We start from the raw sequence: 45,766 nt of genomic DNA on the forward strand, positions 1-45,766 counted from the left end.
ACCCTGCCCAAGCGGCTCGATTCGGTTGCCATTTTAGGTTCCTGCCTCATCGATTTGCGGCAGGCGGACATTCCGCCCCAGGGGGGCCGCATCGAAGCGGTCGGCATCTTCGGCTCAGTTCAAATCCTTGTGCCGCCGGGCTTAAATGTCAGGGTAAATGGGGTATCAATTTTAGGGTCCACCAGCGGTAATGGGGATATTGTTGGCGACCCTGCGGCTCCCTGGGTAGAAATAGAAGCGGTCGCCATTTTCGGCAGCGTGGAAGTGAAAGTGAGCAAGTAAAAAGGAGGCATAGATGCAGAAAAATGTTATTAAAACCAACGGCGCGCCTGCCGCAATCGGGCCCTATTCTCAAGGGATTGCTGCAGCGGGGGGCACATTGATTTTTATCTCCGGCCAGCTGCCGGCGGACCCGGAAACGGGGACCTTTGCGGCGGGCGGCATCGGCGGCATGACCCGCCGCTGTCTGGAAAATATCCGTTCTATCCTGGAAGCCTCCGGCGCGAGCCTTTCCAACGTGGTAAAAACCACGGTCTTCCTTACCTCTATGGATGACTTCGCCGAAATGAACAGGGTGTACAGCGAGTTCTTTCCCGCCGAGCCGCCCGCCCGGTCGACCATAGCCGTGGCAGCCCTGCCCAAAGGGGCCCCCATCGAAATTGAGGCAATCGCTGTTTTGTAGTAATTGACAAGCCAAGTCCATTGGCATATACCTGTACCGATTAAACCAGCATAAGGAGGGATGGATATGAATGACTCGGATGGCAGTCATAGATGCACACCGATTGTACATGATCTGAATCCAGACAATTCCGAAGATCCATTGCCGCGACGGTGCGCTCCGATGGCTGGTCATGAATTAAAGAGACATAAGCAGCTTTTGCGCCATTCTGCTGGCAAATTCTGAATCTAAAACGGGTGGGCCAACCGGATTCCCAAAGACTCCTGTCCCTTTTTCACCTCCCGGCCATCACGAACGCCGCATAAGAGGTGGAAAATGGCAAAACAAGCACCAACAGAAAATTCGCGTTTCATCAAACTGTGCACTGGCTCGGCCGCAGAATGCTTTGCCGAGCTCGATGCTCTTCCAACAGGCTTATCAGAAAAGGAAGCGGAAAAACGGCTCGCCGAATTTGGCAAAAACGAAATCGCTTCAGGCAAGAAAAAGAACTTTTGGGCGGACATGCTGGAACGGTTTTCGAGTCCCTTGGTTGTTCAGCTCCTCGTTATCGCTCTTGTTTCTGCAATTATTGGTGAAAGCCTTTCATCAATTATTGTAGGGGTTATGATTCTCTTGAGCGTAGGGCTTTCCTATATACTGGACCAGCGGTCAAACCAGGAAGTGGAAGCCCTGGGGAAACGGGTACAGTCCCGTACTTATGTGCTGCGGGACGGAGCAGAGACGGAAATAAAAATGTCCGAAGTAGTCCCCGGCGACATTGTCCTTTTACAGGCTGGCGCCATCGTTCCTGCGGATGTACGGATTATCTCTTGCAAAGACTTTTTTGTCAGTGAGTCGGCCCTCACCAGGGAATCCATGCCGGTAGAAAAGTCTGCCGCTGTACCCGCGGGAAAGAATATGACCACCCTGGAGCTTCCCAACGCTTGCTTTATGGGATCCAGTGTCACGAGCGGCACCGCCAAAGCCCTGGTCATCCATACGGGGACAAAAACAGTCTTTGGAAGTCTTTCCCAAAAGTTGGGAGAAAAACGGGAAGAAACCAGTTTTGATAAGGGCATCCGTTCTTTTACCTGGCTTATGATCCGTTCATGCTCGTGCTTGTCAGCGTGGTATTTGCCATTGTAGGCCTTACTAAGGGGAACTGGCTTGAGGCCCTGCTCTTTTCGCTTTCCGTGGCAGTGGGGCTCACTCCGGAAATGCTTCCCATGATGGTTACGGTGAACCTCGCCAAGGGTGCCCTGGCCATGGCAAAGAAAAAGGTCATTGTAAAAAAGCTCCCAGCCATACAGAATCTGGGGGCCATCAATATCCTTTGTACAGATAAAACCGGGACCCTGACCCAGGACCGGGTGTTTCTGGAACACCATGTAGATATCATTGGCAATACCAGCGAAGAGGTCCTTAACTACGCATATCTTAATAGCTATTTTCAGACGGGATTAAAGAACCTCTTGGACCGGGCGGTTCTAGAGCATGTGGATCTAAATGTTGATGAATGTCGTTTGGTGGATGAGCTCCCTTTCGATTTCCAGCGGCGCCGTATGTCGGTGATTGTTGAGTACGAAGGAGACAACGTGCTTATCTGCAAGGGGGCCGTGGAAGAAATCTACAGCTGCTGCACCCATTATCAGATAGATGAAGAAATCTACCCCCTCATCGATATGATCCGGGCCGACCTTTTTGAAGAGGTAGAAAAACTAAACCGTGAAGGCTTCCGCGTCCTTGGTCTTGCCTACCGGGAATTCACTACGGAGAAAAAGGTCTTTACCACCGCCGACGAAAGCAAATTAATTTTACTTGGTTACATAGCGTTTATGGATCCGCCCAAGGAATCGGCCAGGGAAGCGGTCGAGCTCCTTACCAGAGCTGGTGTCCAGGTAAAGGTTCTGACTGGAGATAATGGCCTCGTAACCGGAAAAGTGTGTGCCGATGTGGGCATAGTATTTGACCGGATTGTAAGCGGCCCCGAACTGGCCCGGATGGACGAAGGTCAGTTCTCCCGGAGCGTTGCGGAGCATCAGGTCTTTGTAAAACTGACCCCTGCACAAAAAGAACAGATAGTAAAGGAACTGCGCCGCCAGGGCAATGTGGTCGGCTTTATGGGAGACGGCATTAACGACGCGACGGCCCTGAAAGCTGCCGATGTGGGTATCTCTGTAGATTCCGCGGTGGATGTGGCCAAAGAAGCGGCGGATATCGTGCTCCTAGAAAAGAGCCTGCTTGTATTGGAAGAAGGAATTATTGAAGGCCGGAAAATTTTTGCCAATATCATTAAATACATACGGATGGGCGCAAGTTCCAACTTTGGCAACATGTTCAGCGTACTCGGTGCAAGCTACCTGCTGTGGTTCCTGCCTATGCAGCCCTTGCAGATATTGACCAACAACCTGTTGTACGATTTTTCCCAAACCGGCATTCCCTTAGACCGGGTAGATACCGAACAGGTGGCAAAACCGGTCTCCTGGAACATCGGGAACATTAAACGATTTATGATGTTCATCGGGCCTATCTCCTCTCTCTTTGATTATGCCACCTTCGCTCTCATGTGGTTCTTTTTCAGGACCAGAGAGTTTTTAAATCCCGCCCTTTCTGCGGGTCAACAGGATCAGCTTGCTAAACTATTCCAGACGGGCTGGTTTGTAGAATCTCTTTTAACCCAGACGTTAATAGTACATATCATCCGAACCCGGAAAATTCCCTTTATTCAGAGCCGGGCCTCAGCCCCTATGCTGTTTACCACCCTGCTTGTTATGGCTATCGGCGCCTGGCTCCCATATTCGCCTTTGGCCCCGCTGCTCGGTTTTGTTCCGCTTCCTCCGGTGTATTTTGTCTGGATTGGACTCTTCCTTGTAAGCTACAGCATTTTGACCCATAAGGTAAAAAGCTGGTTTATCCGCAGATTTGAAGGAGTATAACCATGGATACCCTGCTCGATGCCCTCCAGGAGGGGCGGCTTTTTGAATTGCCGGAAAACGACAAGAATCATGCGCTGCAGTTTCTTGCCCATATTATAGAAGCATTTCCCCAAATACCCACTGGCACCGATATTGTGGGAAACGTTATGGCCCGGGAAGAGGCCATGAACACCGCTCTTGGTAAAGGCTGGGCCTGCCCCCATGCAAGGCTGGAATTCGAAGAAGACCTTATGTGTGTTATTGGCTGGAGCCCCACCGGTATCGATTACGGCGCCCCCGATGGCAAGCCTATTTCGCTCATTACCATGTACCTGGTGCCTTCTAACCAGCGGAACCACTATCTGCGGGAAGTGTCCCTCCTTGCGAAGGTTATCAGTTCTTCTCCCGGAATAGATAAACTCGCTTCTCTTAAAGAACTGAACGATGTCCGTAACTATCTACTGGACCTCATTGCGGCCAGCAAGGAAACGACAGGGCCTGATGCACGGGCAAGGATGATACGGCTCCAGGCTAAGACGGCGGCGGTGCCCCAGCCTGTGCAGGATCTCTCTCATTTGGTAGTGGAAGCCCTTTCTATTGTTACAGGACCCGGTCTTAAGCCTCTGGTGTTAACACAGAACCAGGAATTGCTTTCCTATGCCGAAAGTATTGCCGCATTACCCGAACGGCTCGAAACAGATGGCTTTTACCAGAATGGCCGCTGGCGTATTGTGCGCCGCAACACCGCAGTGTATCAGGGTAACCGGATGGTCTATGATTGCCTGGCCATATCAACGAAATAGGTCTATAACCATTTGACTGCCCGCAGGCTCATGCTATACTGGAGATATGGAACAGTCTAAAAAGCTCGTATTATTAGTGTTGATGGCCCTAATGCTCGTGGTGCTCAATTCCGACGGGCAGGTTATGGCGCCAACCTTGGCCATTATTGAACAGGAGTTTGGTGTTTCCGACGCTGCGGTCGGTACGATGATGGCCCTCTTTACGGTGTTGGGCGCGGTGGTTTCATTGCTCTGGGGCTATTTTGCGGACAAGGCAAGCAGAAAATTGCTTTTTGTCTTTTCGGTCCTGATTGGAGAGCTTCCATGTGCTCTTACCGCCTTTGCACCGAATTGGACGGTGTTCTTTTTCCTCAGGATACTCACCGGTATCGGTATGGGAGCCGCTTTTCCCTTGGTGTTTTCCATACTGGGGGACATCTATGACGAAAAGGAACGGCCCTGGGCTTCAGCGATACTCACCGTTTCTTTTGGTATGGGGAACATAGTAGGGGGAGTTCTCGGCGGATTTGTCGGAGCAAGCGGTAACTGGCGCTTACCCTTCCTCCTCGCGGCCCTTCCCAACATTCCTTTGGTGCTGATCTTCTGGTTCCTCGTGCCGGAGCCTAAGGCTGCCGCAAGCGAAGAGGCCACAAAAGCACTGGTAGAAGCGGGACTTGTGTATCCCCGGCGTATTAGGCTGGCAGATTATACAGGGCTTTTTAAAATTAAAACCAACGTGTACCTGCTTATCCAGGGAATCGCAGGAACCATCCCCTGGGGGTCTTTTTTCTTTCTGAATAAATTCCTTAACGAATACAAGGGGCTTTCTATCGCCGAGGCCACCACGGTGTACCTTGTTTTTGGTATCGGTATGGTTATCGGTACCATAGTCGGCGGTATCTGGGGCGGTGCAATATTTAGGAAAAGCGATAAGCAGCTTCCTGTTTTTTGCGCCCTTACCACCTTTGTAGGCACCGCCCTTACGCTGGGTGTAGTTTTACTGACCCTGCCGCTCCCGATCATCATTCCCCTTGGCTTTTTCGCAGCCTTCTTTGCTGCCATGACAGGGCCCAATATGCGGACCATGCTGCTCGACGTGAACGTCCCGGAAAACCGCGGCCCCGTATTCTCTATTTTTAACCTGACCGATAGTCTGGGCACCGGTTTTGGCCGTGCGGTGGCAGGCTATCTCTCGGTAGCCTTTGGTCTCATGGCGAGTCTCGGCATTTCAGTGTCCTTCTGGATTTTCTGCGGCATTGTGCTTTGGATTACCGCGGCTATTTTCCCGCCGGACAGGCAAGTCTTAAAAGCCACCATGGCCAAAATCGCCGAAGAAATGAAACAAAAAAACGCCTACTAATCTATACATGGGGCCATGCGGTGCAGCATGGCCCTTCTTATACATATAAACCTATATCGATAAACTGAGCCTGATACTCGCTTTCCAGAATATGTCGAGCTAAGTCAAAGATTGGGCTTGAGCTCTTTGTCGCTACGGTAGAATCGGAACTGGCTATGGCGGTTCCCGAAAAATCCTGCAGGCATAGGTCCGCGTTTGGTACCGTCTCTGTAATTAAAACAAGACTTGTTCGGGAACCGATTTCCTCTAGGACCTCCCTGTGTTTTCCGCTGTGGGATACCGGCGCATCCAGGTATATAGTGCAGTTTGCTGTTTGCAGCAACAAAAGATATTTGTACAGCAGTTCTGCCGCAAAAATAAAATCCGCTTCGGCTTCGAATCTGCCGTGGGCGCCCCCTGCATCACGGATCAGGCCGTCGGTGCCAATAAAGAGGGCATGGCCGCGCTTATAGTTAATAAGGGTAAAAAGGACGTTGTATCCATCAATCCCAAGACACGAACCGGGCGGCAGATCTGCAAGCAGTTTGCGGTGTATATAATGGGAGCTGTTAATATCCAGCACACCCCGGAACAGGATAAGCCGTTCAGTCCGGTCAAGCCGGTACCGGTCGCCTACCAGTTTAATGGTGGCATGAACAGGATATCCCTTATCCAGGAGAAGCCGGTAGTCTCCTATGGCCTCTTGCAGGGCTTCAGAGAGAGCTGTCATGACCCTACGAGACGGCTCATAAAGCCCTGGGCGGCGATAAAATTGCTTGCACTGATGCAGGTGCCATTGCGATAGTACCGAACGTAGGGTACATCCCAGTTCTGGAAGGTGTTTTCTTTGAAGGGCAGAAACTCTTCGTACCAGTCTTCTAAGTCATACTCTAAATAGTAGATGTGTGCCTTTGCCGCAGCATTGAGGCGGGCATCGACCTCTTCTAAGTAGGATTTCATAAAGCGCCACTGGGGACACCAGCTCTGGGTAAGAATGATGGCCACAAAAGGCGCGCTGTTCCGTATCTCCTCTGCAAAATCGCCGTGTGCCATGGCAAAGCGGGCTTCAGCTTCAGTTAGTTTTCGTATCAATTTCCTTATTGCTCCCGTCTTCTTCAGCATGTTCGTATTTTTCCCGGTAATTATCGGGGAACAGTTTCTTAAAACATTCAGGACAGAGTCCGTGGCTAAAGTCAGCATCGGTTCTGCTTCCTATATATTGCTCTACTTCCTGCCAGTATCCCTGATCGTCCCGGATTTTTTTACATGAAGCGCAAATCGGCAGGAGGCCGTTCAGGGTTTTTACCTCCGCCAGGGCCCGCTGCAACTTGCTGATAAGCTGTTCCCGTTCCCGTTCATACTGTTTTTTTTCTGTTATATCATGGAGCAAAAGTATTTTGCCGTCCTGGGTATCCTCTCCCGAAGTAAGGGGCAAGAGCCGGGTATTATAGGTTTTTATGTCTCCCTGGACAGTCAATTCTATTTCCCCTTCGCGGGCTGTATTGGATGTCCATGAAAAACCAGCCCTGTCCATGGCAGACACCAGGGATGAAAAGAATTGTATAGATTTACCGATACTCCGGGATGCGGATACCTGAACAAGTTTTTCCGCCGCGGGATTCAGGCTTAATACCTGGTTTGTCTTGTCCAGAACAAAAATCGCATCCTCCATGTTATCTATGATCGAAGTCTGAGCGACTGGGATAATTTTGAATAAATTAAAATACAAAAAGCTCAGGGAAATAAAGAGGCTTGCTATGGAAAGGGCAAACGGTGTCGGTTCCAGGCCTGGAATGGGAAAGCGGTCAAAAAGATACAGAAGGTTGGAAGATACGGGGATGAGAGACCCTATCAGAACCATAAGGGCCTGGATTTTAAACATGGATGTAAAATTAAAATATGCAATCGCAAAGAGCACCACAGCGCCGAGAATGTTTATATAATGATATCCCATAATGAGATACCATGCCCATAGTCTCCAATGTTTGTTTCAGGATCTATGGCAACCTCGGTCCAGATCTGCCAATGCAGTTCGTTCGTCCATGCAAGTCCTATAGTAAGGATGGGTATTACAAAAACCCAAAACATCCAAGGAAGGGAAAGTTTAATCCGTTTTTGTAGGCCAAATTCATAGGCAAAAAGGAAGAAAAGAGGAGAAGTAAAAAGAATGCCAAAATAGGAAATCTTGCTCCACAGGTATTTAAGCTCAACCGTTGCCGCAGCACCTTCAAAAAAGGCGATAAAGGACCAGAACGCGATGGCAATTTCGAGAAAAATTGCCCAATGGGCTGCCAGCGCTTTTCGGTAACCCCAGAGGAGCAGTATCGAAATAAGAGCCAGCACAGTTGCGCCCATGAGAATCCATAAATAAGGGGGAAATATATATGCTGCCATAGACGCCTCCTCTGCCGGGCTAAGCACTGCACTCTAGATATAAGGTAGATTATTTACATCAACAAGACAAGATCCGTATTTATGACTATCAGCCTGCTTTTGAGCATTGACTTCCATAATAGAAAAGCCTATCTTTGATACATGGATATTCAGCGGCTTTCTATGGATATGGCCCAGACAAGATTACAGGACCAGGTTGGAACCAAGGTGATGAGCATAGCTTTAGGGCAGGCTAAAGAACAGTCCGCCGCATTGCTCAAATTGATGGACAGTGCTAACCTGCCTGCCGTAACAGACCCCGCTCTGGGGAACCAGGTAAATCTTTTAGTCTGAGTTATTAAGATCCGCCTATCGTAGACTTTTTATTTTCTCTCCGGTATTCTGTGCCCACCTATGAATAAAACCGCACTAAAAGCTGATATTCTGCTTGTCATTACATCCATTATTTGGGGTTTTGCCTTTGTGGCCCAGCGCCTTGGCATGGATTATATTGGACCCTTTACCTACAATGGTGTCCGTTTTGCCCTGGGAAGTCTTTCCCTGCTCCCGCTCATCGCCTTTTTTGCCTCCCAGAATAAAAACAAGCCTCTCGTTTATCACGGGGAGCCTCTCCCTGAAAACCAGGCCGCAAAACCCCTGCGGCGGACCGATCATATTCTGTTTCTCCTGGGATCTTTTGCGGCGGGAACCGTTCTTTTTGCAGGAGCTTCTCTCCAGCAAATGGGTATGCAGTACACTACAGCAGGAAAGGCAGGCTTCCTTACCGGCCTATATGTCGTGCTGGTCCCCATTGTAGGCATAGTCCTGGGGCAAACTACTAAGCTCCCTACCTGGCTGGGGGCCATCCTCGCGGTGCTTGGCATGTATATTCTCAGCGCACCGGATCATCTGGGGCAGATAAATCCCGGAGATGTGTTGGTTATCATCAGTGCATTCTTTTGGACCTTTCATGTACTCTTGATTGATAAACTTTCCAAGCGGATAGACCCTATTCGGCTTTCCGCGGCCCAGTTTGCCTGGTGTGCCTTGTATTCTATTATTGCGGCTTTTATGTTTGAACATCCCGACCTGAATGCGATCCTTAAGGCCGCAATTCCCATTCTCTACGGCGGCCTTGGCTCCGTAGGTATCGCCTATACCCTGCAGGTCGTTGCCCAGCGGGACGCCCCGCCGGCCCATTCTTCTATCATCATGTGTCTCGAAGGCGTCTTTGCTACCCTGGGAGGTATCCTTATACTGGCGGAGCCGGCGGGGCTGCGCAACATTGGCGGATCGGCCCTCATGCTTTTGGGAATGCTGGCCACCCAGTGGGATGTGATTTTTGGAGGCAGCAACGAAAAAAAATCCTAAAGCACCGGTTCTTCCGGCTAATCATTTTAAGCTTGATGATGACCCGCTCCACATTGATATGGGCCTTAAACTGTTTTCCGCCGACGCGCGGGCCCTGTTTGTCCGCCGGCCCAACCGCTTTCTTATCATCGCCCGCATCACAGAATACCTGAACGCTGCCGGCGGACCCGCCCCAGCGATCCACAACGCCGCCGGCGGACCCGCTGACTTGGCTGCTCTGGAGGAGCAAAACAGTTCCGAAGTGGCCTGCCACTGTCCCAATCCGGGGCGGCTCCTTGAGTTTGTAATCCCCGGCACCGAGTTGATTCTTGAACGGCGGGAGGCTCCGAAATCCAGAAGCTCATCAACCCGCAGCGGCATAGCAAAAACTGGCTGGACCGCCGTGGCGGTTCGCTACCGTGACCGCATTGTGCCGCTCTTTTCTGCCAGGGCAAATGCGGTGGTCCAGCAGGCAGTTTTACCAGTTCTTTTCCCTGCATCCCGGCACATCCAGGCCGAATACCCCTTGGGGGACTCCCGTTTTGACTTTATGGTGGAAGATATAGACGGGATTATACACCTTATCGAAGTAAAAGCCTGTTCCCTCGTGGAAGAAGGTATTGCCATGTTTCCCGATGCTCCCAGCGAACGGGCGGTAAAGCATATCCAGGAGCTTTCTGAGTTATCCCAGAAGGGCTATCGGTGCCATATCCTCTTTGTCATCGTTCATGGTAATCCCGAACTGTTTGTGCCTAATCTGCATACCGACCCTGCGTTTGCCTCCGCGCTACACCATGCCGCAGGTGCCATTTCGGTCCACGCGGTGACCCTGGAAGCCGACGATCAGGGCCGGGGCCGCATCATCAATTTGAATGTCCCGGTGGATCTTTCCTACGGGGTTCTGGCGGAGCAAAACCGGGGCTCATATCTTGTGGCCCTTGAACTCATCGCCCCAGCCCAGATCGAAGTAGGATCACTAGGCATCCTCAGTTTTAAGGCAGGCTGGTATGTGTACGCCGGGTCGGCTCAAAAAAACTTAAGCCAGCGGGTCGCCCGGCACCTGCGGCACGGCAGAAAAGGGCTCCACTGGCATATCGATTACCTGACAGCCCAGGCCGGTAAGATAATCGGCCTTCCTATTGCATCGCTGGATAACTTGGAATGCGAACTTGCGGCGGGCTTGCGGAGTATTGGCGGTGAAGCAGTTCTGCGTTTTGGTTCCTCGGACTGCGGCTGCGAAAGCCACCTGTATTATTTCCCCAATCCGCCGCTTAAAAACCGTGCGTTTCTAGACCTGTTGTTTTATTTCCGGCACCGGCGGGCTCTGAACCTGCATGGGACCGGCAATTCCGGCACAGCCCCGTAAGGTACAGCACATGGTGCTGCACCGTAACCTGCTGCTGTTCCTCAAAAGCGCGGACCATGCTGGATACGGCGCAGGCGCCCAGCTCGATAAAGGCATGACAGTGTACGCAATGGAACCAGTGCCGGTGGGGAAGATTAACGCCTTCAGCATTTTTTATCGCCGTATAGTACCGTTCGGTGCCATGTTCTGTGCAGTGGAGTACAAAGGATTCTGCGAGCCCCTGTTCTTCTAGATAGTGCAGAGTCCGGTATACCGTAGCCTGGTCACAGCAGAGCCCCAGTTCCTGGTGTACCGCCGTTGCTGAAAGGGGTTGGGCCGATTGCTGCAATACGGCCAAGACTTCTTTGCGGGACTTTGTCATGATGCGTAGCCCCTGCGTCTTTTGATCCGTACAATAAGCATACGGACCGCCGTTGCGCTCAAAAACATCGCTCCAGAAAGGACCACCACCACGGCTCCCGAAGGTAGATCATAATGCCAGCTCAGCGCAAGACCGGCAAACGAAAAGATTGATGAAAATATCCAGGAAAATACCATCATCCCCGCCAGGTTCCGGGCAAGATAGCCCGCAGTTCCCGCTGGGAGTGTCAGCATGGCAATAACCATGACAAGGCCTACAAAGGTTTGGAGTAGCACGACCGCAATAGCGGTAATACCAAGGATGACAAGAAACACCGTATCTGTCGGTATCCCCCGGACGCGGGCGAATTCTTCGTCAAAGGCTGAGGCTTCGATCTGGGGATAAAAACGCCAGACGAGCAGCAGTACTATCGCGTCGAGCGCCGCAAGCAGAAATAGATCACTGCGGGACACAAGCAGGATGTTCCCAAAGAGGTAGCTGGTAGGGTCCGTATATCCTGGAGTCTTTGAAAGAAAGAGAACTCCGAGGCTCATGCCGATGGCCCAAATGGCATTGATAACCGTATCTTCCCGCTGTTTAGCCTTGAGTGAAACAAGTCCGATTATAAAGGCAGAGAGGACTGCAAAAATAATAGCCCCTGCCATGGGGGTGATAAAAGAGACGAGCCGTGTGCTGGACAAGTACAGGGCCATACCGATTCCCCCAAGCACGGCGTGGGAAATGGCTCCCGCAAGGCCCGCAATCCGTTTTACCGTGACCACAGAGCCGAGAATGCCGAACAAAATTGATGCAAGGAGGCTCGCCATAAGGGCATTTTGCAGAAATGGCAGGGCTGGATTGGTGAGGGCGGAAAAAAAACTATTCATTGCTCGCTTCCTTTGTATCGATACAGCAGCGGTTCTCCGGTTCGACCTCATCGTGGAGTACCTGCAGGGCCGCGCCGCCAAAAAGCTCAGGAGGTGCGTGTTCCGCCGGCGCTGCCCGGTGCTGGACCAAATGATGGGCCCGCCGTTCGCTGCCGGTCCGTTCACCGATACACAAAACACGGTCGGTCAGGGCGGAAACAAATTCAGTGTCGTGGGTTACGATAAGAATTGTGGTCTTTCCTTTCAGCTGTCCCAGGGTCTTAAAAAGCCGTTCTTCGCTTTCCGCGTCCATATTTGCAGTTGGCTCATCTAAAACCAGTATTTCCGGTTCCGCTGCAAGGGCTCGAGCGACAAGCACCCTGCGGCGCTGTCCCCCGGATAAGGCCCCGTAGGGCCGGCGGGCCAGGTCAAGAATTTCTACCTGTTCCATGGCCTTTTGCACAGCCTGTTCATCATCCTTATTCCAGGCCCGCCCTATGGGCTTGAGGCGGCCCATGCGGATCACCTCATACACCGAGATGGGAAAACTTTTATCAAAGTCCGCGTGCTGGGGAACATAGCCAATATGGGAACGGCTTTCCTTTGGTTCTTTTCCAAGGACTTCAATATTCCCTTTCCCAGCCTGTTCAAGTCCCAAAAGCAGTTTAAGTATGGTAGACTTCCCCGCACCATTCGGACCCACAAGGGCAATAAATTCTCCCCGGTGCACATGAAAATTGACATTTTCCAGCACCGGAACAGTGCTGTAGGAAAAAGCTACCTGACTAAACTGAATGACTACCGGTTCTTTGTTTTGCACAATGTTTGTCCCTCATTTTACGGTCTTTTTAAGAGCTTCGCCCATCAATTTTATATTATTCATCCAGTCTGATGCCAAAGGATCCAGGGGAACAACCTGGGCATTTAAGCTTTCGGCTATGGTTTTTGCCGCTGTTGTCGGGAACTGGGCCTGTACAAAGATTACTTTAATTTGTTCTGCCTGTGCTTCTTGAATAATCTGAGCCAGGGTCTGGGCGCTGGGTTCCTTACCGCCCGTTTCTATTGCCTCCTGCTGGATCCCGAACTCGTCAAAGAAATAGCCGAATGCGGGGTGGAACACGAACACCTTGGTGCCCCGTAAAGGCGCTAAATCCGCATCAAGCTGATTAAAAAGGCTGTCTATTTCGCCTGCCAAGGCATTATACCGGCTTTCATAGAGGGCTGCATTGTCTGGGAGCAGTTTTGCTAAAGTTACCTTGATATGCCGTGTCATGATTTTCGCGTTTTCCCTGCCCAGCCAGGTATGCCGGTCAATTTCCGTTGATTCAGCCGAACTGTCAGGTGCGACCGTTTCCGTATTGTGCTCTTCCTCATGGTTATGGGCTTCCAGCATTCGGAATTGTACCCCTTCGGTTCCATCTACTATGAGGAGCGAAGGATAGAGCGCAGCAATCTTGGGTTTAAGGCCTATCTCAAAGTCGGTGTTGGAAAGAATCCATGCGGAAGCACGGGAGAGCTCTTCCATTTGTTTGGGACTTGGTTCATAGCTGTGGGGGCTTTGTCCGGGGCCGACAAGGACCAGGGCTTGCACCGAATCGCCGCCGATACGTTCCACGAAGTAGCTTTGGGGGAGGATGCTCACCGCAATAATCGGCTTAGCTCTTCCGGCTTCTGTCGTTCCGTTGGTTTTCGGTGCGCAGCCAGAGAAAGAAAGAGCAATAAGCGATGCTATGCTTATCAATTGAATGATAGATTGATGACCCTTAATGTATTTCATGCACATACTCCTGCAAATGATTTGCAAATTTATGGGTTAAATATACTGACCAAAATTATAAAATGCAAGTGATTTGCAAAAATTATGAGACTTTTTAAAAATTGACAGACTTTTGAAAGCGGCTCAAGTGATCGATGATTAAATTCGGTTCGTTTATATGACGTAATTAACGCATCTTGATGTTATAAAAATTACAATATATGATGTATATATGCGTACAACAATAACTTTGCCAGATGATATTATGCATTCTATCTACTCGATAGCAGATGAAGAAAAAAAATCAGTCAAAGAAGTTTTCACTGAGCTATTAACAATTGCTTTGCATAAAAAAAATCCTGAGCGCGGGACCTGGAACTGTCCGGCGTATGATATGGGAGGTGCCGCTTTTGATTACACAAAGGCCTGGCAGCTTATTGATAATCTGGAGTCTGATGCCGTTGCAGAAAAAAGGGATATGAGAAAATGATAATCCCAGATTTAAATATTCTTTTGTATGCTGTTGATTCTTCTTCTATACGTCATCAAGAAGCAAAAAATTGGCTAGAAAAGACAATCAATTCTGGCAAAGAAATAATTGGAATCCCTTGGATAGTCCATTTAGGGTTCTTAAGATTAACCACCTCGCCAAAAATATTCCCCCGGCCGTTAAGTATTGATACCGCCTGTATGTGGATGGATTCCCTAAAAAGTAATCCGTCAGTTGTCTCAGTAGAACCAGGGAAAGCACATGCGTCGCTTTTAAGACATCTCTTGCTTGTGGTTGGAACCGCTGGAAACCTGGTGAGCGATGCTCATCTCGCAGCCCTTGCGTTGGAAAAGGATGCCACCATAGTAACTGGAGACCGAGATTTTCTTCGTTTTCAGGGATTAAAAGTTACGTTTCTATTTTAATGATTGGATGCATAGTTGTTATATCTGCAACTTTAAATGAATAAATAATAAAGGGATGTCCTAAACGATTGGACACCCCTTTGTTTAGCTTTATTAACCCTTATACTAGAGCTTTATTCGTAAATAACCGCTTTTACTTCTGGAGAGTCCAGGTTGGATTTGTCAGCCCATACATAGCCAGAGTCTACCCGTTTGGGTGGGGTCTCACCTTTAAGAGCCCGAACTGCCCATTCTACGGTCTTATAGCCCATGAGGACTGGGTTCTGCTGGACTGCACCGAGCATAAGGCCGCTGCGGATAGCATCGAGCTGGAGCTTACCAGAATCGTAACCAACAACTACCAGCTTGCCTTCCATTTTAAGTTCTTTAACGGCATTCACAATTCCAATAGCTGAACCTTCGTTGGCGCCGAAATATCCTTTAAGATCCGGATTTCCGTTGATGACCGCCTTAGCGATTTCTGTGGATTTCAGATGGTCTCCGCCGCCGTACTGGGGTTCCAAAACCTGAATATTAGGATATTTTTCTTTCATTCGTTTCAAGAAACCATCTCGCCGATCAATACCGGTTCGGCTGGTCTGGTCGTGTACAAGAATGGCTACCTTGCCTTTAAAGCCAATTGCTTCGGCCAGTTTGTCCGCTGCTACACCAGCAGCAACGATATTGTCAGTCGAAACTGTGGTAAGAGGAATGTCTGAATCAACTCCGGAGTCAAAGGCAATGATAGGAATCTTCTTTGCCTGGGCTTGCTGCAGAAGAGGAATGGCTGCCTTGCTGTCCAGGGCTGCAATGCCAAGTGCTTTGGGGTTTTTGCCAAGGGCTGCCTGAAGCATTTCTATCTGTTTATCAACCTGAGCTTCTGATTCGGGGCCTTCGAAGGTGATGTCCACATTAAGATCCTTAGCAGCATTTTCTGCACCTTTCTTTACCGCCTGCCAGAATTGATGTTGGAATCCTTTGGAAATGAGCGGTATGTAGGTCTTTCCGCTCCCCGCTGCTTTGTCGCCCTGTCCGGAAGCAAAGGCTCCCAGACCTACCATGCTGATGCAGAGTACTAGTAACAAGAGCTTTTTCATTTGTCTCTCCTCCCTTTTTCGGTTTGGTCTTTGCAGGAAGCCCATCAACGAAGGACTTGTAACCTGTCTGGACCTGTTTCTGTATGTGTTGGCCATTGCTATTTATGCTCTGGCCATAGAAACCTAGCAATCAAAAACTATTTCACTTTCCGGCGTAGGATATCCAAATACACAGCACCAATAACGATAAGTCCTGTAACTACCATCTGCCATTCCTGAGGAACTGACAGGATTCTAAGCCCATTGGTAAGAACCGTGATAATGAAGGCCCCAATAACGGTTCCCAAAATACCTCCTTCGCCGCCAGAAAGGGATGTACCACCGATGACTGCCGCTGCGATGGCATCCAGTTCATATCCTGCGCCAAGGGCTGGCTGGGCTGACTGGAGCCGACTTGCCATAACAATACCTGCTACTCCAGCGAAAGCACCTCCTAAGGCGTAAATGGCGATTTTCCAAGCATCAGTATTAATACCTGAAAGTCGTGTTGCTTCTTCGTTACTGCCTATAGCATAGGTATAGCGACCAAGAATTGTCTTAGAAAGGATAAAAGCTGCGATTAAAGCCATGGCAAAGAAAATGATAACCCCCAGAGGAATCCCCACAATTGGCTTTGCAGCGATAAGACCGAACACAGGTTTATCAACAAAATAGATAGGCTTTGTTCCTGAGAGAACAAGGTTAAGACCTTTGGTAATCATCATCATACCAAGTGTTGCAATAAAAGGCGGAATTTTTAGTTTAGCGATGGAGAGCCCATTTATAAATCCACAAAGCGCTCCTGCTAAGATCCCTGCAAGAATTCCTAATGGAATCGGTAGTCCCCACATAGTGATGAAAACCCCTGCCATGACCGAACCAAAGGTCATGACTGTTCCAACCGAAAGATCTATACCGCCGGTGATAATGATAAAAGTAATACCAACCGCGAGTATTCCATTCACTGATGTGGCAAGTAAAATACCGATTAAATTGTTGAATTCAAAGAAATATGGTGATGCCAGACTAAAAAGCAATATAAGAAGAATGAGGCTTGCAAAAGCAAGCAAGGTCTGGGTTGTCTTTGAGTTCAGTCGTTTTTTTGTTAGTTCTTTTGTTGCCATGTTATTTCTATCCTCCCTTAGTTTCTCATCGTTGCGTAATACATAATCTTTTCTTGACTGCATTCAGAAGCTGGGAGCACTCCAGTTACTTTTCCTTCGCACATTACCAAAACTCGGTGACTCATTCTGAGTATCTCAGGAAGCTCAGAGGAAATCATGATAATCGACTTACCTTCATCGGCTAGTTCGTTTAGTAATTTGTAGATTTCACTTTTTGCGCCTACATCAATACCACGGGTAGGTTCATCAAATATGAGAATGTCACAGTCCCGGACGAGCCATTTGCTTATGACAACTTTCTGTTGGTTGCCACCAGAAAGATTTTTTGTAATCTGGTTAATGCTTGGTGTTTTTGTTTTAAGACGTTCTACAAATTCCTGGGAAATCTTTCTGGTTTTTTTAACATCCACGGTTCCGATAGGAGTAATAAACTGTTCAAGGGCAGCCATAACAGTATTGCTTTCTACGCTTAAGTTTAGTGCGAGCCCATACTGCTTACGGTCCTCAGACAAATATCCCAAGCCATGCCGTACCGCATCCTTTGGGTGCTTGATATCTACCTTTTTGCCCTTAATATAAATTTCGCCGCTATCCTTTGGGTCTGCGCCAAAGATCGCCCGGGCTGTTTCAGTTCTCCCCGCTCCTAATAGGCCGGCAAATCCGAGTATTTCCCCTTTATGGAGCTTAAATGAAACATTTCTAACTTTGTTTCCCTGGTTTAGATTCTTTACTTCCAGAACAACTTCGTTTTTAGTTGTGTCTCCATGAGCATGAGCTGTATCGTACACTTCACGGCCAACCATTTGGGCGATTATCTGGTCAATAGTGATTTCCTTTATTGGTGTGGTGGCGATGTAATGACCGTCCCTCATTACTGTTACTCGGTCACAGATCTGCTTTATTTCTTCCATACGGTGGGTAATGTAAACTATCCCCTTACCTTGTTCTTTTAAGTGACGGATAACCTTAAAAAGATCTTCAATTTCAGAGTCGCTCAGAGCAGATGTGGGTTCATCCATAATAAGCACATCCATGTTGTAGGAAAGAGCTTTAGCGATTTCCACCATCTGCTGTTTTGCCACCGTAAGTTCAGCTATTTTGACTTTGGGATCCAGTTCAAGATGGATCAATTCAAAGAGCTGCCGGGTTTTTTCATTAATAGTTTTGTCGTCTACGAGAAAGGGTATTTTTTGTGAATGTTCTCGGCCAATAAATATGTTTTGGGCTGCCGAGAGATGCTTCATAAGGTTAAGTTCCTGGTGAATGATACTAATGCCATGAAGCTGAGCTTGTTTGGTATTATGAAATTCTACCAACTCTCCACGAATTTTGATGGTACCGCTATCTTTTTTATATACTCCGGAAAGAATTTTCATCAATGTGGACTTACCCGCACCATTTTCTCCCACTAATGCGTGTATTTCTCCACGTTTTAGTTCAAACTGACAGGAAGAAAGGGCATGGACACCGGGGAAGCTTTTTTCAATCCCTTCCATACGAACCAGTATTGTATCCATTACTGTTACACCTCATATTGATTATTGAAGGGAGTTACAGTATCGTACATTCATGATTCTATGAAGAATGGTTAAAATTCTATTCAATGAAAGGAAACAGGAGTTTCTGGTTTTCCGGAAGGTACATATTGTTCGGGGTAATAAGAACAGACCCCGTATCGATAAATCGATCTTGCTTTATTTTATTAACCGCCGCAATGGCTGCTTTAACCGCGAGGTAACCCATATTAAATGGTTTTTGAATAACCGTAGCTTGTAGAACCCCTCGCTCCATAAATTGTATTTCCGAAAGAGAGTTATCGAAACCGAAAAGTTTGACCTGTCCCGCCATTCCTGCTTGTTCGATTGCCTGAGCTGCTCCAATGACGGAGATTTCATTCATTGCCAGAATAGCTGCTAAATCTTTGTGCTTTGTTATAAGATCTGTGGTGATAGCAAAAGCCCGTTCTTGGAAATTATCGGTAAACCAGGTTCCGAGAATTGGGTTCTTGTTCTCCTTTTCAAATACCATTCGTACACCTTGTTCTCGCTCCATTGCTGTCGTTGCCCCAGGAACATGGTTGATAATGGCAACTGGTTTTCCCGGTTTAAGAATCCCACTTGCATAGGAAGCTAGTTTTTCTGCTGCCTCTATACTATTGGTCGCTACAAAGGTAACCGGGATATCGCTGTTAACCCCCGAATCCAAGGTAACTACCGGAATTCCCATGTCATGGGCGTCCTGCACTAAGGGTACTAGTTTGTTATAATCGGTGGCGGAAAGTATAATCACCTTTGGCTTATTTTTAAGTACCTGGCGCATTATTGTTATTTGACCTTCTATATCGCTTTCGACCCAAGGACCGGTTATTTCGAGCTCTACCCCGTTCTCTGTAGCAGCAACTTGCATGCCGCTTTTAACGACCTGCCAAAATTCCATGTTTGTGTCTATGGTCTTTAGAATCACCGATATGGTTAACTTTTTGGACGGGGTAGGGTTCCCGGTTACGAATAAAATAAGAAGACTGCCAAAGATCAGAATGAAAACCAAAATCGCTGGTACTATAAGGGCTGTCATGTGTTTCATTCTTCTATATCTCCTTGAATAGCCGGAAGTCGTATTTTAACCGTCGTTCCTACATCCTCAGCGCTTTCGAAAGAAAGTCCGAAGGATTGGCCAAAGTACAGCTTTATACGTTCATCAACATTATGGACTCCAAGACCGCTATGTAGCAGGTTCGGATCCTGTGGTATATCTGTTTTTGTCCCAGCAAGTCGTCCCTGAAGTGTTCGAAGGGTTGCCTCACTCATACCTACTCCATCATCTTGGACAAAAAGTTCTAAACCACCTTCGTGTTGGCGGCCACCGATAATAACAAGACCCGGACCTTCCTTGTTTTTTATACCGTGATAAATAGCGTTTTCTACCAAGGGCTGCAAAATTATTTTTACGGTTTTATAAGATTTAAGATTTTCGGGAACCTCAATCCGGTAATCCAGCCGATCTTTGTACCGGATCTTTTGAATGGTTAGATAGTTTCGGACATGTTCAATTTCGGACCCAATGTCAATGATTTCTTTGCCCTTGCTAATGCTGAGCCTAAATAGACGGGCAAGGGATGAACTCATGGAGATTACTTCCTGTTGTTTTCCACCCTCGGCCATCCAGATTATTGAGTCTAGTGTATTGTACAAAAAATGGGGGTTTATCTGCATTTGGAGAGCCTTAAGTTCACTTTTACGTTTCAGTTCTTGTTGTTCCGTAATTCGGCGCAGAAGTTTTTCTATTTCTGAAACCATAATGTTAAAATCCCGACCAAGTTCTCCAATTTCGTTTGAACTTTTGATTTCGGATCGGACACTGAAATTCCCCTGTTCAACCTGCCGCATGGAATTTCTAAGCTCCCGTATTGGTTTTGCGATTCGTTGGGCCAGAATAATTGACAAGAGTATAGAAATAGAAAAAAATGCTAAACCCCAAGATGCATAGGTTTGTCTGATTTTATCCCTATTTTCCACCAGTTCGTCACGATAGTTTACACCAATTACTTTCCAGCCAATGACCGGCATTGTTTCGACACTATAAAATTTATCAGCTTCCACGTTGTCGGCGGCAAAATAGTTTTGCGAACTTTTAACTATCTGTTGAATGTTCTCTTTTTTTAAATTCCCGTACACTAGCTGCTGCTGCGGGTGGTATACGATTTCGCCGTTTTTATCAATAATAAACACATATCCTCGTTTCCCTAATTTAATGGAGCTGCAAATACGATTGATTACATCATAGTTCAAGTCAACAAGAAGTACTCCAATAGTTTCGTTTGTGTTAATTTTGTAAATAAGTCGGGATAGAGAAATGACCCAGCGGTACCGATCCTGAACAATATTCTGTACATGACTTGATGAAATAATGCTCCCACCCTGAGCTTGTACGGCAGCAGTAAACCAGGGCTGATCCTGTGGAAGTCTATAGGGATTTTGTTTAAAACTACTGTCGTGGAACAAAGATTGATTCGAAAAATCAAAGACCGCAACAAGAGAAATATCTTTTCTGCTACGTATAAAAGTTTTCATGACCTCCTGTGCCCGCTTCCCGAGATGGTGTCTTGTTTTTGTTTGATTAGCTTGAAGGAATTCCTGTATGTCTTTGTCGGACTGAACAAAGGTTGAAATTCCGTTCATATAATCAATATAAGCAGAAATATTATTGGATATCTGGCGGATAAGTTGTTGGGTGTACTGCTGGGAAGAAAGGCGAGCTGTTTCTTCAGTAACTGAAAACGAAATGACAATTGCAGCCACGATGATGGAAACAGAGACCATTGAAAAGGCAATAGCCATGGTAACTTGAATGCTGTGATGTCTTTTAGTCATATTCACTCCGGTACTCACTTGGACTTTTGCCGGTTAATTTCTTAAAAATTATACTAAAATAATGAGCGTCCAGGTAACCGACCCGTTCAGCAATCTCATATGTTTTCATTGTTGTAGTTCGCAGGAGGTTCTTTGCCTTGTCAATTCGAATTTCTGTAAGCAATTCCAGAAAGGTTTTGCCCGTATAGGTTTTAATAATTGCGCTGAAATAACTGGTGCTAATGAAAAGATCTTTGCAGAGGGTTTGGATTGAAAGGTTACTCTCTGGATAATTTTTTTTGATGTAAGCAAGGGCTTCCCGAACTTTTTGTTCCGCAAAATTAATTTGGCGGGCTTTTACAATAGCAATACAGCTCTCTGCTACGGCGCCGCACCAGTTTCGCAATTCGTCCAATGTTTTTAGCCGGGAAAGCTCTATAAATGGGTTTGAAACCCTATCAAAAAGTTCTTTTTCATTAATTTCAAGTTCATCTAGGGTAATGACTATGATCGCCGCAATACGTTCAATAAGTGCTTCATACTGTTCAAGGGAAATGTGTTTTTGTTTAATATCAGCAATCATACAGTCAATAGTTTCATACACCTTTGGCATCTGTGCGGTTTTAATCGCGTTACCGATAGCTTTTGGCCAATCTTGTAGTGTTTCTCCATTATTATCGATTCGTTTACCAAGTTCTCGGTAGGTAATGATCCCCTGTTTCCCCTGTAAGCGACCAATCTGCAGGGCTTCAAGAGTGTCCCGGTAGGACTTGGGGAGTAAATGCAGGTCTGCTACTGGTTCCCCAATGCCAATTCCTAAAGGTGGAAGGTCTAGGCCTCCTATCTGTCGCTGGATGTCTTCTGCAATTCTTAGATTTTCTTGAAATAAAATTTGTTTTTCAGGTGCCCATGACAGAAGCACAAGACGGTTTTCTTCGTCGCTAAAAACTTCCCAACCCTCCGTGGGTGTAGCTTCAGGTCGATGTATTGTAAGATTATGAATAATAATATTTCTAATCCTCAGTATGTCTATATCAAAACCTTCGCCGCCATGATGCCTAATAAAATCAAAGACCATACAATGAAGCGCCATGGGTGGGACCTGTAGTGAAACCCCAAAATACTTGAAGCGCTCTTGGGTTTCCTCCTCGCTTGCAGAACCGCTCAAGAGCCGATTAAAAAAGCGTTCTTTTATAAGGGGGAGATTTTCAGCAAGTTGTTTTTTAATCCGTTCAAGATCTTGTTCAGCTTCTCGTTCATGATCCAAAACAGTTTTTAATTTAGCAAGGGTGGCCTTAAATTCTGTAGGTGTAATTGGTTTTACAATATAATCGTGTACCTGAAGCTGCAGGGCTTTGCGGGCATATTCAAAATCGTCATAACCTGAAATGATAAGAACTTTGGTACGTGGGGAACGATCAAGAACGAGCTCGCTCAGTACGAGCCCGTCCATAAAGGGCATATTGATATCTGTTATCAGCACATCCGGGGAATTCTGTTCCACCCATTCAAGGGCTTCCTTCCCATTTGTGAAGGCTCCTGCGAAAGTAAAGCCAAGGCTTTCCCATGGTATGGTATCACGAATTCCTTCGCGAATTTCCGGTTCATCATCGACTATAACGAATGAATATAGGTGGCCGCTCATTACCCTTATTGTACGTTATCTTTTATCTCCAGACAAACCAAATAAAGAGACTTGCAGCGCCGGTTGTGAGGAGCGTGAACGGAAGGCCTATCTTGAGCCAGTCGCTGAATTTCATGGGGTATCCTTCCTTTTTAAGGATTCCCACTGACACCACGTTCGCGGAAGCTCCAAAGGGGGTAAGGTTGCCTCCCAAACAGGAGCCGATGAGTAAAGCAAACATGTACAGTTCTGGCTTGAGCGAAAGGGCTGCAGCTAAAGATTTTGCGACCGGAAGCATGACCACGATATAGGGCACATTGTCTACAAAGCCGGAAATAACGATAGAAACTACAACAATAACGAAAAAGCCAAGGAGCACATTGGACCCAATAAATTGTTGGAGTACCGCGGCGAAGGCTTCCAGGAGTCCAACCTTAGCTACCGCACCAACGACAATGAAGATACCGATGAGGAACAGCACCGTATCCCAGTCAAGTTCTTTGACCATAGAAAGGGTAACTTCTCGGCTTTCATGGCGAACGAGCCGATACCACAGGATTCCGACCAGTGCAAGGACCATAACAATGAGCCCTGCGGTAAGGGATACTCCCGAATGGAGCCAAGATGCCAGCGCGAGGCCTGCAATCATAAGGATAAGTAATATGGTGGGAAAGTAAGACTTTATTTCTTCTCGTTCAATCTCTACTTTTCCGGTTCCAGCTTTTTTAAAGAATGCATAGAAGAAGACCGCACCTGCTAACATTCCGACCTGTACGGCAAAGAATATAGAAAGCTTACCCTGGTAAATAAAGAAATCGTTAAAGCCATATTTAGCAAAGTCTGCGAAGATCATAGAAGGCGGATCCCCTACAAGCGTAGCGGTTCCCTGAAGATTTGCCATGACGGCAAGACCCACCATGAACATAGTAGGATTCATTTTTAGTTTTTTGCTCAGTGCAAGGGCTATCGGTGTCATTACAAGAACGGTTGCAACATTTTCCACGAAAGCGGAAATAAAGCCGGTCATCATGAGAATTGCTACGATTGCTAAGCCAACACTGGGAGAGCTATCGATAATGTTATCGGCAATACGGGCGGGCATTCGGGAATAAATAAAAAGTTCAGCAATGATGAGACTGCCGATAAAAATCATAAGAATATTCCAGTTCACCATGGTGGTCATAGCTTCCTGGAAACCAACAACTCCTAAAAGCATCATGACGATTGCGGTCCCAAGGGTAATGTATGATTTAACGTTGGGAAACAGAATAATGCCCACATACATGAGCACCGTTAAGGCAAGAACGATCCACTGCATCTAATTTTTCCTCCTCGTTGTTTTGGGACATAAAAAAAGACCTTTCGCGTCAAACCTTGCGGCATAAACAGGCAAGGGTCCTACGCGAAAGGTCTTGTTTCCCCGGTGGCCCGGAGCCGCGGTACCAGGCGGGTCGAAGGATCCCTCTCGAATCCTACACGCCGCCGGCTGTTGGTTGCCGCGAGTGCAACTACTCCCCTTTCAACAAAATGAACGATACTCCGCTGAATATGTTTCGTCAAGCAGGGCCGCGGCATTTCACACCGGCCATGGCCCGGCTCCGGGCCGCAGCAGTATAATGTCACCCTGGGTAAAATCGAGCACCGTAGAATAGAGGCGGGGCAATTCCTCGCCGGAATCAAGCACCAGATCCAGACCGGGAATGTCTTCCAGTTCCCAGCCCCCTTCGAACAAATCTTCTTCCGGAATAGGCGGAAGCTCCGCGGTGTTCGAGCCTGTTTCATCGGGTAAAGGCTCTGTAAAACCAAGATTATCTGATTCCGATCCTGCGGCGAGCATAGATCTTTTAGCGGTAATGGAGTAGAGCGGTTCATTGAGTACCCGAATAACCGCAGGTGCTACCGGATGGGCGGGTATACGGACTCCTACCTCATTGCGCCGTATTTCCAGGGCTTTTTCGGTTCCCAGGAGTGCTTTTAATATAAAGACATAGGGTCCGGGGGTAAGTTTTTTGATGAGCCTGAATTGGCTGTTATTAAGGGAGCAGTAGTCTCCGATTTGAGATATGCTGTTGCAAAGCAGGGTAAAATGCCGTTCGTCCCGTTCGCCGGAAAGGCGGCGCAGTTTTTTTAAGCCCTGCCGGGAGGAAAGGGCGCAGGTAATGACCCAGCTCGTATCGGTTGGAAAGGCAACAAGGCCCCCCTCCGAAAGCAGCCGGGCGCTCCGTTCCAGGATACGGTCATCAATATTTTCTGGTACAATGTAGGAAATCATATTGATGAGAGTATATCCTGAAACGGCAAAAAACGTTAGGGCCTATTCGCCGACCCGGATGTCCTGCCAAGCCTGGTTGTATAACTCAAGCTTGTCTCCCAGGTCTTCCTTAAGTTCTGTGTTGGCCAGGTCTTCCGCCTTATAGTAGGGGGTAACCTTCTGCAGCGCCCGGGCAGGAATGTTAGCGGTGGCAGGGAAACCAAAGGTATCGCAGAATTCGGCATAAATCTCCGGCCGGTGGATAAAGTCGATAAACTTAAGGGCTAAATCGTAGTTTTTCGAGTCCTTCAGGATACACATACTGTCGATATAGGCTGGGCCCCCTTCTTTAGGAATAAAGAAAGCCACATCTTTCTTCTGGTCTTCCTGAAGCTCTGCGTATACTACTTCTGCGTAGCCCTGGACGACCCAGAATTCACCGGCAGCAAAGCCCTTACCAAAAGCTTCGGCGTCAAACTTAACGAGATTAGGTTTCCACTGGTTGTTTATAAGATCCCGGGCTTTCTGAACCTGGGCAGGATCGGTGGTATTGACTGAATAGCCCAGGTATACCAGGGCGTCTCCCATTACTTCCCTCATATCGTCCAGCATGGTCATCTTGCCCTTTAAGTCCTTGCGGCCGAAAATGGACCAGCTCTTTTCAAACTGGGGGACCTTGGCGGTGTTCACCGCAATGCCAGCGGCGCCAAAATAATAGGGAACACTATATTCCATGTCACTGTCGTAGGTCGCTTTTTTTAGAACCAGCGGATCAATGTTGCCAAGGTTCTTCAGTTTGGATTTATCAATCTTAGCCAGCATTCCCTCTTTTTTCATTATAGAAACATAGTCTCCAGAGGGGAACACAATGTCGTAGCCCGTGCCGCCAGCCTTGAGTTTAGCGAACATTTCTTCGTTGGAGGCGAAAGAGTCATAGACAACCTTTACATTATATTCTTTTTCAAATTTCTGGATGACCGAATCGGGGGTGTAATAGGTCCAGTTGTAGATATAGAGCTTTTTGCTCCCATCAGCTTCGGCAGCGCCGGAAGACTTTGAACAGCCAGCAATCATCAGACCCCCAGCCACCAGGGCTGCCGCTAAAACAGACCAGAGAAGTTTCTTCATCTTATTACTCTCCTGCAGAAATATTGATTTTTTGCTGGAAACGTAGAATCCATTCATCCCTTCCAGCCGCAGGATGTATGGATCCCGGTTTTGGGTGCCCACCGGATACACGGCGCCCGTGCCCCCTACGTTTTCACGCCGGGGAGGGTGCCCCTGATAAGGGCCCTGCTGATTTTATACAAAGTCTGGTTCAGCAGGGCAGCGGACAGCTACTTTTAAATTGGCTCATTTTGCAGCTATATATTTTAAGAAATTACGAAGTGAAAATGCCAGCACAACGGTTCCCAAAATCATGATAACCGAAAGGGCGTTGATAACCGGAGACACTCCAAAGCGGATTGCCGAATAGACATAGAGGGGCAGGGTTGTGGACCCGGGCCCGGACACGAAGAAGGTTATAACAAAGTCTTCCAGCGAAAGGGTTACCGCGGTGAGGAATCCGGAAACAATGCCTGGCATGCTCATGGGAATGATTACTTTAAGCAGGGTCTGCCGTTCATTGGCTCCAAGATCATGGGCGGCTTCGATAATTGAATAGTCAAATTCATCGAGCCGGGCCATAACCATGAGATACACAAAGGGCAGGTTAAAGGTTGTATGGGCAATGTAAATGGTAAAGAGTCCAAGCTTAAGTCCCACTCCGGCAAAGAAGATAAGGAGCGACACACCGATGATAATTTCGGGAAGTATCATCGGCAGAAAGGTTATGCCCTGAATGTATTTTTTAAGCTTGAAATCGTACCAGTTTACCCCGATAGCCCCAAGGGTTCCAATAACCGTGGCGGTGGCTGCTGACGCAAGAGCAATGAGCGCACTGTTGCCGAAGGCTCGCCATAGATCCTGGGAGCTAAAGAAGAGTTTTTCGTACCAGACCAGGGAAAAGCCGGTCCAGCCCATTCCCTTTGATGCATTAAATGAATACAGAATAAGCACAAACAGGGGAAGAAAGAGAAACACAGTTGTGGCGATGAACATTGTTTGGGAAAAGGAAAACCGTTTCCGGTAAGCCCTGCGGGCATGCCGGGAAGCTTCTCCGGTGGGTGTTCCCTTCCTAAAAGCAATAATACCGCTCATTGTGCACCTCCCGTGGCAGATCCCGTTCCTGCGGGGATCTCGGCAGCTGAATCAATTTCTTCCAGGGTGGTAATACTGCCAGACAGTTCGCTTTCTTTTTGCCGCTGGGCTTCCCGCTTTTGCAGGGCCATCATAATCATTACACCGGCGGTGGTAACCACGGTAATGACCATGGATATAGACGATGCCAGAGGCCAGTTCCGGGTTTTTGTGAGCTGGTCTGCAATAACGTTGCCGAGCATATAGGAGTCCTTTCCGCCGATAAGGAGGGGAACTGCATAGGCTCCAAAAATGGGAATGAAGGTAAAGAGTACGGCCGTAAAGATACCGCTGCGAATATTGGGCAGCAGTACCTTGGTCATGGACTGGAATTTGGTCGCGCCCAAGTCTCGAGCAGCTTCCAGCAGGGAGAAGTCAAACTTATCTATAGTAGAAAAGAGGGGCAGTATGGCATAGGGCAGGTACATGTATACAAGGACAAGGATGACCGCTTCCTGGTTATACAGGAACTGGATATAGTCCCGTACCAAGCCGAGCCGTTTAAGAATCTCATTCAAAAAGCCGTTGTTGCCAAGAATGGCGATCCAGGCGTATACCCGAATAAGAAAATTGGTCCAGAAAGGAATGATGACCAACAACAACAGGATAGTCTGGTTCTTGCTTTTTGCCATAAAGTAGCCGCAGGGAAGGGCCAGCAATATGGTAAAAACTGTTGCCACGATTGATGTAAGCAGCGTCCTGATGGTTATGGTAACAAAGTTCGGATTTGCCAGGGCGTGGTAGGCGGCAAGGGAAAATTCGTACTCCACACCGCCATAGAGCCCCTTTTTCATGAAACTGTAGGCTACGATAATAACCAGCGGAGCTGCAAAAAACAGGGTGAACCAGAGGGCTATCGGCCCCGCATAGAGGGGGCCGTAATTCCGTTTGGAAAGGGCCGGTTTCACGATTGCTTGACCTCAACGATATAGCCGTCGTCGGCGCTCCAGGAAATATACACCGAATCCTTCCATACTATATCAGGCCCTTCATCGGAATAATTTGAGTGCTGTTTCATGACCTTAAGCACCGTTTGTTCGGAGAGCCGGACATAGAATTTGGTCTGGAAGCCTGAATAAATCGGTTCATCCACAATGCCTTCGAAAAGGTTAATGTCGTTCCGTTTCAGGGTGGGCTTTTCGGTAGAAATGGCAATCTTTTCAGGCCTAATGGTAAAACTGACCTTCATCCCCGGCGCGACATTGTCTACCGTGGTGACCTTAATGCGTCCCAGTTCAGGAATATCCAGGGTAACCATGGTTTCCTGTTCAGATGCTTTGGGTTTTTCGACCGGTTCAACGGCAACAACCGTACCATCAAACAGGTTGGTTTCGCCGATAAAGCGGGCAACAAAGTCAGTCGCGGGGCTTTCGTAAATCTCGTGGGGGGTTCCCACCTGAAGCACATCACCCTGGCACATAACTGCGAGCCGATCCGATACTGAAAGGGCCTCCTGCTGGTCATGGGTTACATAAATAAAGGTAATGCCGATTTTGTCGTGAATTTTATCAAGCTCTATGAGCATGTGCTGACGGAGCTTCGCATCCAGAGCAGACAGGGGTTCGTCCAAAAGCAGCACTGAAGGTTCGTTAATCAGTGCGCGGGCTATGGCAACCCGTTGTTTCTGACCGCCGGAAAGCTGGCTCGGTTTCTTGTGGGCATGGTTCTCAAGCTCCACAAGCTTAAGGTAATCCATAACCTTTAATTTTATTTCCCTGTTGGGAACTTTTTTTATCCGGAGGGGAAAGGCTACATTTTCGAATATAGATAAATGCGGAAACAGCGCATAATTCTGAAACACCGTATTCGCATGCCGCATGTTTGGTGGAAGCGGGAGTACATCGACTCCGTCAAAGGTTACCAAACCAGTATCGGGGGTCTCAAATCCCGCGATAATCCGTAACAGGGTTGTTTTTCCACAACCCGATGGACCTAAGAGAGAAAAGAATTCTCCCTTTTTTATTTCCAGACATACGTCTTTTAGGGCTTTAAAGTCCCCGAAGGACTTGGAAACCCCCTCAATGATGACATCGCTCCCTTTCAATTACGGTCCTTCAACCTCCTCTGACCCTTACTTGAGTCTACAAAACCGATTTGCCCGCGGAACCCCGGATTCGCTTCGGTCGAATGAAAATACAAGCAAACAATGCGGTTTTTGACAGATATTGTCAATCCTTTTACGTCGATATGTAACTGGAATTTTATTGGATATAATGGAGATTTTTAAAAAATAACTCGACGATTTTCCAGATGTTTGGTATAATGGGCTTACCACATGATGATGCTCAACCTGATTCCTGCGCCCGCGTATGTAAAAAACCGTGAAGGTACATATATAGGCTGCAATAACGCATTTTTAAAACTCCTCGGCCGAACGCAAGATGAAGTGATCGATCACACCGATTATGATTTGTTCCCCCGGTCGGTAGCAGACAAGCTTTTGTATTTAGATAGCGATCTATTAAAAAACGGCGAGATGCAGCAGGTTGATGCAAAAATGGTGCATGCCGACGGCAGCTTCTTGTTTGTTAAGCTGCAACGGAATCTCCAGCCTGTAGAAAGTCAGGAAGATCTCTGTATTTCCGCTATTGTCATCGATATTACCCAGGAAATGATGCAGGAGCATCAGCGGTCCGCTTCCCTGGTAACCGCCGCGGCAGCGGAAATGGCGATTCAGACCATCGAAGGTATGCTCGATCCGGTCATTATTCTGAACGAACAGGGGATCGTTGAACGGGTTAACAAGGGATATATTGATGTGGTTAGCCCGGCAAAGAAAATTATTGGTAAAAATGTGGCCTGCCTTTTCCACGAAACCGATGAAGCGACCATAGTCCATCTTTTAGCCCGCTGCAACGAAGAGGGCCGTATCCGAAATTTAGAAACAAGATTAACCGACCACCAGGGAAAGGTACTGCCTGTTCTGGTTAATATATCCAAACTGCGGGATTCCCAGCGTGCAATAAACGGCTTTGTTGTTGCAATCCGGGACGTGTCTTCCTTAGTTGCCGCAAGCGAACAGCTCAGGGAAAAACAGCGTAAGCTGGATGCCCTGCTTAATGCATCAGACGATGCAATTATACTGCTGGACCGGCAGGGAACTATTAAGTCCTGCAACCGAGCCCTTTCTGAACGTTATAATGACTCTCTTGAATCGATAATCGGCAGGCGTTATACGGAGATTGCCCAGCCTACAGTCCAGGAGACTCAGCGGCACTTTATCAGCGAAATTTGCGAGAACCGCGAACCAAAACGGCTCGAATTTGAGCAGGATGGACGGGTCTATTATAACTCTGGCTACCCCATTTTTGATGATTCAGGCGAAGTAGAAGAGATTGCTGTTTTTTCATATGATATCACAGAACGGAAGCGGGGCGAACAGCTGCAGCGGGCCCTGTACAGCATTTCGGAAGCCGCATATTTTGCCAAGGATGTAAACAATCTTTTTACCATTGTTCATCGGATCTTAAGCAAATTGGTTGCGGTGGATAACCTTATTATTATCCTTAAAGATGCAGATTCGGGCTATCTTGAATGTCCCTATTTTCGCCTTGCTTCCTCGGATATGCTGGCTGATGAGACGAATGAACGGGCTTTTCATTCGGCCCTGGTTGAATATTTGTTGGAAAGAGGGCAAGCCCTATTGCTGAATCGGCAGGAATTGCAGCAGGTGGTTGCAGAAAAAGATCTCCCCTGTCCAGACCGGCTCCCTCGGCAATGGCTGGGTGTTCCCCTCCTGAACGGAGAGGGTACTAAGATCGGTGCTCTCGTTACTTACCGTTACCAGGATACCCATCTGTACGGCGAAGAGGACCGGAAAATTCTTAATTTTGTTTCATCCCAGATAGCCATGGCGATTGAACGGCGCCTCAACGAAGATGCCCTGCGGTCCAAAAACAGGCAGCTGCAGCTGCTTACCGATGGCATTATACTCTCCCTGGTAAGGTCCGTAGAAATTCGGGACCCCTATACCGCAGGGCATCAGCAGCGGGTATCCCTGTTGGCCCGCGAAATCGGGCGTAAATTGGGCTTAAGGGAAGAACGAATAGAGGCGGTGAGGATCGCTGCCCTGCTGCACGATGTGGGTAAAATCTCTGTGCCTACCGAGCTCCTCTCTAAACCGGGAAAACTTACCGAAATTGAACTTATGCTGATCCGCCAGCATCCGGTAGAGTCCTACAATATTTTACGGAATATCCAATTCCCCTATCCTATAGCTCAATATGTGCTGGAGCACCATGAAAAATATGATGGCTCAGGGTATCCTGCGGGCCTCAGGCAGGATGCTATCAGTCTAGAAGGACGCATTATCTGCGTTGCCGACGTGGTGGATGCCATTGCGTCCCACCGGCCCTATCGGCCGTCCCGCGGTATTGAGCAAGCCCTCTTTGAAATTAAAGAACATACCGGCTCTCTTTATGACCCAGATGTGGTTGCCGCATGCCTTGAACTTTTTAAGGAAGGATTTTCCTTTATCGAGTCCGAAAGCCTCCAGGTAAATCAGGTTACTCATCCCGTGCAGTCAAATTAGCCCAAGTTGCTCTAGCTTCTTCCTTCTGTAAGCAGCTCTCCCGCTTCATCAGGAATAAAGTGTATAGGTGATGAATTTGGCTTCTTAGGCAGTATGTCCGGTGGTTTTGGATCAAATGCCAATTTCAATGGGAATAGCTATCCGATATGGTTGCACCAGCATTGTGTATCGGGTTTGCTGTTAATTAGTTAAGGCACCCTCAATATGTTAACGAAGAGCAAATTTGACGCGCCAGTCTTTTTATGGTATATTTAAAAGACTGAAGTTTTAATATGACTATAAATTTTAAGAATGATATTAAACCTATTTCTTATCTAAAGACAAATGCCGCAGAAATGATGAAATATGTCAATGAAAATCGAAATCCAATTATTATCACACAGAATGGTGAGGCAAAAGCAGTTTTAATGGATATTGATTCTTATCAAAATATGCAAAATGCATTTGCTTTATTAAATATTATCAAAATATCTGAAGACGAAATAAAAAAAGGAGATTTTCAAGATTCAGAAGAAGTATTCACAGAGTTAAAAAATAAATATTTTAAGGATCAATAATGGAATATACAGTTCATATTCCAAACAGCGTAAAAAAAGATATAGAAGAAATTATCGAATATTATCTTTTAGAAAAACCAGATTATGCAAAAAAGATATTTGAATTGATTACTACAAGACTTCATTCATTAAAATATTTCCCACAAAAAAGCAGGATTGTTTCTGAACTTCTAGAGTATAATATAAATGATTATCGTGAACTTATAGAATCGTATTGGCGAATTATATATAGAATTGAGAATAATCATGTCGAAGTATTTACTGTTATAGATTCTAGAAGAAATGTACAAGATTTATTAGTTGAAAAATTAAAAAGAAAAGTCGTCTAATATCTGCTTTAACCGATGCTCCTATTGTCACGGCTCGTGTATCTTGCTTTGATCGTTCATGCATAAACCGTGTCAATCCCGCGCAAGAATGCGCGGGTCAGGTTTTGCAGGTTAAGTGTTCGTTGTTTTTTTCAGCGCTTCCTTCCGTAGGATAAGAAAGCTGGGAATGGCGATGAGTTCCGCCACCAATGCAAGGATGATTACATACTGGATGCCCAGGTCATACAAGAGTCCCATGAGACTGCTGGATGCAAAAAGGGCTAGTCCGTAGGCGGTGTTAAAAATGCCGTATCCGGTGCCCCGCTTTTTAATTGGTGTAATGTCGGCGATGGCGCTTTTCATAATGGTCTCGTGGGTTCCCATGACTATACCCCAAAGAATCGCTGCTGCTATGGCAGCCCCTTTGGAAGGCAGGGCAAAGCCGACTAAGGGGATGAGGAGAGAAACAACGGGAATGACCGCCAGGGTGACAAGGCCGCCGTGTTCTGAATCCTTTCTTTTCTTAAAATGGTCGTACAAGAGGCCGATGGCGATGGCAATTACACCGTCTACAGCCATGGCGATGGCGTAAAAGAGGGCAATTTCCGCACCGGAAAGGATACCCTTGGCCGCATAGTGATACGAGAGTATGGGCCAGCTTACGAAGCCCAGGGTGGTTATAAAGCTAAAGGTTGTATAGAGCCAAAAGGTCTTGCTTAAGACTTCGCCTTCTACCTTTTTGGGAACTATGGCTTCGAGCGTTTCTGGATCCGGGACCCGTAAAAAGGCGTAGAGGAGGCTCATCATAAGGATGATGAAGGGGATCCAGAGCAAAGCATAACCGGCCTTATAAGAGGCGAGGTCAGTCCCGTGGGCGCCGAATGCAAAGACAGCGGTAAAGACGAGGGGGCCTAAGAGCGCGCCAAGCTGGTCCATGGCTTCGTGGAGACCAAAGCCAAAGCCGGTACCGATATGTTTGGTTGCGGTAGAGAGGATGGTATCTTTAGCAGGGGCTCTGAGGGCCTTGCCGAAGCGTTCCATGACCATAAACAGCGCGGCGATCTGCCACACGCCGGTGAGGGACAAGAGGGGTACCGAAGCAAGGAAGCTGTATCCTAAAATGGCAAAAAACCAATATGCCTTTGTTTTATCCGCAAAGTAGCCTGAGGCAAGACGGACTATATAGCCTAAAAATTCACCAAGACCTGCAATAAGGCCTACCAGAGCTGCATTGGCCCCCAGGGTTTTGAGGTACGGGCCGTTAACAGCCCGGGCTCCTTCGTACATGATGTCCCCAAAAAGACTTACAATGCCAAAAATGATGATTATCTCAATGGCAAGCCGTTTTCCCTTTTCGGGAGATGTAAATCTTCCCATGGTTGTACTCCTTGTTTCCATATCAGATTACGATAACGGTATTTGATACAAAAATAGGCATTTTTTGTGGCCATGGCAAGCCAGCAGGCTGGGGCCCCGAGGGGCTGTCCTGGCAAGCCAGCAAGCTGGGGTACCGCTGCCGTGCACCGCGATAAGTTTAGCTCCCGGCGCTTTCGTAGGCACTGAGGCCCCGGTTCCAGATGAGCCTCCCTATAACGATGAGGCTTGCGCCGGCAATCACGGTGCCGCCGAGGGAAAACAGGGTCTGCTTCCCCGTGAGGAGCCAGGCGGCGGGATAAAAGGCGGTAAAGGCAAAAGGTATGACATAGGTAACCACCGTCTTTACCAGGAGATTATAGATGGTTACTGGATACTTGGCGAAATCGCTGGTCATGTAAACCATGTGTAGGAGGCTTCCCGACTGTTTGGTCCACAGGGCGATGGATGCAAAAATGATCTTGATCCCCGTATAGATAAGGGTCCCAAAGATCACTGCCAGGATGCCTCCTGCGATTTTAAGCGGTGTAAGGGTCAGCGCAAGACGCTGTGCAGCGATACAGATGAGCACAATGCCTGTAAGGAGTTCCCCAAGTGCATCAACCTCAAAGCCTTCCAATAATACATGGTGGAGCGGGTCGATCGGGCGGGTGAGGTATTTATCAAACTCACCCTGGCGGATCAGAAAATAGGCCACCTTCCAGAGGTTGTCCGCATAAAAGTGATCAATACCCCGGGGGATAAGGGAAAACCCGTAAATGAAGATAATCTGGTCCACCGTCCAGCCTTCCAATTGGGGGATGTTCCCGAAAATGATGGCAATGAAGACGAGGTTAAAAAATTGTCCTAAAAAGAAGGCCAGGGCGCCGGTTAAGAAATCTGCCCGGTATTCCATGATCCGTTTTATAAACTGGCCGGTAAATATCCAGTAGAGGCGGAAAAAGCGCTTTATTTTTTGTTTCATATCAACCTCCCTGTACGGTCAGGTGTCGTTCGGTGAGCCGCCAGATCAGGGCCGAAAGGCCGTACAGAAGCGCCGCCCAGAAAATCTGAGTTGCCATGGCCGAAAGTATCATCAATCCTTGATATTTTCCGGTATAAATCATAACCGGTGTGTAGCGCATGGACCCAAAGGGCAGGAAGGCTAACACCCGCTGTACTGCCTGGGGAAGAAAGCCTAAGGGTATCATGCCGCCTGAAAGGAAATTCAGGATGCCAAATTTCAGCATGTTGATGCCCCACAGGTTCTTAAAGATAAAGGCCAGGTATCCGAAACAGACATCGAAAAAGAACATGACCAGGTAACTGAGGCCCACGCTGGTCAGGTAGAGCACAAAGGTAGAGAGCGAAAACTGCAATACACCTGTTTGGGCATAGCGGAACCATTCGAGACCTGCAAAGACCGGAATGGCTACCAGGAGCATAATAATCAGTTTTTGTCCCAGTTCGGTAAAGAGGATGCTCAGGTTAAAGCTTACCGGTTTTATCATCCGCATGGCAATGCTCCCCTGAACTATTTCTTCGCCCACTATGTAAGAAGCCTCGGTATCCACGAGGAAGCCCGTGATGTTGGCCGCAAAAATGTAGATGGTCATGTCCAAAAAGGTAAAACCGCCGATGCTGCCTCCGGGGCTGTACCGGAATACGGCACGCCACAGGAAAAACATGACAAAGGTAAAAAACACCTGCCCAAAAAAGAAGCCCAGGAAGTTCCATTTGTAGGCAATGGCCGACTGGATACCGGCGCTTGTAAAGGGTGTATAGGCCTTTAGTCTCATAGTTCCACCTGCCGCTGGTAAACCCGTCTGAGTATCTCTTCGATATCGATGTCCTGAACTGCGATATCTTTGACCTTAACGGTTTGCAGGACCGTGGCAAGCATATCCGGCAATGAACAGACCTCGGTGTTAAAACGGACCCGTACTTTTGCTCCTTCCTTCTGGATGTCCAGGTCCTCATGGGGCGGGAAGGGGATCTGTTCTGCATGGTCCGGTTCTTCCAGGACAAAGGTAATGTCCCGGATTTTACCGAAATGAGTTCGTATCCGGTCCAAGTCGCCGTCGTAGACGAGTTTCCCCTTGTCGATAAGGATAATCCGCTTGCAGAGCTGTTCGATATCGCTTAAGTCGTGGGTTGTAAGAATGATGGTTGTTTTTTCTGTCCGGTTTATTTCCTTAATAGCCCTGCGGATGCTGTCCTTGACTACAATATCAAGTCCAATGGTGGGTTCGTCCAGGAACAGGACCCGGGGATTATGCAGCATGGATGCGGCGATGTCGGCCCGCATTCGCTGTCCCAAGGACAGGGTCCGAACCGGGCTCGACATAATGGGGCCCAGCTCCAGGACATGGTCAAGAAATTCCAGCCGTTCTTTGTATACACTGTTGGGAATGTCGTAAATCTCTTTAAGAACCGTATAGGTTTCGGTCAACGGAAGGTCCCACCAGAGCTGGGTCCGTTGACCAAAAACTACGCCGATTTCCCGGACATAGCGTTTCCGCTCCTTTTGGGGAATGTAGCCGTTAATCCTGCACCAGCCGTCGGTGGGGGTAAGGATGCCGGTGAGCATTTTTATCACCGTGGATTTTCCCGCCCCATTGGGACCGATAAAGCCGAGAATTTCCCCCACCGGGACCTGGAAACTCACATCATCCACAGCGCGGACGATTTCCTTTTGGGGCGAAAAGAGGCTTTTTATGCTGCCCCGGACGCCCTTTTCTTTGACTATTTTTGTAAAGTGTTTTACCAAATGATGTACTTCGATCATAGAGAGCAATAATACCTCTTCAGTGATTAAAAAGATACAGTACCATTCGTAGTATTAATGAATCATGGTTCTGTTCCGATGCCGGTGTTTTCTGCCGGTTTTCCCTTGCCCAGTCTTCGGGCTGTTTCAAGTACATATCGACCGCGGTTTGTATATCGAACATGGAATGTTCCTCCCTTATTATGGATAGTCAAAACATACCAAAATGAGATTGATAAACCTCCAGTCAAAAGACTGGATTTTTGCTGGCCGAATGTGGAGCCACAAACCTAGCCAGATGGCCAGGTTTGATGAGACAAATAGGCCACATTGGAGTATAGTGGGAAATATGAAACCGAAACGGGCGAGCCGCAGGGCTGAAAAACAGGAACAGCCCAGGACGAGCAAAATCTTGCAGCGAAAGATCACTGAACTCGAGCTGCGGATTGGAGCGGCAGAAAGCCTGCAAGAAATTATAAGTATGATAAACGCCCAGGTGCCGTTGGACGAGCTCCTTCATCGCGCGGTTCGTCTCGCCGCAATACGCCAGAGGGCCGGCGCCTGTGTATTGCATCACTTTGATTTGAAAAATGAAATCGTTGTACAGGTTGCAAGCTGCGGAATGGAGGGTATTTTCCAGGACGGCCTTGTGCGCTCTTTTTCTGAATTGGGCCCCTCAGGCGGCAGCGGATATCTGGAAGCCCTCGAGCGGAGGTATCCCATCTATCAAAATTATCCTCCCTATCCTGAACGGGTAGAGATAATCCGGCAAGCTCAAGATATACCTGAGCCGATAAAGGCTGAACGCATCGCCCTGCGCAGCAGGTACGCGGCTTCTTTCGCAGTGCCCATTTACCTGCAGGAAACCCTGTATGGAGGCATGGTTTTTTATTATTCCGAACCTCAGCAGTTCCGGGAAGAACAGATACAGCTTGGACTTGCTTTCGGTGAACAGATCGCCGTGGCGCTGCAGAATGCCTATCTGCTTTCGGAAATGCAGCAGCGGAGGAAAATAGCGGAAGGGTTTCGGGAGATTATCAGAAAAATTAATGGCACCGAATCGCTTCAGGAAGTACTGGATCTCATTGTTGGAAGAACGGAGAATATTCTGGAATGTCAGAGTTCTGCCCTCTATATTTGCGAGGATAGCTGCATCCGGCTGCAGGCCTTGCGGGGAGAATTCCCGATACCTGTTCCCACTATTGTTGCCAATTGCGGGGAAGGGATTATCGGGAAGGCGGTGGCTGAAAAACAGCGAATCATTATCCCTGATCTTTCACAGAATGATGCTGACGATCGGGCTGATTCTTTTGGTTTAGAAGCAAGCTTATATATTGACCCGATACATTATCAACTTGATGCAGCTATACATGGCTCGTTTAAGGCTCTGCTTGTAGAGCCCCTGTTCAGCCAAGAACGCACTTTTGGTGCCTTAGCCTTTTATTACCGGGATATACACCGCTTCGACCAGGATGAATTAGATCTCGCCGAAGTGTTTGCAATTCAGGCTTCATTGGCAATAGAAAACACTATGCTCAGAAAACAGGCCATACAGGTCGCCGCCAGTGCAGAACGGGAACGGCTTGCCCGAGATTTGCATGACTCGGTATCCCAGAGCCTCTTCTCGGCAAATCTTATTGCCCAATCATTGCCCCAACTCTGGCAAACCAGACCGGAACGGGCTACGGAAGAATTAAATAATTTGCTTAAGCTGACCCAGGGTGCGCAATCGGAAATGCGGGGGCTCCTTTTTGAATTGCGGCCTAAAGCCTTGGAATCTGTAATGCTGCGGGATTTGGCGGAGCACGCAATAAACTCCTTTGCCGGCAAAACCCTGATTCCGGTAGAAGCGGATATTGAGCTTAATGCAGAAATACCGTTAACGGTAAAAATCGCGGCCTACCGTATCCTTCAGGAGACACTGAATAACATTGCAAAACATGCAAAGGCCCGTAAGGTAACAATTGAACTAAAAGGAGACGGGGAGGGATTCTCCCTCATGCTACAGGATGATGGTAAAGGATTTGCCCCGTCTCATGGGTATAATGGCGGTCAGGGCCTTTCAATTATGGAAGAGCGGGCCCGTCTTGCAGGCGCTCGCCTCACGATAGACAGCGAGCCTGGCAAAGGAACGCGTGTGTTTTTTAAATGGCCGGGGGAATAAGATGCAAAGACCCGTTCGTATAATGATAGCCGACGATCATCCGGTAGTCAGGAAAGGTCTTGCGACTTTTCTGGAAACCTATGATTCCATTCAGGTGGTGGCCGAGGCGGCCAATGGCAGAGAAGCGCTGGAACTGTATAGTGCCGCAAAGCCAGATGTGGTACTCATGGATCTTGATATGCCCGATATGGATGGTGTGACCGCCACTGGCTGTTTGCGGAACTTGGATCCGGACAGCAAAATAATAATTCTTACGAGCTATAAAAGGGATGAACAGATTCGAGGGGCTCTTAAGGCCGGGGCCATCGGCTATCTGTTAAAAGATATTCCCGCAGAAGAGCTTGCCAAGGCTATTGTGGACGCCGCGGAAGGTAAGCCCGTGTTGGCCCCCGAAGTCGCCCGGAGCCTTATCAATGCCGCCACGGTGCCCAACGAAGCTGATGCGGAGGTACTCAGCCAGCGGGAGCTGGAGGTCCTTGCCCTTATGGGCAAGGGGCTCAATAACAGCCAGATAGCCGAGGCCCTGTGCATTAGCCTTTCTACGGTTAAATTCCATGTAAGCAACATACTTTGGAAACTCGGCGCCTTTACAAGAACCGAGGCGGTAACGCTGGCAATAAAAAAGGGTCTCATAGAGTAAGAATTCCTACATAATTGTAAGGAATTATTGGAAAATATTCATAAATGTAGGGAATCGTACACGCACATAAGGCACGCAGAGCTGCGAAAGGCATACTCTTGCTATTTACAGACCTTACAGGTTAAGTATCTCTATACTGTAAAAGCATATAGATCCGGCGGAAACTTGGTTATTGGCCTTTTTTTTAGGAACAGAAAATTGCCGTTCGCAAAGGCAGCCTTGGCATGATAACTGCTAGTAATATGCGAGAACTGCATCTTACTGAGAGGCCACCATGGATACATCCTGTGAATCTGCGGAAGAACTGGTTAAACTGATACGCCTATGCAACACAGCCCACAAGCTGGACGATCAGGTCCTTTCACTGGAAACCCTGGCTGAGCATCAGGCTAAAACGACTGCCCAGATCCATAACGGCCTTGTATCACAGGTAAGATCTCTGGAGCAATCCCTGGCAACCCAGCAAACCAGTTCGGAAAAACTGCTGGAAAATACAAACACCATCGTAGAATGGCTTGCAAAAGAACAGACCGTAGCGGATTTATTCCAGAAAAACAGCAAAGAAATCCAGTCCGTGTGGTCCGATGTCAAGGAAATATCTCCCTCTATCGGGAAAATGCTCGAATCCATAGGGGCGATCACCAATATATTTGACCTGCTCCATATACTTTCCATAAATACCGCTATCGAAGCTTCCAAATTTGGGGATAAGGGAAGGGCCTTTGCAATTATCGCCAAGGAAATGAGAAAACTGGCGGAGCAATCCCGGTCCTTTACCAGCGCGGTAACAGAACGGGCCGACAGCATAGAAAAAAGCTTGCAGCAGCTTCTTGCAAACCTTTCTCGTTCCATTCAATCCCACGGGCTGTTGGAAAACACCATGAAGGATTTCTTATCAGACAGTGTCTTGATAAAAGATAATACCCAGGAGGTGCATGGTTTTGTGGCCCGCTATAAGGCGTTAGCGGAGGAACAGATTCAGGAATGGAAAGAATCAATAGTGCAAATAAAATCCCTGGAAGAAATGGCAGGCGTCGTCTTTGATAGGTCCAAGCAGATAGAGTCCATGGCGGATTCCCTCTTTACCATGATTAAAGATGAGACTGCCTATGTTACCAAAACGGCTTCCGGCTTTCATCAGGAGGCTGTCCGGGAAGTACAGGATCTGGCAGCCGATATTCCGCTGGATCGTCTGCATGATAAACAGCGGGTAAATGAAACACTCGAAAAGTGGAGTTCCCGGCATGGGCTTTACGAACTGCTGTATGTGCTGGATGCCCAGGGAATCCAAATTTCCCATAACGTGTATGCTCCGAACTATCGCAGCCTTCACGATACAACCGAAGGCTATCGGGTCGATCGGTCATCCAAGGACTATTATCGTATCCCCAGGCAAACAAAAACTCCCTTTGTTTCAAACGTATACTTATCAGCGGCTACCAAGGCGCTCTGCATGACCGTCGCGGTTCCGCTTATGGAAGCGGATGCCTTTAAAGGTGTACTGTGTGCCGATGTGGACCTACAATTTCTATCTTCCTTGCCCTGTTGATGAATCAAAATGAATGATATTATACATACTGCCCGATTCTATGGCCTGCAAACAGGATTTCAGCCCATTATTTCGATAAAGCGCAAAACCGTTATAGGCTTTGAAGCCCTTACGAGGGGAATGGCAGGAAACAGCCAAGCCCCGGTTACTTATGAGGCGCTGCATGAAATGGCCGAAAAACAGGAGCGGCTTGCTTCTTTTGACAGTGCCTGCCAATACAGCGCGCTCCAAGAGTGGCACGCATACCGAGCTCTATTTCCCGAAGCCCTGTTGTTTATCAATTTTGATGTGGCCCTCATCAATTCAGATTTAAAGGGGTACCGGAAATTTGTCGCTATGATCGAATCTGCAGGATTATCTCCGGGCAGCATTGTCATTGAATTGGTGGAACAAAAGGCAGAGCAGGAAGAAAACTTGCTTTTTTTTGTAGAAATTTGCCGGCGGGACGGTTTCCTCCTGGCTATCGATGATTTTGGGGAAGCCTTTTCCAACCTTGAACGATTATTCCTTATCCAGCCTGACATTATCAAAATATCAAAAAAGCTGCTTCATGCCCGGCGCTACTCGCAAGAATACGGACAATCGGTGCTCAAGGGCGTTGCGGAGCTCATTTCCAGCATTGGAGCCATGCCGCTTCTGGAGGGTGTTGAAGATATGCAGCAGCTTTCCGATGCGGTGGATTGCAATATCGATGTAATACAAGGATTTCTCGTATCCCGGCCCATCTTTGATCTCACAGACAGTGCCGCAGCGGCGGTGCGTGAGAGCCTGATAAAAACGACCGATGTGGCCGGCATGCACCGGATGCAGCATATCCAGCTTGGGAAAATTAAGAGCAGCTATTTTATGCAGGAAGCAAAGCACATTTCCATGATTATAGAGATGGAATGTGTCGAGTCAGACCCCGATGTAGTCCTATCATCATGGTTGCATATTGATGAACAGATCGAATGTATGTATCTCCTCTCTGAAAAGGGTATACAGATAACCGAGACCCATTTTGGGAAGATTTGTAAGGTCAAAAACGCGTTATTTCGGCCGGCACGGAAGGGAGATGACCACAGCGAAAAAGATTATTTTTTGTATATCAAAGCCGGGTCGCCCCATTACTATTCCCCTCCCTATATATCCCAGGCAACTGGATCCCTGTGCATCACGATTTCGGTTTATCTGAGCAGGGGCCCCCTGTCGGGGACCATTCTCTGCATCGATTTTAGGTCCTGAAATACTGCCCCTATTCGATCAGAGTAAAGCGGACCTGGCTGACGGGGACCTTTTCCTGGGTGCCCCGGCGCACGAGGTAGTAATCGATAATCCATTCCCCGAGCGGTCCCCCGGCCACATTCAGGAACATGGTGGTAAAGCCCGGGGTATAAAAATAGGAGGGCCCGAATTCCTGGCTTGTTCCGTTCGGATAGGTAAGCTTTATGCTGTACATCCAGATCGGGAATCCGTTGGCATCGGTAAAGGTTGATACGGGAGGGCCCGCAAGCCAGGTTGCAAAGACCTGGGTGCGGTTTGCCAGGTAGCCCTGTTCGTAGAGCCATTTTTGGGACCAGCGGTTCCCGCGGTTAAGGACGACCAGTTTGGTATCGTAGTTGGTTTAGTCTAAAAGGTTCAATCCCATATCTATCAGGTTCCAGGACTGGGCATTGGCCGCAAAATTAACGGTACACGCAAAAAGCACCGTTATACGTTTTTTCATCAGTATACCCTCCGCAATTCTTCCGGGACCTACCGGTCATCTTAAAAGTATACTACAGTATAGCCCAGCCGGTCAGGACTGAGCAAAAAAAGACAGGATCGGGATCTTTTATGGTGATATAGTGATGATGAGTTCACCGCTAGAGGGTGTCCACATCGGGGAGGTTTCGATGGATTGGGCAAGCCGTATGAGGCAGGCAATAGAGTACTTAGAGTCCCATCTTGAATTTCAGGCGGATATGGAAAAAGCGGCTCGTCTGGCCAACTGTTCGCTCTTTCATTTCTGCAGGATGTTCGAGGTGGTCTTTGGCCTGAGCCCCGCCGAGTATCTCAGGCGGCGCAGGCTGAGCGCTGCGGCCCTGGACCTAGCCGCAGTGAAGGACAAGGTTATCGATGTAGCACTTCGCTACGGCTGGGAAAGCCCTGAGTCCTTTGCCAAGGCTTTTAAGCGCCTCTTCGGCATTACGCCCTCCGAGGCCCGCTCCGCATCGGTTCCCCTGGAACTCTGGCCGCCCATAGAGCTTACAGTGATACTCAAAGGAGACAGATCGATGAAATACCGGATTGAACAGCGGGATGCCATGGAGTTTGCGGGGCTGGTGCTCCATACAACGAGTACCGGCGGGGTTAACCTAAAGGCTATTCCCCAGTTCTGGCAGGAAAAGGCCAAGGATGGCTCGGTAGAGCGGCTTGCTCAGTACTGCGGTCCCATGGGCATGCTGGGCATTTGTTATGACTACAAACCGGAGGATAACAGCTTTGCCTACGCTATTGCGGTAGAGCGGGGAAACAAAAGCCTTAAGGACCTTCCGCAGGGGTGCCAGCTTGTACAGCTGCCGCCCGCAACCTACGCGGTCTTTGAATGCCGGGGACCCATGCCCCAAGCGATTCAGGACCTCTGGAAGCAGATTTATACCGACTGGTTCCCTGCCTCTGAATATGAGCATGCGGGTACCCCTGACTTTGAGGTCTATCCGGAGCAGGAGGACCCAGCGGTAACGGATAACAGCCCCAACTACCGGAGCGAAGTCTGGATCCCTATTAAAAAGAAGACCAAGGGCTAAAAAGCCTAGACGCCGAGCTCTGCTAGCGGTACAAGGGTGGGGCTCTGTGCGACTAATGCCAGGGCCCTCGACTCCCAGAACTCACTTAAAGGGATTGTTTCTTTATAAAATAAATTTTTGGAATGACAAAATTAAACATGAGCCAGTATAATTAAAAAATTATTTTTTTCCCAATAAGGAGTATTCATGAATAACAAATTGTGTTTGGTTCGGCGAGTCGCAGTAGGATGTATGGCTGCATGTGCAGTATTTCTGCTCTTTTCTTGTACCAGCGTTTCTGAAACAGCAAAGGACAATGATCCTACTGCAGCAACGGAGCAAACAGAATCACTGCCTCCACCCATAGTGAGGGGAGAATCAAAAGATCCCAACAAGCTCGAGCCTCAAGAGCTGCTGAGCGTTACCCTGCCTGTAGAAAATCCACAGTATTTGAATTGCAGCCCATGGAGTAAGATTAAAATTTTGTCTTCGGTTTTGGATTCCCTGAAACTGCATATGGAATTGTCCCGGGATAAAAAAATTGAACTTTTTTCCCATATCGTAGATAACTTACCGCTCAATGGTCCTGATGGAGTTGTTCGGCAGGTATATATGGGCCAATTTTTTGAAGACAAGAGTCCCCTTGAAATTCGTATAGCTACTATTACTCCTGGACCAACTGCAAAAATAAAAAGTGATAAAATCATCATCTTTATGACCAATGCAGTTCTTAGCAAGGATGGGGACATTCTGCGAGGAAAGGGTCAACTCATTGGTCTCGATGAAAATGCATCCGGGGTATTGCTCTTGCTCGGTGATCAGATTGCAGAAATGCAATTTGTATTAAAAGAATCGGTGCCATCTGCAGAAGAGATTGAAAAGATGGATTCCTTTGGTAAGGTTATGGTCGCCCAGGACATGATTAATGATTTAGATATTACAAACAACGGCAGGGCAAAGGAAATATTGGAATCCATTCTTGCAAAGGGAGATGCTGAAATGCCCCCAGCCAGAATTATAGCCATGCTGATGCTCTACAATGCGAATCTTGCAGAAGGAAACATCCCCCAAGCTGAAGCGCTTTGGGCACAAATTCTTGAGTTGAGTCCCCAAGTCCCCGGGGATATGACACCAGAAAACCTTGAAGCCATCAACGGGACGGACCTTTATATTATTAAACAGTTAATGGCAAATAAATCATAATCTTGCTACTGATGTTTACATAAGCTGCGGTCTGCTGCTCCATAAATGAGTGTAAATTTATGGAGTGGCGTTCCATATGTTTGAATACATTTGGGGAGTTAGGGAGGAAATGGTTAACAAAATATATAAATGATATATATGTTGTTAACAGAGGGTAACAGAAATGAAAACCGATTTCGGAGAACGGCTTCGCGCCGCCCGGATCATGGCTGGCCTGTCGATGGATGCGCTGGTGGCAAAACTTAAAAATGAGCTTTCCAAGGCTGCGATTAGCAAATACGAACAGGGGAAAATGATACCTTCCAGCAATCACCTGATAGCCCTGGCCGAAGCTCTTGGTGTATCGGTAGATTTCTTTTTTTCCAGCCGAAAAATAAATATCCAAGAGCTCAATTTCAGAAAGAATCAATCCCTTAAAGGACGAGTTTTAGAATCTGTGCAAGAAAGGATTCGGGACTCCCTTGAACGGTATTTAGAGTTAGAAGACTTGTTAGGAATTTCCCCTTCTTTTAAAACCCCATTACATGACTTCATTGTTAAAAATGTGGATGATATAGAAGATGCTGCTCATCTGGTAAGAAAGGGCTGGGCCATTGGGCCCGAAGCCCCTGTATCCTTTTTGCTCAATGTACTCGAACAA

General features: G+C 47.8%; 46 protein-coding genes and 1 pseudogene. 21 read left to right on the forward strand and 26 right to left on the reverse strand.

Features of this window, described 5'->3' with window-relative positions:
* The 6 genes from Q7P68_RS08345 to Q7P68_RS08365 form a co-directional block, all read left to right on the forward strand.
* Positions 1-282: LiaF domain-containing protein (locus Q7P68_RS08345; RefSeq protein WP_304224728.1), on the forward strand; the 282-nt coding region annotated here is incomplete at its 5' end.
* 13 nt (positions 283-295) lie between these two features.
* A complete protein-coding gene (locus Q7P68_RS08350; protein WP_304224730.1) occupies positions 296-682 on the forward strand; it encodes a RidA family protein in 387 nt (128 codons plus the stop codon).
* 315 nt (positions 683-997) lie between these two features.
* Entirely contained in the window at positions 998-1,807 is an 810-nt protein-coding gene (locus Q7P68_RS14045; RefSeq protein WP_486187667.1) for a P-type ATPase actuator domain-containing protein, read from the forward strand.
* Positions 1,771-3,597, forward strand: coding sequence for a magnesium-translocating P-type ATPase (gene mgtA / locus Q7P68_RS08355; protein WP_486187668.1), 1,827 nt, complete (start codon positions 1,771-1,773; stop codon positions 3,595-3,597). Before Q7P68_RS14045 ends, mgtA begins: the two co-directional genes overlap by 37 nt.
* A gap of 2 nt (positions 3,598-3,599) precedes the next feature.
* The gene (locus tag Q7P68_RS08360) at positions 3,600-4,379 is read left to right on the forward strand and encodes a PTS sugar transporter subunit IIA (RefSeq protein WP_304224732.1); all 780 of its coding nucleotides are present in this window, start codon (positions 3,600-3,602) and stop codon (positions 4,377-4,379) included.
* 46 nt (positions 4,380-4,425) lie between these two features.
* Positions 4,426-5,718 (forward strand): MFS transporter, encoded by a 1,293-nt coding sequence (locus Q7P68_RS08365; RefSeq protein ID WP_304224733.1) that lies wholly within the window; start codon positions 4,426-4,428, stop codon positions 5,716-5,718.
* A gap of 37 nt (positions 5,719-5,755) precedes the next feature.
* Here the strand turns inward: Q7P68_RS08365 and Q7P68_RS08370 are convergent, their stop codons facing one another.
* From Q7P68_RS08370 to Q7P68_RS08385, 4 genes and pseudogenes are all read right to left on the reverse strand, one after another.
* On the reverse strand, positions 5,756-6,427 hold the full coding sequence (locus Q7P68_RS08370) for a DUF434 domain-containing protein (protein WP_304224735.1): 672 nt from the start codon (positions 6,425-6,427) through the stop codon (positions 5,756-5,758).
* A complete protein-coding gene (locus Q7P68_RS08375) occupies positions 6,424-6,789 on the reverse strand; it encodes a hypothetical protein (RefSeq protein WP_304224737.1) in 366 nt (121 codons plus the stop codon). Before Q7P68_RS08375 ends, Q7P68_RS08370 begins: the two co-directional genes overlap by 4 nt.
* Positions 6,770-7,426 carry a PAS domain S-box protein gene (locus Q7P68_RS08380; RefSeq protein ID WP_369695317.1) on the reverse strand — a complete coding sequence of 219 codons (657 nt, stop codon included), beginning with the start codon at positions 7,424-7,426 and terminating at the stop codon, positions 6,770-6,772. Before Q7P68_RS08380 ends, Q7P68_RS08375 begins: the two co-directional genes overlap by 20 nt.
* A gap of 30 nt (positions 7,427-7,456) precedes the next feature.
* Positions 7,457-8,091: pseudogene (locus tag Q7P68_RS08385) on the reverse strand (histidine kinase N-terminal 7TM domain-containing protein); the annotation flags it as partial.
* A 141-nt stretch (positions 8,092-8,232) separates the two neighbouring features.
* On the opposite strand from Q7P68_RS08385, the gene Q7P68_RS08390 reads away from it, so the two are divergent.
* The 3 genes from Q7P68_RS08390 to Q7P68_RS08400 are packed head-to-tail and all read left to right on the forward strand — an operon-like array spanning position 8,233 to position 10,786.
* The gene (locus Q7P68_RS08390; RefSeq protein ID WP_304224740.1) at positions 8,233-8,424 is read left to right on the forward strand and encodes a YjfB family protein; all 192 of its coding nucleotides are present in this window, start codon (positions 8,233-8,235) and stop codon (positions 8,422-8,424) included.
* A gap of 60 nt (positions 8,425-8,484) precedes the next feature.
* Positions 8,485-9,441, forward strand: a complete 957-nt coding sequence (locus Q7P68_RS08395; protein ID WP_304224741.1) for a DMT family transporter — start codon at positions 8,485-8,487, stop codon at positions 9,439-9,441.
* Complete coding sequence (locus Q7P68_RS08400) at positions 9,413-10,786, forward strand: DNA/RNA nuclease SfsA (RefSeq protein ID WP_304224742.1); 1,374 nt, start codon at positions 9,413-9,415, stop codon at positions 10,784-10,786. The genes Q7P68_RS08395 and Q7P68_RS08400 overlap by 29 nt, the downstream gene beginning before the upstream one ends.
* Here the strand turns inward: Q7P68_RS08400 and Q7P68_RS08405 are convergent.
* From Q7P68_RS08405 to Q7P68_RS08420, 4 genes are read right to left on the reverse strand one after another with little or no spacing between them, the layout of a single operon-like run.
* The gene (locus tag Q7P68_RS08405; protein WP_304224743.1) at positions 10,692-11,147 is read right to left on the reverse strand and encodes a Fur family transcriptional regulator; all 456 of its coding nucleotides are present in this window, start codon (positions 11,145-11,147) and stop codon (positions 10,692-10,694) included. The two genes, Q7P68_RS08400 and Q7P68_RS08405, sit on opposite strands and share 95 nt — an antisense overlap.
* On the reverse strand, positions 11,144-12,013 hold the full coding sequence (locus Q7P68_RS08410; protein WP_304224745.1) for a metal ABC transporter permease: 870 nt from the start codon (positions 12,011-12,013) through the stop codon (positions 11,144-11,146). Before Q7P68_RS08410 ends, Q7P68_RS08405 begins: the two co-directional genes overlap by 4 nt.
* Positions 12,006-12,812 carry a metal ABC transporter ATP-binding protein gene (locus Q7P68_RS08415; RefSeq protein WP_304224747.1) on the reverse strand — a complete coding sequence of 269 codons (807 nt, stop codon included), beginning with the start codon at positions 12,810-12,812 and terminating at the stop codon, positions 12,006-12,008. The genes Q7P68_RS08410 and Q7P68_RS08415 overlap by 8 nt, the downstream gene beginning before the upstream one ends.
* Positions 12,813-12,824: 12 nt before the next feature.
* On the reverse strand, positions 12,825-13,769 hold the full coding sequence (locus Q7P68_RS08420) for a metal ABC transporter solute-binding protein, Zn/Mn family (RefSeq protein ID WP_304224749.1): 945 nt from the start codon (positions 13,767-13,769) through the stop codon (positions 12,825-12,827).
* 211 nt (positions 13,770-13,980) lie between these two features.
* On the opposite strand from Q7P68_RS08420, the gene Q7P68_RS08425 reads away from it, so the two are divergent.
* The gene (locus tag Q7P68_RS08425) at positions 13,981-14,238 is read left to right on the forward strand and encodes a hypothetical protein (RefSeq protein ID WP_304224750.1); all 258 of its coding nucleotides are present in this window, start codon (positions 13,981-13,983) and stop codon (positions 14,236-14,238) included.
* Positions 14,235-14,663 (forward strand): TA system VapC family ribonuclease toxin, encoded by a 429-nt coding sequence (locus Q7P68_RS08430; protein ID WP_304224751.1) that lies wholly within the window; start codon positions 14,235-14,237, stop codon positions 14,661-14,663. Before Q7P68_RS08425 ends, Q7P68_RS08430 begins: the two co-directional genes overlap by 4 nt.
* A 113-nt stretch (positions 14,664-14,776) precedes the next feature.
* Here Q7P68_RS08430 and Q7P68_RS08435 read toward each other — a convergent pair whose 3' ends face one another.
* From Q7P68_RS08435 to Q7P68_RS08490, 12 genes are all read right to left on the reverse strand, one after another.
* Positions 14,777-15,739 carry an ABC transporter substrate-binding protein gene (locus tag Q7P68_RS08435; RefSeq protein ID WP_304224752.1) on the reverse strand — a complete coding sequence of 321 codons (963 nt, stop codon included), beginning with the start codon at positions 15,737-15,739 and terminating at the stop codon, positions 14,777-14,779.
* Positions 15,740-15,876: 137 nt separating this feature from the next.
* Complete coding sequence (locus Q7P68_RS08440) at positions 15,877-16,842, reverse strand: ABC transporter permease (protein ID WP_304224754.1); 966 nt, start codon at positions 16,840-16,842, stop codon at positions 15,877-15,879.
* Positions 16,843-16,859: 17 nt separating this feature from the next.
* Entirely contained in the window at positions 16,860-18,359 is a 1,500-nt protein-coding gene (locus Q7P68_RS08445) for a sugar ABC transporter ATP-binding protein (protein WP_304224756.1), read from the reverse strand.
* 79 nt (positions 18,360-18,438) lie between these two features.
* Positions 18,439-19,425 carry a substrate-binding domain-containing protein gene (locus Q7P68_RS08450; RefSeq protein ID WP_304224758.1) on the reverse strand — a complete coding sequence of 329 codons (987 nt, stop codon included), beginning with the start codon at positions 19,423-19,425 and terminating at the stop codon, positions 18,439-18,441.
* Positions 19,422-21,212 (reverse strand): sensor histidine kinase, encoded by a 1,791-nt coding sequence (locus Q7P68_RS08455; protein ID WP_304224759.1) that lies wholly within the window; start codon positions 21,210-21,212, stop codon positions 19,422-19,424. The genes Q7P68_RS08450 and Q7P68_RS08455 overlap by 4 nt, the downstream gene beginning before the upstream one ends.
* Entirely contained in the window at positions 21,205-22,836 is a 1,632-nt protein-coding gene (locus Q7P68_RS08460; RefSeq protein WP_304224761.1) for a response regulator, read from the reverse strand. Before Q7P68_RS08460 ends, Q7P68_RS08455 begins: the two co-directional genes overlap by 8 nt.
* 22 nt (positions 22,837-22,858) lie before the next feature.
* Positions 22,859-24,133, reverse strand: a complete 1,275-nt coding sequence (locus Q7P68_RS08465) for an ArsB/NhaD family transporter (protein WP_304224763.1) — start codon at positions 24,131-24,133, stop codon at positions 22,859-22,861.
* Between the two features lie 258 nt (positions 24,134-24,391).
* Positions 24,392-25,087: an L-threonylcarbamoyladenylate synthase gene (locus tag Q7P68_RS08470; RefSeq protein WP_304224765.1), complete on the reverse strand. Its 696-nt coding sequence runs from the start codon at positions 25,085-25,087 to the stop codon at positions 24,392-24,394.
* A gap of 42 nt (positions 25,088-25,129) precedes the next feature.
* Positions 25,130-26,194 (reverse strand): extracellular solute-binding protein, encoded by a 1,065-nt coding sequence (locus tag Q7P68_RS08475; RefSeq protein ID WP_304224767.1) that lies wholly within the window; start codon positions 26,192-26,194, stop codon positions 25,130-25,132.
* 225 nt (positions 26,195-26,419) lie between these two features.
* On the reverse strand, positions 26,420-27,268 hold the full coding sequence (locus Q7P68_RS08480; protein ID WP_304224768.1) for an ABC transporter permease: 849 nt from the start codon (positions 27,266-27,268) through the stop codon (positions 26,420-26,422).
* Positions 27,265-28,215: an ABC transporter permease gene (locus Q7P68_RS08485; protein ID WP_304224770.1), complete on the reverse strand. Its 951-nt coding sequence runs from the start codon at positions 28,213-28,215 to the stop codon at positions 27,265-27,267. The genes Q7P68_RS08480 and Q7P68_RS08485 overlap by 4 nt, the downstream gene beginning before the upstream one ends.
* Positions 28,212-29,351, reverse strand: a complete 1,140-nt coding sequence (locus Q7P68_RS08490; protein ID WP_304224772.1) for an ABC transporter ATP-binding protein — start codon at positions 29,349-29,351, stop codon at positions 28,212-28,214. Before Q7P68_RS08490 ends, Q7P68_RS08485 begins: the two co-directional genes overlap by 4 nt.
* Positions 29,352-29,582: 231 nt before the next feature.
* Here Q7P68_RS08490 and Q7P68_RS08495 point away from each other — a divergent pair, with 231 nt between their 5' ends.
* The 3 genes from Q7P68_RS08495 (at position 29,583) to Q7P68_RS08505 (ending at position 32,724) form a co-directional block, all read left to right on the forward strand.
* Positions 29,583-31,838 carry an HD domain-containing phosphohydrolase gene (locus tag Q7P68_RS08495; protein WP_304224774.1) on the forward strand — a complete coding sequence of 752 codons (2,256 nt, stop codon included), beginning with the start codon at positions 29,583-29,585 and terminating at the stop codon, positions 31,836-31,838.
* A gap of 272 nt (positions 31,839-32,110) precedes the next feature.
* Positions 32,111-32,395, forward strand: coding sequence for a type II toxin-antitoxin system Phd/YefM family antitoxin (locus tag Q7P68_RS08500; protein ID WP_304224775.1), 285 nt, complete (start codon positions 32,111-32,113; stop codon positions 32,393-32,395).
* On the forward strand, positions 32,395-32,724 hold the full coding sequence (locus Q7P68_RS08505; protein ID WP_304224776.1) for a type II toxin-antitoxin system RelE/ParE family toxin: 330 nt from the start codon (positions 32,395-32,397) through the stop codon (positions 32,722-32,724). Before Q7P68_RS08500 ends, Q7P68_RS08505 begins: the two co-directional genes overlap by 1 nt.
* 111 nt (positions 32,725-32,835) lie before the next feature.
* Here the strand turns inward: Q7P68_RS08505 and Q7P68_RS08510 are convergent, their stop codons facing one another.
* The 5 genes from Q7P68_RS08510 to Q7P68_RS08530 all read right to left on the reverse strand — a co-directional run bounded on the left by Q7P68_RS08510 (position 32,836) and on the right by Q7P68_RS08530 (position 37,007).
* On the reverse strand, positions 32,836-34,080 hold the full coding sequence (locus Q7P68_RS08510) for an MFS transporter (protein WP_304224778.1): 1,245 nt from the start codon (positions 34,078-34,080) through the stop codon (positions 32,836-32,838).
* Between the two features lie 157 nt (positions 34,081-34,237).
* Positions 34,238-35,041, reverse strand: coding sequence for an ABC transporter permease (locus tag Q7P68_RS08515; RefSeq protein WP_304224781.1), 804 nt, complete (start codon positions 35,039-35,041; stop codon positions 34,238-34,240).
* A gap of 1 nt (position 35,042) precedes the next feature.
* Complete coding sequence (locus Q7P68_RS08520) at positions 35,043-35,855, reverse strand: ABC transporter permease (protein ID WP_304224783.1); 813 nt, start codon at positions 35,853-35,855, stop codon at positions 35,043-35,045.
* Positions 35,852-36,844 carry an ABC transporter ATP-binding protein gene (locus Q7P68_RS08525; RefSeq protein ID WP_304224785.1) on the reverse strand — a complete coding sequence of 331 codons (993 nt, stop codon included), beginning with the start codon at positions 36,842-36,844 and terminating at the stop codon, positions 35,852-35,854. The genes Q7P68_RS08520 and Q7P68_RS08525 overlap by 4 nt, the downstream gene beginning before the upstream one ends.
* 19 nt (positions 36,845-36,863) lie before the next feature.
* Positions 36,864-37,007, reverse strand: coding sequence for a hypothetical protein (locus Q7P68_RS08530; protein WP_304224787.1), 144 nt, complete (start codon positions 37,005-37,007; stop codon positions 36,864-36,866).
* A 165-nt stretch (positions 37,008-37,172) separates the two neighbouring features.
* Here Q7P68_RS08530 and Q7P68_RS08535 point away from each other — a divergent pair, with 165 nt between their 5' ends.
* The 4 genes from Q7P68_RS08535 to Q7P68_RS08550 all read left to right on the forward strand — a co-directional run bounded on the left by Q7P68_RS08535 (position 37,173) and on the right by Q7P68_RS08550 (position 42,400).
* Entirely contained in the window at positions 37,173-38,987 is a 1,815-nt protein-coding gene (locus tag Q7P68_RS08535) for a GAF domain-containing sensor histidine kinase (RefSeq protein WP_304224788.1), read from the forward strand.
* A 1-nt stretch (position 38,988) separates the two neighbouring features.
* Positions 38,989-39,627 (forward strand): response regulator, encoded by a 639-nt coding sequence (locus tag Q7P68_RS08540; protein WP_304224790.1) that lies wholly within the window; start codon positions 38,989-38,991, stop codon positions 39,625-39,627.
* 274 nt (positions 39,628-39,901) lie between these two features.
* Positions 39,902-41,176: a methyl-accepting chemotaxis protein gene (locus Q7P68_RS08545; RefSeq protein ID WP_304224791.1), complete on the forward strand. Its 1,275-nt coding sequence runs from the start codon at positions 39,902-39,904 to the stop codon at positions 41,174-41,176.
* A gap of 9 nt (positions 41,177-41,185) precedes the next feature.
* On the forward strand, positions 41,186-42,400 hold the full coding sequence (locus tag Q7P68_RS08550) for an EAL domain-containing protein (protein ID WP_304224792.1): 1,215 nt from the start codon (positions 41,186-41,188) through the stop codon (positions 42,398-42,400).
* 10 nt (positions 42,401-42,410) lie between these two features.
* On the opposite strand, the gene Q7P68_RS08555 is transcribed toward Q7P68_RS08550, so the two are convergent.
* Positions 42,411-42,614 (reverse strand): hypothetical protein, encoded by a 204-nt coding sequence (locus Q7P68_RS08555; RefSeq protein WP_304224793.1) that lies wholly within the window; start codon positions 42,612-42,614, stop codon positions 42,411-42,413.
* Between the two features lie 391 nt (positions 42,615-43,005).
* On the opposite strand from Q7P68_RS08555, the gene Q7P68_RS08560 reads away from it, so the two are divergent.
* The 3 genes from Q7P68_RS08560 to Q7P68_RS08570 all read left to right on the forward strand — a co-directional run.
* Positions 43,006-43,944, forward strand: a complete 939-nt coding sequence (locus Q7P68_RS08560; protein WP_304224794.1) for an AraC family transcriptional regulator — start codon at positions 43,006-43,008, stop codon at positions 43,942-43,944.
* A gap of 231 nt (positions 43,945-44,175) precedes the next feature.
* Positions 44,176-45,126, forward strand: coding sequence for a hypothetical protein (locus Q7P68_RS08565; RefSeq protein WP_304224796.1), 951 nt, complete (start codon positions 44,176-44,178; stop codon positions 45,124-45,126).
* A 163-nt stretch (positions 45,127-45,289) separates the two neighbouring features.
* The coding region (locus tag Q7P68_RS08570) for a helix-turn-helix domain-containing protein (RefSeq protein WP_304224797.1) at positions 45,290-45,766 on the forward strand (477 nt) is incomplete at its 3' end.

Origin of the sequence: Gracilinema caldarium (genome assembly GCF_029265695.1) — a bacterium.
Classification (GTDB): Bacteria; Spirochaetota; Spirochaetia; order Treponematales; family Breznakiellaceae; genus Gracilinema; species Gracilinema caldarium_A.

Bases quoted from the DNA above. Each gene is read 5' to 3' on its own strand.
- Q7P68_RS08495 (WP_304224774.1), top strand. From the start codon at position 29,583: ATGATGATGCTCAACCTGATTCCTGCGCCCGCGTATGTAAAAAACCGT.
- Q7P68_RS08465 (WP_304224763.1), bottom strand. From the start codon at position 24,133: ATGCAGTGGATCGTTCTTGCCTTAACGGTGCTCATGTATGTGGGCATT.
- Q7P68_RS08500 (WP_304224775.1), top strand. From the start codon at position 32,111: ATGACTATAAATTTTAAGAATGATATTAAACCTATTTCTTATCTAAAG.
- Q7P68_RS08530 (WP_304224787.1), bottom strand. From the start codon at position 37,007: ATGTTCGATATACAAACCGCGGTCGATATGTACTTGAAACAGCCCGAA.
- Q7P68_RS08390 (WP_304224740.1), top strand. From the start codon at position 8,233: ATGGATATTCAGCGGCTTTCTATGGATATGGCCCAGACAAGATTACAG.
- Q7P68_RS08515 (WP_304224781.1), bottom strand. From the start codon at position 35,041: ATGAAACAAAAAATAAAGCGCTTTTTCCGCCTCTACTGGATATTTACC.
- Q7P68_RS08450 (WP_304224758.1), bottom strand. From the start codon at position 19,425: ATGAAACACATGACAGCCCTTATAGTACCAGCGATTTTGGTTTTCATT.
- Q7P68_RS08405 (WP_304224743.1), bottom strand. From the start codon at position 11,147: ATGACAAAGTCCCGCAAAGAAGTCTTGGCCGTATTGCAGCAATCGGCC.
- Q7P68_RS08565 (WP_304224796.1), top strand. From the start codon at position 44,176: ATGGCTGCATGTGCAGTATTTCTGCTCTTTTCTTGTACCAGCGTTTCT.
- Q7P68_RS08360 (WP_304224732.1), top strand. From the start codon at position 3,600: ATGGATACCCTGCTCGATGCCCTCCAGGAGGGGCGGCTTTTTGAATTG.
- Q7P68_RS08520 (WP_304224783.1), bottom strand. From the start codon at position 35,855: ATGAGACTAAAGGCCTATACACCCTTTACAAGCGCCGGTATCCAGTCG.
- Q7P68_RS08455 (WP_304224759.1), bottom strand. From the start codon at position 21,212: ATGACTAAAAGACATCACAGCATTCAAGTTACCATGGCTATTGCCTTT.
- Q7P68_RS08470 (WP_304224765.1), bottom strand. From the start codon at position 25,087: ATGATTTCCTACATTGTACCAGAAAATATTGATGACCGTATCCTGGAA.
- Q7P68_RS08510 (WP_304224778.1), bottom strand. From the start codon at position 34,080: ATGGGAAGATTTACATCTCCCGAAAAGGGAAAACGGCTTGCCATTGAG.
- Q7P68_RS08440 (WP_304224754.1), bottom strand. From the start codon at position 16,842: ATGGCAACAAAAGAACTAACAAAAAAACGACTGAACTCAAAGACAACC.
- Q7P68_RS08480 (WP_304224768.1), bottom strand. From the start codon at position 27,268: ATGAGCGGTATTATTGCTTTTAGGAAGGGAACACCCACCGGAGAAGCT.
- Q7P68_RS08445 (WP_304224756.1), bottom strand. From the start codon at position 18,359: ATGGATACAATACTGGTTCGTATGGAAGGGATTGAAAAAAGCTTCCCC.
- Q7P68_RS08545 (WP_304224791.1), top strand. From the start codon at position 39,902: ATGGATACATCCTGTGAATCTGCGGAAGAACTGGTTAAACTGATACGC.
- Q7P68_RS08365 (WP_304224733.1), top strand. From the start codon at position 4,426: ATGGAACAGTCTAAAAAGCTCGTATTATTAGTGTTGATGGCCCTAATG.
- Q7P68_RS08435 (WP_304224752.1), bottom strand. From the start codon at position 15,739: ATGAAAAAGCTCTTGTTACTAGTACTCTGCATCAGCATGGTAGGTCTG.
- Q7P68_RS08370 (WP_304224735.1), bottom strand. From the start codon at position 6,427: ATGACAGCTCTCTCTGAAGCCCTGCAAGAGGCCATAGGAGACTACCGG.
- Q7P68_RS08550 (WP_304224792.1), top strand. From the start codon at position 41,186: ATGAATGATATTATACATACTGCCCGATTCTATGGCCTGCAAACAGGA.
- Q7P68_RS08505 (WP_304224776.1), top strand. From the start codon at position 32,395: ATGGAATATACAGTTCATATTCCAAACAGCGTAAAAAAAGATATAGAA.
- Q7P68_RS08555 (WP_304224793.1), bottom strand. From the start codon at position 42,614: ATGTACAGCATAAAGCTTACCTATCCGAACGGAACAAGCCAGGAATTC.
- Q7P68_RS14045 (WP_486187667.1), top strand. From the start codon at position 998: ATGGCAAAACAAGCACCAACAGAAAATTCGCGTTTCATCAAACTGTGC.
- Q7P68_RS08535 (WP_304224788.1), top strand. From the start codon at position 37,173: ATGAAACCGAAACGGGCGAGCCGCAGGGCTGAAAAACAGGAACAGCCC.
- Q7P68_RS08420 (WP_304224749.1), bottom strand. From the start codon at position 13,769: ATGAAATACATTAAGGGTCATCAATCTATCATTCAATTGATAAGCATA.
- Q7P68_RS08525 (WP_304224785.1), bottom strand. From the start codon at position 36,844: ATGATCGAAGTACATCATTTGGTAAAACACTTTACAAAAATAGTCAAA.
- Q7P68_RS08410 (WP_304224745.1), bottom strand. From the start codon at position 12,013: ATGAATAGTTTTTTTTCCGCCCTCACCAATCCAGCCCTGCCATTTCTG.
- Q7P68_RS08560 (WP_304224794.1), top strand. From the start codon at position 43,006: ATGATGAGTTCACCGCTAGAGGGTGTCCACATCGGGGAGGTTTCGATG.
- Q7P68_RS08475 (WP_304224767.1), bottom strand. From the start codon at position 26,194: ATGAAGAAACTTCTCTGGTCTGTTTTAGCGGCAGCCCTGGTGGCTGGG.
- Q7P68_RS08540 (WP_304224790.1), top strand. From the start codon at position 38,989: ATGCAAAGACCCGTTCGTATAATGATAGCCGACGATCATCCGGTAGTC.
- Q7P68_RS08430 (WP_304224751.1), top strand. From the start codon at position 14,235: ATGATAATCCCAGATTTAAATATTCTTTTGTATGCTGTTGATTCTTCT.
- Q7P68_RS08460 (WP_304224761.1), bottom strand. From the start codon at position 22,836: ATGAGCGGCCACCTATATTCATTCGTTATAGTCGATGATGAACCGGAA.
- Q7P68_RS08425 (WP_304224750.1), top strand. From the start codon at position 13,981: ATGCGTACAACAATAACTTTGCCAGATGATATTATGCATTCTATCTAC.
- Q7P68_RS08350 (WP_304224730.1), top strand. From the start codon at position 296: ATGCAGAAAAATGTTATTAAAACCAACGGCGCGCCTGCCGCAATCGGG.
- Q7P68_RS08395 (WP_304224741.1), top strand. From the start codon at position 8,485: ATGAATAAAACCGCACTAAAAGCTGATATTCTGCTTGTCATTACATCC.
- mgtA (WP_486187668.1), top strand. From the start codon at position 1,771: ATGCTCGTGCTTGTCAGCGTGGTATTTGCCATTGTAGGCCTTACTAAG.